49 protein-coding genes (2 of these 49 cut by a window edge) are annotated in these 57,671 nt (G+C 70.5%); 31 read left to right on the plus strand and 18 right to left on the minus strand.

Annotated elements, in window-relative coordinates; genetic code table 11:
• The 3 genes from ACFVW6_RS30555 to ACFVW6_RS30565 form a co-directional block, all read left to right on the plus strand.
• Positions 1 to 120: the 3' portion of an electron transfer flavoprotein subunit alpha/FixB family protein gene (locus ACFVW6_RS30555; protein ID WP_355282146.1), read on the plus strand. 837 nt of this gene lie to the left of the window's left edge; 120 of the gene's 957 nt are visible here — the last part of the coding sequence; its start codon lies beyond the left edge, outside the window; its stop codon occupies positions 118 to 120.
• A gap of 92 nt (positions 121 to 212) precedes the next feature.
• On the plus strand, positions 213 to 863 hold the full coding sequence (locus ACFVW6_RS30560; protein ID WP_378832400.1) for a Uma2 family endonuclease: 651 nt from the start codon (positions 213 to 215) through the stop codon (positions 861 to 863).
• Between the two features lie 31 nt (positions 864 to 894).
• Positions 895 to 1,545, plus strand: a complete 651-nt coding sequence (locus tag ACFVW6_RS30565) for a hypothetical protein (RefSeq protein WP_378832398.1) — start codon at positions 895 to 897, stop codon at positions 1,543 to 1,545.
• Positions 1,546 to 1,595: 50 nt separating this feature from the next.
• Here ACFVW6_RS30565 and ACFVW6_RS30570 read toward each other — a convergent pair whose 3' ends face one another.
• On the minus strand, positions 1,596 to 2,060 hold the full coding sequence (locus tag ACFVW6_RS30570) for a GNAT family N-acetyltransferase (protein ID WP_378832396.1): 465 nt from the start codon (positions 2,058 to 2,060) through the stop codon (positions 1,596 to 1,598).
• A gap of 100 nt (positions 2,061 to 2,160) precedes the next feature.
• Here ACFVW6_RS30570 and ACFVW6_RS30575 point away from each other — a divergent pair, with 100 nt between their 5' ends.
• Positions 2,161 to 3,126, plus strand: a complete 966-nt coding sequence (locus tag ACFVW6_RS30575) for an aminoglycoside phosphotransferase family protein (protein ID WP_378832392.1) — start codon at positions 2,161 to 2,163, stop codon at positions 3,124 to 3,126.
• Between the two features lie 11 nt (positions 3,127 to 3,137).
• Here the strand turns inward: ACFVW6_RS30575 and ACFVW6_RS30580 are convergent, their stop codons facing one another.
• A complete protein-coding gene (locus tag ACFVW6_RS30580) occupies positions 3,138 to 3,992 on the minus strand; it encodes a LysR family transcriptional regulator (protein ID WP_189027249.1) in 855 nt (284 codons plus the stop codon).
• 133 nt (positions 3,993 to 4,125) lie between these two features.
• On the opposite strand from ACFVW6_RS30580, the gene ACFVW6_RS30585 reads away from it, so the two are divergent.
• The 4 genes from ACFVW6_RS30585 to ACFVW6_RS30600 all read left to right on the plus strand — a co-directional run bounded on the left by ACFVW6_RS30585 (position 4,126) and on the right by ACFVW6_RS30600 (position 13,978).
• A complete protein-coding gene (locus ACFVW6_RS30585; RefSeq protein ID WP_378832389.1) occupies positions 4,126 to 5,394 on the plus strand; it encodes an NAD(P)/FAD-dependent oxidoreductase in 1,269 nt (422 codons plus the stop codon).
• Positions 5,395 to 5,652: 258 nt separating this feature from the next.
• Positions 5,653 to 6,471 carry a GNAT family N-acyltransferase gene (locus tag ACFVW6_RS30590; RefSeq protein WP_355284390.1) on the plus strand — a complete coding sequence of 273 codons (819 nt, stop codon included), beginning with the start codon at positions 5,653 to 5,655 and terminating at the stop codon, positions 6,469 to 6,471.
• A 5-nt stretch (positions 6,472 to 6,476) separates the two neighbouring features.
• Entirely contained in the window at positions 6,477 to 7,427 is a 951-nt protein-coding gene (locus ACFVW6_RS30595) for a lysophospholipid acyltransferase family protein (protein ID WP_378832387.1), read from the plus strand.
• 440 nt (positions 7,428 to 7,867) lie between these two features.
• Positions 7,868 to 13,978, plus strand: coding sequence for an amino acid adenylation domain-containing protein (locus ACFVW6_RS30600; RefSeq protein WP_378832384.1), 6,111 nt, complete (start codon positions 7,868 to 7,870; stop codon positions 13,976 to 13,978).
• Here the strand turns inward: ACFVW6_RS30600 and ACFVW6_RS30605 are convergent.
• Both ACFVW6_RS30605 and ACFVW6_RS30610 read right to left on the minus strand, forming a co-directional pair.
• The gene (locus ACFVW6_RS30605; RefSeq protein WP_378832381.1) at positions 13,975 to 14,619 is read right to left on the minus strand and encodes a Rid family hydrolase; all 645 of its coding nucleotides are present in this window, start codon (positions 14,617 to 14,619) and stop codon (positions 13,975 to 13,977) included. The genes ACFVW6_RS30600 and ACFVW6_RS30605 overlap by 4 nt on opposite strands.
• Before the next feature lie 29 nt (positions 14,620 to 14,648).
• Positions 14,649 to 16,214, minus strand: coding sequence for a flavin monoamine oxidase family protein (locus ACFVW6_RS30610; RefSeq protein ID WP_378832492.1), 1,566 nt, complete (start codon positions 16,212 to 16,214; stop codon positions 14,649 to 14,651).
• Between the two features lie 255 nt (positions 16,215 to 16,469).
• Between ACFVW6_RS30610 and ACFVW6_RS30615 the strand changes: the two genes are divergently transcribed.
• Positions 16,470 to 17,972, plus strand: a complete 1,503-nt coding sequence (locus tag ACFVW6_RS30615) for an APC family permease (protein ID WP_378832379.1) — start codon at positions 16,470 to 16,472, stop codon at positions 17,970 to 17,972.
• Positions 17,969 to 18,763, plus strand: coding sequence for an IclR family transcriptional regulator (locus ACFVW6_RS30620; RefSeq protein WP_378832376.1), 795 nt, complete (start codon positions 17,969 to 17,971; stop codon positions 18,761 to 18,763). Before ACFVW6_RS30615 ends, ACFVW6_RS30620 begins: the two co-directional genes overlap by 4 nt.
• Here the strand turns inward: ACFVW6_RS30620 and ACFVW6_RS30625 are convergent.
• The 5 genes from ACFVW6_RS30625 to ACFVW6_RS30645 all read right to left on the minus strand — a co-directional run bounded on the left by ACFVW6_RS30625 (position 18,751) and on the right by ACFVW6_RS30645 (position 26,692).
• Complete coding sequence (locus ACFVW6_RS30625) at positions 18,751 to 19,602, minus strand: 3-hydroxybutyryl-CoA dehydrogenase (protein ID WP_357343983.1); 852 nt, start codon at positions 19,600 to 19,602, stop codon at positions 18,751 to 18,753. The two genes, ACFVW6_RS30620 and ACFVW6_RS30625, sit on opposite strands and share 13 nt — an antisense overlap.
• A 167-nt stretch (positions 19,603 to 19,769) precedes the next feature.
• Positions 19,770 to 21,263, minus strand: a complete 1,494-nt coding sequence (locus ACFVW6_RS30630; RefSeq protein ID WP_357343985.1) for an amino acid permease — start codon at positions 21,261 to 21,263, stop codon at positions 19,770 to 19,772.
• On the minus strand, positions 21,263 to 22,342 hold the full coding sequence (locus ACFVW6_RS30635; RefSeq protein WP_378832372.1) for a Glu/Leu/Phe/Val dehydrogenase dimerization domain-containing protein: 1,080 nt from the start codon (positions 22,340 to 22,342) through the stop codon (positions 21,263 to 21,265). Before ACFVW6_RS30635 ends, ACFVW6_RS30630 begins: the two co-directional genes overlap by 1 nt.
• A gap of 190 nt (positions 22,343 to 22,532) precedes the next feature.
• The gene (locus ACFVW6_RS30640) at positions 22,533 to 26,009 is read right to left on the minus strand and encodes an indolepyruvate ferredoxin oxidoreductase family protein (RefSeq protein WP_378832370.1); all 3,477 of its coding nucleotides are present in this window, start codon (positions 26,007 to 26,009) and stop codon (positions 22,533 to 22,535) included.
• Positions 26,010 to 26,206: 197 nt separating this feature from the next.
• The gene (locus ACFVW6_RS30645) at positions 26,207 to 26,692 is read right to left on the minus strand and encodes an Lrp/AsnC family transcriptional regulator (RefSeq protein ID WP_218719333.1); all 486 of its coding nucleotides are present in this window, start codon (positions 26,690 to 26,692) and stop codon (positions 26,207 to 26,209) included.
• Between the two features lie 64 nt (positions 26,693 to 26,756).
• Between ACFVW6_RS30645 and ACFVW6_RS30650 the strand changes: the two genes are divergently transcribed.
• The 4 genes from ACFVW6_RS30650 (at position 26,757) to ACFVW6_RS30665 (ending at position 31,564) form a co-directional block, all read left to right on the plus strand.
• Entirely contained in the window at positions 26,757 to 28,412 is a 1,656-nt protein-coding gene (locus ACFVW6_RS30650) for an FAD-binding dehydrogenase (protein WP_378832366.1), read from the plus strand.
• Between the two features lie 416 nt (positions 28,413 to 28,828).
• Positions 28,829 to 30,670, plus strand: coding sequence for an asparagine synthase (glutamine-hydrolyzing) (gene asnB, locus ACFVW6_RS30655; protein ID WP_378832363.1), 1,842 nt, complete (start codon positions 28,829 to 28,831; stop codon positions 30,668 to 30,670).
• A 70-nt stretch (positions 30,671 to 30,740) separates the two neighbouring features.
• Positions 30,741 to 30,893 (plus strand): hypothetical protein, encoded by a 153-nt coding sequence (locus ACFVW6_RS30660; protein ID WP_378832361.1) that lies wholly within the window; start codon positions 30,741 to 30,743, stop codon positions 30,891 to 30,893.
• Between the two features lie 236 nt (positions 30,894 to 31,129).
• On the plus strand, positions 31,130 to 31,564 hold the full coding sequence (locus ACFVW6_RS30665) for an ester cyclase (protein WP_355284433.1): 435 nt from the start codon (positions 31,130 to 31,132) through the stop codon (positions 31,562 to 31,564).
• A 46-nt stretch (positions 31,565 to 31,610) separates the two neighbouring features.
• Here the strand turns inward: ACFVW6_RS30665 and ACFVW6_RS30670 are convergent, their stop codons facing one another.
• Positions 31,611 to 31,865: a hypothetical protein gene (locus ACFVW6_RS30670; RefSeq protein WP_378832359.1), complete on the minus strand. Its 255-nt coding sequence runs from the start codon at positions 31,863 to 31,865 to the stop codon at positions 31,611 to 31,613.
• Positions 31,866 to 31,910: 45 nt separating this feature from the next.
• Between ACFVW6_RS30670 and ACFVW6_RS30675 the strand changes: the two genes are divergently transcribed.
• A complete protein-coding gene (locus ACFVW6_RS30675) occupies positions 31,911 to 32,438 on the plus strand; it encodes an AAA family ATPase (protein ID WP_378832357.1) in 528 nt (175 codons plus the stop codon).
• A gap of 104 nt (positions 32,439 to 32,542) precedes the next feature.
• Here the strand turns inward: ACFVW6_RS30675 and ACFVW6_RS30680 are convergent, their stop codons facing one another.
• Positions 32,543 to 32,983: a hypothetical protein gene (locus tag ACFVW6_RS30680; RefSeq protein ID WP_378832355.1), complete on the minus strand. Its 441-nt coding sequence runs from the start codon at positions 32,981 to 32,983 to the stop codon at positions 32,543 to 32,545.
• Positions 32,984 to 33,094: 111 nt separating this feature from the next.
• Here ACFVW6_RS30680 and ACFVW6_RS30685 point away from each other — a divergent pair, with 111 nt between their 5' ends.
• From ACFVW6_RS30685 to ligA, 6 genes are all read left to right on the plus strand, one after another.
• Positions 33,095 to 33,328, plus strand: a complete 234-nt coding sequence (locus ACFVW6_RS30685) for a hypothetical protein (protein WP_378832352.1) — start codon at positions 33,095 to 33,097, stop codon at positions 33,326 to 33,328.
• 22 nt (positions 33,329 to 33,350) lie between these two features.
• Positions 33,351 to 33,728: an SUKH-3 domain-containing protein gene (locus ACFVW6_RS30690; protein ID WP_387793453.1), complete on the plus strand. Its 378-nt coding sequence runs from the start codon at positions 33,351 to 33,353 to the stop codon at positions 33,726 to 33,728.
• 280 nt (positions 33,729 to 34,008) lie between these two features.
• The gene (locus tag ACFVW6_RS30695; RefSeq protein ID WP_355284449.1) at positions 34,009 to 35,235 is read left to right on the plus strand and encodes a cysteine desulfurase family protein; all 1,227 of its coding nucleotides are present in this window, start codon (positions 34,009 to 34,011) and stop codon (positions 35,233 to 35,235) included.
• Positions 35,235 to 36,350, plus strand: a complete 1,116-nt coding sequence (gene mnmA, locus ACFVW6_RS30700) for a tRNA 2-thiouridine(34) synthase MnmA (protein ID WP_378832350.1) — start codon at positions 35,235 to 35,237, stop codon at positions 36,348 to 36,350. Before ACFVW6_RS30695 ends, mnmA begins: the two co-directional genes overlap by 1 nt.
• Positions 36,351 to 36,554: 204 nt before the next feature.
• Positions 36,555 to 37,547, plus strand: a complete 993-nt coding sequence (locus ACFVW6_RS30705) for a methionine synthase (RefSeq protein WP_378832487.1) — start codon at positions 36,555 to 36,557, stop codon at positions 37,545 to 37,547.
• A 107-nt stretch (positions 37,548 to 37,654) separates the two neighbouring features.
• Positions 37,655 to 39,751, plus strand: a complete 2,097-nt coding sequence (gene ligA / locus ACFVW6_RS30710) for an NAD-dependent DNA ligase LigA (protein ID WP_378832485.1) — start codon at positions 37,655 to 37,657, stop codon at positions 39,749 to 39,751.
• A 45-nt stretch (positions 39,752 to 39,796) separates the two neighbouring features.
• On the opposite strand, the gene ACFVW6_RS30715 is transcribed toward ligA, so the two are convergent.
• Positions 39,797 to 40,147, minus strand: a complete 351-nt coding sequence (locus ACFVW6_RS30715) for a hypothetical protein (RefSeq protein ID WP_378832347.1) — start codon at positions 40,145 to 40,147, stop codon at positions 39,797 to 39,799.
• 125 nt (positions 40,148 to 40,272) lie between these two features.
• Positions 40,273 to 40,911: a PadR family transcriptional regulator gene (locus tag ACFVW6_RS30720; protein WP_378832345.1), complete on the minus strand. Its 639-nt coding sequence runs from the start codon at positions 40,909 to 40,911 to the stop codon at positions 40,273 to 40,275.
• A 120-nt stretch (positions 40,912 to 41,031) separates the two neighbouring features.
• On the opposite strand from ACFVW6_RS30720, the gene ACFVW6_RS30725 reads away from it, so the two are divergent.
• The 5 genes from ACFVW6_RS30725 (at position 41,032) to ACFVW6_RS30745 (ending at position 45,084) form a co-directional block, all read left to right on the plus strand.
• Positions 41,032 to 41,970, plus strand: a complete 939-nt coding sequence (locus ACFVW6_RS30725; protein WP_378832342.1) for an ATP-binding cassette domain-containing protein — start codon at positions 41,032 to 41,034, stop codon at positions 41,968 to 41,970.
• A complete protein-coding gene (locus tag ACFVW6_RS30730; RefSeq protein ID WP_378832340.1) occupies positions 41,967 to 42,773 on the plus strand; it encodes an ABC transporter permease in 807 nt (268 codons plus the stop codon). Before ACFVW6_RS30725 ends, ACFVW6_RS30730 begins: the two co-directional genes overlap by 4 nt.
• Before the next feature lie 138 nt (positions 42,774 to 42,911).
• Positions 42,912 to 44,096, plus strand: coding sequence for an ATP/GTP-binding protein (locus ACFVW6_RS30735; RefSeq protein ID WP_378832337.1), 1,185 nt, complete (start codon positions 42,912 to 42,914; stop codon positions 44,094 to 44,096).
• A 52-nt stretch (positions 44,097 to 44,148) separates the two neighbouring features.
• Positions 44,149 to 44,496, plus strand: coding sequence for a hypothetical protein (locus ACFVW6_RS30740; protein ID WP_378832334.1), 348 nt, complete (start codon positions 44,149 to 44,151; stop codon positions 44,494 to 44,496).
• Positions 44,497 to 44,562: 66 nt separating this feature from the next.
• A complete protein-coding gene (locus ACFVW6_RS30745; RefSeq protein WP_378832332.1) occupies positions 44,563 to 45,084 on the plus strand; it encodes a GNAT family N-acetyltransferase in 522 nt (173 codons plus the stop codon).
• Here the strand turns inward: ACFVW6_RS30745 and ACFVW6_RS30750 are convergent.
• Entirely contained in the window at positions 45,077 to 45,727 is a 651-nt protein-coding gene (locus ACFVW6_RS30750; protein WP_355284472.1) for an amino acid-binding protein, read from the minus strand. The two genes, ACFVW6_RS30745 and ACFVW6_RS30750, sit on opposite strands and share 8 nt — an antisense overlap.
• Positions 45,728 to 45,942: 215 nt before the next feature.
• On the opposite strand from ACFVW6_RS30750, the gene gatC reads away from it, so the two are divergent.
• Entirely contained in the window at positions 45,943 to 46,239 is a 297-nt protein-coding gene (gene gatC, locus ACFVW6_RS30755) for an Asp-tRNA(Asn)/Glu-tRNA(Gln) amidotransferase subunit GatC (RefSeq protein WP_067493225.1), read from the plus strand.
• On the plus strand, positions 46,236 to 47,723 hold the full coding sequence (gene gatA / locus ACFVW6_RS30760) for an Asp-tRNA(Asn)/Glu-tRNA(Gln) amidotransferase subunit GatA (RefSeq protein ID WP_365007101.1): 1,488 nt from the start codon (positions 46,236 to 46,238) through the stop codon (positions 47,721 to 47,723). Before gatC ends, gatA begins: the two co-directional genes overlap by 4 nt.
• 54 nt (positions 47,724 to 47,777) lie before the next feature.
• On the opposite strand, the gene ACFVW6_RS30765 is transcribed toward gatA, so the two are convergent.
• Together ACFVW6_RS30765 and ACFVW6_RS30770 are read right to left on the minus strand one after the other, a co-directional pair.
• Positions 47,778 to 48,212 (minus strand): SRPBCC domain-containing protein, encoded by a 435-nt coding sequence (locus ACFVW6_RS30765; RefSeq protein ID WP_357344029.1) that lies wholly within the window; start codon positions 48,210 to 48,212, stop codon positions 47,778 to 47,780.
• 40 nt (positions 48,213 to 48,252) lie between these two features.
• Entirely contained in the window at positions 48,253 to 49,026 is a 774-nt protein-coding gene (locus ACFVW6_RS30770; protein ID WP_378832329.1) for a hypothetical protein, read from the minus strand.
• A 165-nt stretch (positions 49,027 to 49,191) separates the two neighbouring features.
• On the opposite strand from ACFVW6_RS30770, the gene ACFVW6_RS30775 reads away from it, so the two are divergent.
• Positions 49,192 to 50,355, plus strand: a complete 1,164-nt coding sequence (locus ACFVW6_RS30775; RefSeq protein WP_378832326.1) for a sensor histidine kinase — start codon at positions 49,192 to 49,194, stop codon at positions 50,353 to 50,355.
• A gap of 39 nt (positions 50,356 to 50,394) precedes the next feature.
• Complete coding sequence (locus ACFVW6_RS30780) at positions 50,395 to 51,060, plus strand: response regulator transcription factor (protein WP_355284485.1); 666 nt, start codon at positions 50,395 to 50,397, stop codon at positions 51,058 to 51,060.
• 10 nt (positions 51,061 to 51,070) lie between these two features.
• Here the strand turns inward: ACFVW6_RS30780 and ACFVW6_RS30785 are convergent, their stop codons facing one another.
• Complete coding sequence (locus ACFVW6_RS30785) at positions 51,071 to 51,967, minus strand: hypothetical protein (protein WP_378832323.1); 897 nt, start codon at positions 51,965 to 51,967, stop codon at positions 51,071 to 51,073.
• 196 nt (positions 51,968 to 52,163) lie between these two features.
• Between ACFVW6_RS30785 and ACFVW6_RS30790 the strand changes: the two genes are divergently transcribed.
• The gene (locus tag ACFVW6_RS30790; protein ID WP_378832321.1) at positions 52,164 to 55,442 is read left to right on the plus strand and encodes a protein kinase; all 3,279 of its coding nucleotides are present in this window, start codon (positions 52,164 to 52,166) and stop codon (positions 55,440 to 55,442) included.
• Between the two features lie 110 nt (positions 55,443 to 55,552).
• On the opposite strand, the gene ACFVW6_RS30795 is transcribed toward ACFVW6_RS30790, so the two are convergent.
• Positions 55,553 to 57,671, minus strand: the 3' portion of a protein-coding gene (locus ACFVW6_RS30795; protein WP_378832318.1) for an FtsX-like permease family protein. The gene runs 374 nt beyond the window's last position; only the last 2,119 of its 2,493 coding nucleotides appear in the window; its start codon lies off the right edge, out of view; the stop codon is at positions 55,553 to 55,555.

Below are 57,671 nucleotides of genomic sequence, written 5' to 3' on the forward strand. Positions count from 1 at the left end.
GTCGCGGTCAACAAGGACGAAGAGGCCCCGATCTTCGAGATCGCGGACTACGGCATCGTGGGCGACCTGTTCAACGTCGCCCCGCAGCTGACCGAGGCCGTGAAGTCCCACAAGGGCTGACGCTTCGAGCGCTGAGCGCGGCCCCGTCCGGTTCTCCGGGCGGGGCCGCTTGCGTCGCACGAGACGGCGTCGTCGCTGCGTAGCATGTGTGAATGGTCATGACGAGGATCGACCGCCCCGATCTGCCCGAGTCGATGACATGGGAAGAGCTGGAGAAGCTACCCGAGGAGATCGCCGCCCAGATCGAGCTGTGGGACGGGCGCGTCGTATGGCTGCGGCGTGGGCCCGGTGAACATCAGACGGCGATGCGTCGTTTCACCAACGAAATCGAGCGTTGTGCACGGCAGGTCGCGTCCACGGATCCGCAGCGCTGTTGGCGCGTGAACCTCGAGACGAACGTCTTCTTCGGTCAGACCGGCAAGTCCGACTTCGTCACCCCGGACTTCCTCGTACACCGCTGTCTGACCCCGGGCGCAGACGTCCGTGCTGCCGACACGGTGCTGGTGGGCGAGGTCCTGTCGCCGTCGAATACCCCTTCCGAGATCGAAGCGAAGAAGGCCCGCTACGCCGGTGCAGGTATTCCGTCGTACTGGGAGGTCGAGCTGCAACAGGATCTCACCGGTATCGCAGCGCTCCGGGTGTACATCCTCGAAATCGGCCACGCCGAACTCCCACCGGGTGTACGCCCACTACGCCACGCCAACTACCTCCTGGCAGGCCAATGGTCACCCGACTCCGCGACCGGCATCTCGTTCCCCTACCCCTTCGCCATCGAGATCGACTGGGCCGCACTGGCATTCTGATCAGCCGCCGAATCGGCGATACGCTGTGGCCGTGGGGATCCAATGGTATGGCTGGTATCGGCGAGAGTTCTTCGACGAGCGCTCGATCGCCGCGCGGGATCGGCTGGCCGACGCGGCACGTGATGGGCGGTGGGATGTCGTGCTCGAGGTCGCCGACCGCGACCGCAGCATCAATACGACTCGGGTCGGTGGCAGTTCGGGATTCGCGCCGTTGCATCAAGCGGCATGGCACTGCGCGCCGGAGCCGGTGGTCGAACGAATGCTGGAACTGGGAGCTTGGCGCACCTTGCGGACCGCCGATGGCGACACCGCCGCGGACGTCGCGGCCGCGCGCGGCCACGATCGGTTGGCCGAGCGGCTCACGCCCTCGTTGGTCCGCGAGGTCGATCCGACCGTGCTGGCCCAGCTCGAATGTCAGTTGCACGCCGTGATTTTGGGCCGGGTGCTCGACCTCTGCCGGAAATGCGGGTTCCGGCCGCCGCCGCTGACGCCGCTGCTCGAGTACCCCGGCGCGACGATGTGGGCGGCGATCCCCGGCATGTACGGCGGCTTCGCGATCGAATTCGACACCGAGGCCGACGAACTGGATGTGTCGAGTTGGTGTCGGGTGGCGGGCGGCTCGGGTGAGCGGCACCGCATTCGTCCGGACGGATTCGAACTCGTCGAGAAGGGGTTCGTCTAGGCCCGGCGGGGCAGTGGTCTCGGGTGACGTCTGTGCCGCCGCCGGATCGGTCAGCGGGGGTTGGGGGTGTGCACCGGCTGGCCGAGGACCATCCATTTCTCGGGGTCGGTGAGGGGCTCGAAGCCGAACTTCTCGTAGAGGGTGTGGGCGTCGGCGGTGGCGAGCATGATGCGGCGGAGGCCGTAGGGGGCGAGGTGGTCGCGGACGGCGGCGATCAGGGCGACGCCGATGCCTTTGCCGCGGACGGCGCGGTCCACGTAGACGTCGCACAGCCACGCGAAGGTGGTCCGGTCGGTGACCACCCGGGCGTAGGCGACCTGGTCGCCCGAGACACTGTCGTAGATCCCGACATTGAGTGATTCCGCGATCGCGCGGTCCTGGAGCTCGCGGGTCCGGCCCATGGCCCAGTACGAGTCGGTGGACAGCCAGGTGTGTACGCGGGCGGCGTCGATGCGGGCGGTCTCGGTGGAGACCTCGTAACCGGCGGGGATGTCGGGTAGTGGCGTGTCGGTCATCCGGGCAGAATCGCAGGCCGGGCACCGCGCTGTCGAGCGGGTTTCGAGTCGCCCGTAGGCGCGGCCGGGCTCGACCGACCGGCGTGGCAGGGTGGGGTGGGTGACGACGTTGCCGATCGAAGTGCCGCCGGAAGTCGAGGAGACGGTGCGGGAGGTGTTCGGGGCCGCGGGACAGCGCTGGCTCGACAACCTTCCCGCGCTGGTGGAAAAGCTGTGTGGGGCTTGGGAGCTCACGGTGATCGGCCCCGCGTTCGAGGGCGGCACGCACGCCTTCGTCGCCCCGGTGCGCCGCGGCGACGGATCGGTGGCGGTGCTCAAGGTCCCGATGGTCGACGAGGAGAACGTCGCGGAGCCGACCGGGCTGTTCTGCTACGACGGCGACGGCGCCGTGACGCTGTACCGGTTCGACGCCGACAGCGGCGCGATGCTGATGGAGTGGGCACGGCCCGGAGCGCCCCTGCTCGAACAGCCGGGCTTCCCGAGCCTGGAGGGTCGGCCGGAGAACGCGGAGCGGGTTCGCCTGGCGTGCACGCTCCTTCGCAGGCTGCGCCGGGAGCCGACCGGCGTCCCGGCGGACTATCCGGCCCTGCCGACCGCGACCGACATGGTGGCCCAGTGGACCGCACGTCTCCAGCGACCGGAACCCGAACTCGCCGAGGTACTTCCGGAGGAACTGCGCGAACGGGCACTGGCGTCGTGCGCGCGCCTCGCCGTCCCCGTCGGCCCCCTGCTCGTCGTGAACCGCGACACCCACCTCGGCAATATCGTCGCCGCCGAACGCGAACCGTGGCTCCTCATCGATCCGAAGCCCTACCTCGGCGAAGCCGCCTTCGACGCGGGCTTCCTGATCATGATCCAGGTCCAGTCCGCACCGACTCCCGAGCACGCCCGCACGGTCGTCGAGACCACGGCCCGCCACCTCGACATCCCCACCGATCGCGCGCACGCCTGGGCCTTCCTGCGCGCGATCGAGGAGATCATCTGGTCGGTCGAGGACGACGACGAGGACACGCTGCCCCTGCACCTGGCCGTCGCCCACGCACTGGCGGTCCCGCTCGGCGCCTAGGCGACCATCCGCTACCGCCGGTGCAGGGCGTCGAGCAGGGTGTTGACAATCGGATTCTGGCGGGCGTCCTCGCGCAGGACCGCCGAGACCGGGATGCGCAGGCGGTGGTCGGTGAGGTCGAGGGTGAGCAGGCCCTTGGTGGGGCCCTCGTAGAGGACGGTCCAGGATTCCGGTCGGTTGAGCAGTTCCATGGTGGCGGTGTGGTCGGGCGGGATCGGGGGACCGAAGGTGGGGCCGACGGGCAGGTCGGCGAAGGCCGAGCGGATGAGGGTGTGCAGCAGGACCTGTTCCTGTTCGGGCGGCAGCAGCAGGGGATAGGGGCTGAGGTCGGCGAGGGTGACGACGCCCTTGCCCGCCAGCGGGTGACTGCTGGAGATCGCGATCACCAGGTCCTCCACCCAGAGCTGTTCCACCGCCAGCCCTGGCTGGTCCACACTGCCGCGGATCAGCGCCAGATCGCAGTCACCGTCGGCCACGGCGGTGATCCGCTGGCGGAACGGTTTGATGACGTATTCGATCTCGGCGTCGGGGTGGGCGGCGCGGGCGGCGGCGATCGCGGACAGCGAGCGCGCCGCGAACGACATGTTGGCGGCGAGGCGGATGCGCGGGCCGGTGGTGCGCACGGCGGCGCGGATCGCTGACTCCAGACTCAGCATCTGCTTGGCCAGCGGCAGCAGCCGCAGGGTGGCGTCGGTGGGGACGACGGCGCGGGTCGTGCGCTCGAACAGCTGCGCGCCGAGGTCACGTTCGAGTCTCGCGATCTGGTGGCTGATCGCGGATTGGGAGATGAAGCAGCGGCTCGCGGCGCGGCTGAAACTGAGCTCCTCACACACCGCGACGAAGTACGCCAGCTGGCGAAGTTCCACCAGGTCCCTCCTATTGATTAGTTATACAGATAAGAGTCATCTTCAGTATGCGCCCAAACACTGGAAACATCTGCGTTCCGCATCGCGTTTACTCATATGAAAGGACTCATTACCGATCTTGGAGCGCGCGATCATGGAACACACGGATGTCGTCATCGTCGGTTCGGGCTTCGGCGGACTCGCCGCGGCCAAGCAACTGAGCAAGTCACGAATCAACTACGTCCTGATCTCGAGCACGCCCGAGCACCTGTTCCAGCCGCTGCTCTACCAGGTGGCCACCGGCGTGCTCGCGCCCGAGGAGATCGCGCCGCCGATCAAGAACGTACTGCGCCGCCACCCCGAGGCCGACGTCCGGCTCGGCAAGGTCACCGCGATCGACGCCGAGGCCGCCGTGCTCACCTACGAGACCGCCGAGGGTACCCGCCAGATCGGCTACGGCTCGCTGATCGCGGCCACCGGCGCCAGCCAGAGCTACTTCGGCCGCGACGACTTCGCCGACAAGACCTTCTCGCTCAAGACCATCGACGACGCCCAGCGGCTGCGCGACCAGATCGCCTCGGTGTTCGCCGCGGCGCAGGGCGCCGACGAGGCGACCCGGCGCAGGCTGCTCAGCTTCGTCGTGGTCGGCGCCGGCGCGACCGGTGTCGAGGTGGCGGGCCAGATCAAGGAGCTCGCCAAGCGGCACTTCCACCAGGAGGTCTCGGTGACCCTGGTCGAGGGCGCGGGCGCGGTGCTGCCCCCGTTCGGTGGCGGGCTCTCGGAGTACGCGAAGCGCTCGCTGACCGACAGCGGCGTCGAGGTGCTGCTGGGCACCTTCGTCACCGATATCGACGAGGGCAAGGTGACGGTCAAGGACGCCGAGGGCATCGAGCGCGGTATCGCCGCCGAGACCGTGGTGTGGTCGGCCGGTGTGCAGGCGGGCGGGTTCGCGGCGCTGCTGGCCGAGGCCACCGGCGCCGAGACCGACCGCGCGGGCAGGCTGCTGATCAACCCGGACCTGACCGTCGGCGGCCACGCCGACATCTACGCGATCGGTGACATGACCTCGCTCAACGGCTACCCCGGCCAGTCGCCGGTCGCCATGCAGGAGGGCCGCCACGCCGCCGACATCATCCGGCGCAAGAAGGACGCGGGCACGCCGTTCGTCTACTGGGACAAGGGCAGCATGGCGGTGATCAGCCGCTTCAGCGCCGTCGTGAAGCTCAACGACCGGGTCAGCTTCCGCGGCACCGTCGCCTGGGCGATGTGGCTGGCCGTGCACCTGATGTATCTGGTCGGCTTCCGCAACCGCTTCGCCGCGGTCGCCTCGTGGCTGGTGGCCTTCATCGGCACCGCCCGCCCCGGCTTCGACGAGGCCGAGCGGACCGCGAAGAGCGCCGAACCGGCGCGCTCGGCCGCCTGAGCACTCCGCGATCGGCCCGCTGTCACACGGCGGGCCGATCGTCGTTCCGGGGCATCGGAATGCGGGTCGCCAGGCCGGGCCGTGCGGTCCGATCCGGCCCCGAAACCGGCCTCTTCGGCTAGAAACCCGCAGGTGGGCGAACGCTGAGCAGCGCATCGGTGAACGCGCGGTGTGACGGGTGTCTCGTTCACCGAACGGGCATCGACACGACACCGATGTGTCGCTCCGATGCCAGCTCGGACTGGCTTCATCAGCGGTATGACAATTTCGTCCGTGTTGACCGCGCCGGCGCCGGACTCCGGGGTGGGGAAGTCTCGGTACAGTCTGGTCGTCGCGTCCGATGCCGAGCACAGGGAGGCCGCGCAGCGGCTCCGATTCCAGGTCTTCGCCTCCGAGCCCGGGTTCCGGATGCCCGACAACGGGACCGGCCTCGACGCCGACCGGTTCGACGAGCACTGCGACCACCTGCTGGTCCGGGACGAGTTCACCGAGCAGTTCGTCGGTTGCTACCGGATGCTGCCGCCGGACAAGGTGACCGCCGCGGGCGGGTACTACACGGCGACCGAGTTCGATCTCACCCAGCTCGACCCGACCGGGCACCGGATCGTCGAGATGGGCCGGGCCTGCGTGGTTCCCGACCACCGCAACGGCTCGGTGCTCACCCTGATGTGGGCGGGCATCCTGCACTACATCCAGCTCACCGGTTACGACTGGGTGATGGGCTGTGTCTCGGTGCCGATGCAGGACGGCCCCGAGGACCCCGCCGGGGTGAATGTGCGCGGCGTGCGCGACATGCTCCTGGGCAGGCACGCGTGCGACCCCGAGCGGCGCGTGCACCCGTACCGGCCGGTCGTCGTCGACGGCGTCGCGCTCGACGAGATGACCCCGCCGAGCCGCCCCAAGCTCCCGCCGCTGCTGCGCGGCTACCTGCGCCTGGGCGCCGAGATCTGCGGCGAACCGGCCCACGACCCCGACTTCGCCGTCGCCGACTTCGTCGCGCTGCTCGGCCTGGAAACCATCAACACCCGGTATCTGGAGCGGCTGCAGAGCGCGGCCGCCAATTTCGACGGGAAGTAACCATCATGGTGTTCGACGCGCCGCCCGCCACCCACTCGCACTCGTGGATGCCGTCGAGCCCCTGTGGTTCACGCTGCATCGAACCGATCGACGAGGTCGGTTCCGCCAGGATGATCGCCCGGCTGGCCGGGATCATCGGCCTGGTGTTCAGTTTCCCCGTGCTGACCGCGGCCACGCCGAAGTCCCGCCGGGAGAACCTGCAGCGCCGGTACGCCCGCGCCGCGCTCGGCTGCCTGGGGATGCGGCTGCGCATCGTCGACAACCGCTCGGCCGAGCAGGGCGCGTCGACGGCGGGCTTCGCTGATCCGGGCACCCCGGTGATGGTGGTGACCGGGCACATCGGCTGGGCCGACGTGGTCGCGCTGGCCGCGGTGCAGCCGGTCAGCTTCGTCGCCAGGGCCGACATGGTCGACTGGCCGGTGCTGGGCAAGCTCGCCCAGCTCACCCGGGTGATCCCGATCGAGCGGGCTCGCTTGCGCGAGCTGCCCGGGGTGGTCGGCCAGGTCGGGCAGCGGCTGGCCGAGGGCAATCGGATCGCGGTCTTCCCGGAGGGCACCACCTGGTGCGGCCGGGCCTACGGCTCGATGCGCCCGGCCATGTTCCAGGCCGCGATCGACACCACCACCCCCGTGCAGCCGGTCCGGCTGCGCTATCTCGACCGGCACGGAGTGCCGTGCACGGTGCCGGGCTTCGTCGGCGAGGACACCTTCGCCGATTCGGCGAAGCGGGTGCTGCGCAGCCGCGGCATGGTTGTCGAGATCTCGCTCGAGCCGCTCGAGCACCCCGGCCTGGATCGCCGTGATCTCGCCCGACGGTGCGAGGCCGCCGTGCGCGGCACCGACCGCTCCCGGCACGGCGTGCTCGACACCGAGTGGATCGAAGCGGGCAACACCCGCGTGCAGGATCCGTCGGTCGATCAGCAGACGCCGGAGAAAGTTTCCGCTACCGCCTGGTAACCGAAACTCGGTGCCATTCACCTCTACCGGAGATCGCGCGCGCGATCTCCGGTAGAGGTGTTCGCGCGTTTCGGATTGCCGGGAATTCGCAGGTCCGTGCCCGGCGGGCGGTCGGCCCGAAATGTGAAACATTCGTGTCCGCAGCGAAAGTCGTTCGCACAGCATATGACCTGCGTATGACGTGGATTACATACTGGGCAGTTGGCTATACCCAACTTCCGTGTGCTGAAACCTCTACATTGCCGCTGCGCCGAAATTGATGAGATATTTGCGGTACCGTCACGCAGGATTTTCCCGATACCCCGGTGTAGCCGAGAGTCCAGGCGATGTTCGAACAGTGCGATCGCAGGGGTGATCGATGGTGAAGGGAAGCATTACCGGTGACCGAGCAAGCTTCTGGCGTACGTCGTCCCGCCGCGCGCCGCGGCCGTCGATCGCCGGTGTCCACCCTGCCCCGTTTGCTGATGGCCGCCGTCGAGCGCGCGCCGGAGGCACCCGCGCTGAGCCTGGCCGGGCGCGTGCTCACCTACACCGAACTCGACCAGCAGTCCTCACAGCTGGCCCGGGTGCTGATCGGTCGCGGCGTCGGCCCCGGTGACCGGGTGGTCCTGGCGCTGACCCGCTCGATCGAGTCGATGGTGGCGCTGTGGGCGGTGGCCAAGACCGGTGCTGCGTTCGTGCCCGTCGACCCGCGCTACCCGGCCGACCGGGTCGCGCACATGCTCGCCGACTCCGGCGCCGGATTCGGCGTCGCCCTGGCCGCCGACGCCGACCGGCTCGACGCGGGATTGCGCTGGCTGGCGCTGGATTCCGCCGAGTGCCGTGCCGAGCTCGAACACGCCTCGGACGCCCCGGTGGTCGCCACCGACCGCACCCGCAGGCTGTTCGGCGAGGACATCGCCTACATCATCTACACCTCCGGCTCGACCGGCGTGCCGAAGGGCGTCGCCGTCACCCACACCGGCCTGGCCGGCCTGTGCGCCGAGCAGATCCGCCGCTTCCGGATCACCGGCGCGTCCCGCACGCTGCACTTCGCCTCGCCCAGCTTCGACGCCAGCATCCTGGAACTGCTGCTCGCCATCGGCGCGGGCTCGACGATGGTCATCGCGCCGCCCGACATCTACGGCGGCGACGAACTGACCGACCTGCTGCGCGCCGAACGGGTGAGCCACGCCTTCATCACCCCCGCCGCGCTGGCCGGCGTCGACGGGTCGGGCCTGCCGGACCTGGCCGCGATCGTCGTCGGCGGCGAGGCCTGCCCGCCGGAACTCATCGCGCGCTGGTCGCCGGGCCGCAACTTCTACAACCTCTACGGCCCGACCGAGACCACCGTGGCGGCCTCGATCAGCGATCCGCTGGCCCCCGGTGATCTGATCACCATCGGCGGTCCCATCCCCGGCATGACCGCCGTCGTGCTCGACGCGCGGCTGCGGCCGGTGCCGGACCGCACCCCGGGCGAGCTGTACCTGGCCGGTCCCGGCCTGGCGCGTGGCTACCACGAGCGGGCCGGGCTGACCGCGGCCCGCTTCGTCGCCGACCCGATCACCGGCGGCAGGCTCTACCGCACCGGCGACCTGGTGAAATGGGAGCTCACCGCCGACGGCGATCCCCAGCTGACCTTCCTCGGCCGCACCGACGCCCAGGTCAAACTGCGTGGCTTCCGCATCGAGCTGGGCGAGATCGACGCGGTGCTCACCACCGACGCGTCGGTCCGCTTCGCCACCACCCTGGTGCGGACCCTGCCCAGCGGCGTGGACGCGCTCGTCGCGTACGTCGTGCCCGCGGCGGGCGCCACGGTCGACCCGGCCGCGCTGACCCGCCTGGCCGAGCAGCGGCTCCCCGCGCACGCCGTCCCGGCCGCCATCGTGCCGCTCGAGCGGCTGCCGCTGACCCCGGTCGGCAAGCTCGACTATCGGGCCCTGCCCGAACCCGAGCTGACCGCCCGCGCGTTCGAGGCCCCGCGCACCGGCACCGAGGAGTCGGTCGCCGAGGTCTTCGCCGACCTGCTCGGCGCCGACGCGATCGGCCGCGACGACGACTTCTTCGCCCTCGGCGGCAATTCCCTGCTCGCCACCCGGCTGGCGGGCCGCCTCGGCGCGAGCACCGGCGTGCGGGTGCCCGCCCGCACCGTCTTCGAGCACGGCACCGTCGCCGCGCTGGCCGCCGCCCTCGACGCGCTCGTCGGCGACGCTGCCGTGCGGGTGCCGCTGACCCGGCGCGAGCGCGGCGAGCGGGTCCCGCTCTCGCTCGCCCAGCAGCGCATGTGGTTCATGGCCCGGCTCGACCCCGGTTCCAGCGCGTACAACATCCCGGTCGCGCTGCGCCTGTCCGGCCCGCTCGACACCGCGGCGCTGACCGCCGCGCTCGACGACGTCCTCGACCGCCACGAGGTCCTGCGCACCGTGTACCCCGAGTACGACGGCCAGGGCTACCAGCGGGTGCTGCCGGTGGCCGAGGCCGGACTCGACGTGGTCGCCACCGCGATCGCCGAGACCGACCTGCGGATGGAGCTGGCCCGGCTGACCTTCGGCGGCTTCGACGTCTGCGCGCGAGTTCCCGTGCGCGCCGCCCTGTTCCAGCTCTCGGCGACCGAGCACGTGCTCGCCGTGGTGGTGCACCACATCGCCACCGACGGTTTCTCCCTGGCCCCGCTCACCCGCGACCTGGTGACCGCCTACGCCGCCCGGACCAACGGCGCGGCGCCGGACTGGGCGCCGCTGCCGGTGCAGTATGCCGACTACACCCTCTGGCAGCAGGAGATGCTCGGCGCTGCCGAGGATGCCGGTTCGCTGCTGGCCCAGCAGCTCGGCTACTGGCGCACCGCACTCGCGGGCACGCCGACCCTGCTGGAGCTGCCCACCGACCGGCCGCGGCCGCCCGTCGCGGGCAGTCGCGGTGCCGCGCACCACTTCACGCTCGACGCGTCGCTGCATCAGGCGCTGGAAACCCTGGCGCGCGACCACAACGCGTCGCTGTTCATGGTGGTGCGGGCCGCGCTGTCGGTGCTGCTGGCGCGCGTCGCGGGCACCGATGACGTCACCGTCGGCGCACCGGTCGCGGGCCGTGGCGAGCCCGAACTCGACGACCTGGTCGGCATGTTCGTCAACACCGTCGTGCTGCGCACCCGGATCGACGACGCCGAGCCCTTCACCGCCCTGCTGGATCGGGTCCGCGAGACCGACCTGGCCGCCTTCGCCAACGCCGACGTGCCGTTCGAACGCCTTGTCGCCGAACTGGATCCGCCGCGCACCCAGGCGCACCACCCGCTCTACCAGGTGGCGCTGTCGTTCCAGAACTTCGGCGGCGCCCGGCTGGAACTGCCCGACCTGGTGGTCTCGGCCGTCGACCTGGGCGACGAGGTCGCACCGGTCGACCTGCAGCTGACCGTCGTCCCGCGGGAGGACGCGGCGGGCCCCGCCGGACTGCGCTGCTCCTGGCGCTACGCCACCGACCTGTTCGACGAGTCGACCATGGCGCGGCTCGGCCAGCGCCTGGCCGGGCTGCTGGCCGCCGCCGTCGCCGCGCCGGAACGGCCGGTCGGCGATCTGCCGCTGCTGACGGCGGCCGAGCGCGCCGAACCCGCGGGGGACGTGCGGCTGGTGCCGGAAGCGACCCTGGCCGAGGCCGTCCAGACGCAGGCGTTGCTGCGCCCGGACGCGCCCGCGGTCACCTTCGCCGAGACGACGCTGACCTACGGCGAACTCGCGAGCCGGGTCAACCGGCTGGCCCGGCTGCTCGTCGCCACCGGCGTCGGGCCCGGCGCGACCGTGGCGGTCGCGATCCGGCCGTCGATCGACCTGGTCGTGGCCATGTACGCGGTCTTCGCCGCCGGTGGCGCCTACGTGCCGATCGACCCGGACGCCCCGGCCGACCGCCGCGCCGACATCCTGTCCGTCGCCCGCCCGGCCTGCGTGCTGACCACGGTGCCCGACACCGTCGACGTCGCCGGACTGCCGGTCGTCTCGGTCGACCTGGTCGCGACGTCCGGTGCGCTGTCGGCTTTCCCGGACCGCCCGCTGACCGACGCCGACCGGCTCCGCCCGCTGCGCGCGCTGGACCTGGCGTACGTCATCTTCACCTCCGGGTCCACCGGCAAGCCCAAGGGCGTCGGGGTGCCGCACTCGGCCATCGTCAACCAGGCGGCGTTCATGGTCGGCGAATACGCGGTGGGCACGAACGACACCGTCCTGCAATCGATTCCGTGGACCTTCGACGCCTCGATGATCGGCTTCGCGACCCCGCTGCGCGCGGGCGCGCACATGATCGTGGCCGCCGCGCACGGTCTCACCGACCCGGCCTGCCTCGCCGATCTCATCGCCCGGCACCGGGTCACCGGCACCACGATCGTGCCGTCCGTGCTGCAGATGCTGCTCGCGGCGGCCCCGTCGGGGGCGCTGCGTTCGGTGCGCGCGGTGTGGGTCGGCGGCGAGGCGCTGCCCAACGCCACCATCACCCGCTTCACCACCGCCACCGCGGGCAGGCTGCACAACCTCTACGGCCCCACCGAGGCGACGGTGTCCATCACCGCCGCCGATGTGACCGAGATCGGCGACGGGATCGTCCCGATCGGCAAGCCGCACTGGAACTCCCGCGCCTACGTCCTCGACGCCCGGTTGCAGCCGGTGCCGGTCGGCACGCCCGGTGAGCTGTATCTGGCCGGCGCGCAGCTGGCGCGCGGGTACCTCGGCAGCCCGGACAAGACGACCGAGCGTTTCGTCGCCGATCCGTACGGTCCCGTCGGCGAGCGCATGTACCGCACCGGCGACCTGGTCCGCAGGCTCCCCTCGGGCGACCTGACCTACCTGGGCCGCACCGACGTCCAGCTCAAACTGCACGGCCTGCGCATCGAGCCCGGCGAGATCGAGGCCGCGCTGCGCGCGCATCCGGCCGTCGCCGGCGCCGCGGTGACCGTGCACCACGAACAGCTCGTCGGCTACGTCACCCCGGCGGCCGGCCGGACCGTCGACCTCGCCGACGTGCAGGCGACGATCCGGACCCTGTTGCCGCCGTACATGATTCCGCACCGGCTGCTCGAGCTCGACGAGTTCCCGCTCGGCGCCACCGGCAAGCTCGACCGCAAGGCGCTGCCGGCGCCGCCGGTGGAACTGCGCGAGTACCAGGCGCCCGCGACCGCCGACGAGGAGATCGTGGCGACGGTGTTCGCGCAGGTCCTCGAGCTGGAGCGGGTCGGCCGCGACGACGACTTCTTCGTCCTCGGCGGCACCTCGCTCTCAGCGATCCGGGTGCGCGCCGCGCTGGCCGAACGCCTCGATATCGAGGTGCCGCTGCGGCTGCTGTTCAGCTATCCGCTGGTCAGCGACCTGGCACTGGCCGTGCGCGACGAGTCATCGGCCTCGGCGGCCGGCCCCGATCCGGCCGCCGACGCCGTCCTCGACCCCGCGATCGACCTCACCGGCTGCGCGCCGCGGCGCGCGGGCGACCCGGCGACCCTGCTGCTCACCGGCGCCACCGGCTTCCTCGGCAGCTTCCTGCTGCGCGAACTGCTCGAGCAGACCGGGGCCACCATCCACTGCCTGGTCCGTGCCACCGACGACGCGAGCGCGGTGGACCGGATCGTGGCCACCGCCGCGAAGTACAGCATCGACCTGCGTCCGCACCTGGACCGGATCGTCGGCGTACCAGGTGATCTCGCGCAGCCCAGGCTGGGCATCGAGCCGCAGCGCTTCGCCGAACTGGCCGACCGGATCGACGCGATCTATCACAACGGCGCGCTGGTCAACCACCTCGAGCCGTACGGCCGGATGCGCGAGGCCAATGTCGGCGGCACCACCGAGGTGCTGCGCCTGGCGACCACCACCCGGGTCAAGCCGATCCACTACGTCTCGACGCTGTCGGTGCTGGCCGGTATCCCGCAGGACAGCGGGGTGCCCGGCGGGCTGCCCGGCTACGCGATGACCAAGTGGGTCGCCGAACAGCTGGTGCACACCGCGATCGAGCGCGGTATCCCCGTCGCCGTCTACCGGCCCGGCCTGATCACCGGCGACTCCCGCACCGGCGTCGCCCCGGCCGAGGACGCCTGGTGGACCATGCTGCGCGCCATGCTGGTGCTCGGCGTCGCCGTCGACGTGCGCGCGATCGGGGTCGAGATGGCCCCGGTCGACCATGTCGCGGCGGGCATCGTCCGCCAGTCCCGCGACGCCGCCGCGATCGGCAACATCTATCGCGCGGCGGGCGCCCAGGTGCCGCTGCAGGTGGTCTACGAGGAGATCCTGCGCCGCCACTACCGGTTCGACTTCATCGACCCGATGGAGTTCGGCCTGACCCTGACCACCGCCGGCGAACGCGCGGACGCCGACCCGATCCTGGCCCGCGCCTCGGCTCTGAGCGGCAACTACGCCGCCGCCATCGCCGCGGCGACCCCGGCGACGGTGCTGAGCGCGGTCGAATCGGCGGCCCCGGCCGAGCCGTACCGGGGCCTGCCGATCGAGTTCCCCGCGGTCGACGCGACGGTGATCAGCCGCTACTTCGACCACTACATCGCGGTCGGCTTCTTCCCGTCCCCCGGCGCGGACAGCCTGACCCCGGCCTAGCCGGCCGGGAACACCGCGTCGACCTCCACCTCGACCAGCCAGCCCGCGACCGGCAGGCTCGCCACCTCGAGCGCGAACCTGCTCGGCCGCGCGGCATTACGGACCAGGGGAGCGGCCGGGGTCGCGGTGCCGAGCGGGACCAACTCGGTGTCGCCGGTATCGAGGTTCGTGTTGGCGAAGAACTGGCGGTAGGCCCGGTTCCAGCCCGCGTAGTCGGCGCGATCGGTGCCGGGGGCGTTGTCGAGGAACACCCGCATGGTGACCACGTTGTCCAGGCTCAGTCCGCGGGCCTCCAGGTTCTCCCTGATCCTGGCCAGCACCGACATCCCCTGTGCCTCGGTGACGCTCACGCCGGGTGTCAGCTTGCCACCGGCGAATTGCTGGGTGTCGATGAAGGATTCGGGGCTGCCCGCCGGCGCGGCCGTGTTGAGCGCGGTCGGTCCGATCCCGCTGGTCTTGTAGACGGCGGCGTCGGCGGCGATCACCACGCCCTGCGCGATCATCGGAGTGGCCTGTCCGGCTTCCAGAATCGAGGAGCTCGGCGGCTGCTTCGGGGCCTCGGCGGCGTCGGAGTCGGCGGTGCAGCCGGTGAGGGTGAGCGCTACGACGGTCGCCGCGGTCGCGCTGATCAGGGTCTTCATGGTCGGTTCTCCTTGTCCGGAAGGGTGGGTCAGGCCGCGACGCGGGCGTGCAGGGCGGTCACGACATCGCGGGCCGAGGTGAAGGCCCCGTGCTGCCAGGCGATCGCGTTGGACAGGTGGTCCCCGGCGAAATACACCCGCTCGACCGGCGCGAGCAGCGTGGTGTACTCCGGTGTGGCCACGCCGCCGTGCGCGTCGCTGCCCGACCAGCCGACCCACGCGCCCTCGGAATACCGGGTGCGCCGCCAGCTGCCGGAGAACGCGGAGGCGATGTCGCGCCCGTACTTCTCGCCGTGGATCGCCGAGCCCTCCGCCACCGCCTTCGCCAATCGCTGCCGGTGCGTGAGGGATTCGAAGGCCTGGTGCCGTTTGCCGGTGTTGTAGTAGCCGACCACCACGCCGCGTTCGCCGTGGTAGTGGTCGTACGGGAACATGATCTGCGCGATGTCCTTGTCGGTATTGGTCGCGCCGCCGTAGATCCGGTCCTCCAGCTCCCACCAGCGCCGCGAGTACTCGATGCCGAGCTTGCCGGAGGACACCGGCACCGCCGCCTTCAACGCGGTCAGCACGTCGGCGGGCAGGTTGGTGGCCAGGCGCCCGACCAGATTCGGGGGCAGCGTGCAGATGCAGTAGTCGGCGTCGACGGCCTGCTTCGCGCCGTCGCGGGTGTACTCGACCCGGACCCCGCCCGGGGTGTTGCGCAGGGCCGAAACCTCGGCGCCGAAACGGATCCGGTCGTTGCCGATCGCGCGCTGGAAGGCGGTGTAGATGCGGTCCATGCCGCCGACCGGGGTCATCATCATCATGGCCTGGTCGTAGCCGAACTCGAAGCTGAAGTTGCGGCCCAGGCCACTGCGGAGGGTGTCGGACATGGCGAAGGGCTTGCGCTGGTCGCCGAAGTTCAGACCGGCGCCGGGCTCGGACGCGTAGCCGCGCCGGGTCGAGCCGAGATAGCGGCCGTCACTGGACAGATCGCCGAAATCGCGCAGGAACGACGCCAGCGCCTCCTTGTCGTCGCCGGTCAGCACGTCGTCGAGCGCGCCACGCGACGCGGCCTTCTGCAACAGCTCCGACAGATAGCCGTACATGTCGGCCTTCGCCGCGCGGTACTGCACCGACTGCCCGGAGATCGGCGTCGCGCTCTGGTAGTTGACCAGCGTGTTGGCGTTCTGATTGCCGAAGGGCTGGACGTCGACGCCGAGTTCGCGACAGTAGTCGAGGGTGATGTGGCCCTGCGGAATTCGCGTTGCCCCCAGGTTGAAGTAGTGCCCCTCGGCGAAGGTGCAGGTCTGGGTTTCGCCGTTGAGGTCGGTTTCGGTGGTGCCGTTGCGCACCGACCACACCCGCCCGCCCGGCCGCTTCCTGGCCTCGAGCACGGTGACGTCGTAGCCCGCCTTGCCCAATTCGTAGGCCGCACACAGCCCGGCGGGCCCACCACCGAGAATCACGACCGACGCGCCCGACCCCGACTTGCCGATGAGATCGCCCATGGCGGGGGACCGGAACGGCACCTGCGCGGTGGCGGGCGCGAGCCCCAGTGTCGACAGCGCGCCGTAGGCGAGGCCAGCGCCGCCGGTGACCCCGAGACTCTGCATGAATGATCTTCTGGTGACTGCCATGGGCCGCTCCGTCCGCTGATCCGCGATGTCCGTTCTGCGACAGTCTCGAAGGAGGGTGGGGCGGTGGCGCTACGCCGGGGAAAACGTTCACCGGTCGGCGAGTGAGAGGCGCGGCGGCCCGTTCTCACTCGTCGTGCGCCGACGGACTCACCACCGCAATATCGCCGAAACCCGGCCTGGTTAGGGTCGCCCGCACCGGCGGGCACGCGCCGCCGGCGTGGGAGGTGTGTGGTGACTGCTCTGGCCGACGCGGTCGCGAGGTCGTTCGCGGCGGACGAACCCGAGCGGCCCGCGGTGTCGCCGTTGCGCGCGCTGGGGCGCAGGCAGCTCTCGGGGGTCGCGCTGCTCGGGCAGTCGGTGGCCACGACCGCGCCCGCCGCCTCGATGGTGCTGCTGCCGGTCACCATGCTCACCCACAACGCGCTGCTGCCAGGGCTGGTCACCATCGTCGTCGCGACCGTTGTCGTCACCCTGATCGCGCACTGCCTGGCGCAATTCACGCGGCGGCTGTCCGCGGCGGGCGGGCTCTACACCTTCGTCAGTCACGGCGCCGGGCCACGCGCGGCGCTCACCTGCGGTGTCGGCATGCTCGTCAAATACCTGGGCAGCGCCGCGCTGACGATGTACCACGGCTCGCAGACCGTGCTGGCGCTGGCCGCGCAGCTCGGAATCAACGTGCGCGGCTGGGGGATCGGCGCGGTCTACCTCGGCATCGCGGTCCTGATCGGCGCCGTGCTGGTGCGCGGTGTGCGGTTCGCGGCGATCGCGATCCTGGCGGTCGAGGCGTGCTCGCTGAGCTTCATCATCGGCCTGATGCTGGTGTCGGGGCCCGCGGTGCCGGTCATCCCGGACGCGCCGAATGTGCCTGCGGTGCTGGCGATCGCGCTGTCGGCGTTGTTCGCGCTGGCCGGATTCGAGAGCGCGACGTTCTTCGCGCCGGAGACCCGGCGTCCGCTGGTGACGGTGACCCGCACCGTGCTGTGGACGCCGATCCTGTGCGGCGCGCTGTTCATCTTCGCGTCCTGGGCGGCCTGGTCCGGGCACGCGGGAGCGGTGGTCAACGCGTATCTGCACGGGACAGCCGGGGGATCGAGCCTGCTCGTGGTGATCCTGCTCGACGCGGGGCTCACCTGTTCGTGGCTCGGTTCGTCGATGGCGTCGTCGAATGCCGCGTCGCGGCTGGTCTATTCGATGAGCGTGGAGGGTGTGCTGCCGCGGGTGTTCGGGCGGGTGGGCGCGCGGCTGCGGACCCCGCACGTCGCGTTGCTCGCGATCATCGGCACGGTCACGGTCGTCGGCCTGCTGTTCGTGGCGCTGGACGGGGTGCCGCCGTCGGTGAAGACGGTCGTCCGGACCGCGCTCGCGCTGTCCTACATCCTGGTCGCGGTGGCCGCGGTGCTGTTCCTGGGCCGCATCGACGAACTGAGCCGACTGGACCGCTGCGCGGGGTGGGGCGCGAGCTCGGTACTCGCCGTCGTGCTCGTGTACCTGACGTTCTCCGACGCGCGGCACGGTGTCGTCGCCGCGCCCGCGCTGATCGTCGTCGTCCTGGCGATCGGCGCGTGCTGGTACCGCTATCTCCGGCTGACCCACCCCCGAAGTCTCACCGCCATCGGGGTTTTCGACAGTCCCGAATCGGTCGACGTGCTGCCGGGCGCCGGGGTGTTCGCCGTCAATGCCCGCGGCGCGATGGCCCTGGTCGGGGTGCCGCGGGCCGACCGTGGCGCACCGTGACGGCGGCGACCCGCCGGGACGGCCCGAGCGGACACGAGCCGCGCGCGGTCCAGAAGGCGCTCGCGCTGCTCGAAGCGGTGGCCCGGCTGGGCTCGGGGGCTACCGCGAAGGAGATCGCCACGCAGACCGGGATCGCCCCGGCGACGGCCTACCGATTGCTGAATCTGCTCGTCGCCGACGGCTATCTGGTGCGCATCGAGGACCTCTCGGGCTTCGCGCTCGGCCGCCGCACCCGCGAACTGGCCGGTGCCGCAGCCGAACCCGCGGACGACCACCATCGGGTGCTCGCCGAACTGCGCGCCCAGGTGCGCTTCGGCATCCACCTCGCCGCGTTCACCGGCCGCCGGATCCGGATGATCGACAGGGACCCCGATCACGAGCTGAGCGGGGAGAAGGTCCTGGTCCGGCATCCGCACGCGTCCGCGATCGGCAAGGTGCTGATGGCACAGCATCCCGAGCTCGCCGAGGGACCGCTACGCCGGGTGACGACCTTCACCATCACCTCCCCGGCCGAGCTCGCCGCGGAACTGCGGCGGGTCGGCGCGCGGGCTGTCGCCACCGAGGTGAACGAATGCCGGGTCGGCCGCAGCGCGGTCGCGGTGCCGGTGCGCGCGGCCGACGGCACCGTCGCGGGCGCGCTGGCGGCGATCGGCACGACCGGGCGGCTACCGGTGCACGACCGCGACCTCATCGACCTGCTCGCCGCGTCGGCCCAGCGGGTGCTGGTCCGGCCCGCACACCCCGCGGGAGCCGCCGGGGCGACTCCCGCGGGATGCGATCACTTCGCGTAGTCGTAGAACCCGCGGCCGGACTTGCGGCCGAGGCGGCCCGCGTCGACCATCCGGCGCAGCAGCGCGGGCGGGGCGAGGTGCGGCTCGGCGAACTCGGCGTACAGCGACTCCGAGGCGGCCAGGGCGATGTCGAGGCCGACGGTGTCGAGCAGGGTCAGCGGACCCATCGGGTAGCCGCAGCCGCCCTTCATGGCCGCGTCGATGTCCTCGGCGGTGGCGTAGCCGGTCTCGAGCATCCGGATCGCCGAGCACAGGTAGGGGATGAGCAGCGCGTTGACGATGAAGCCGGAGCGGTCACCGGCCTGCACGGTCATCTTGCCCAGGGTGTTCTTGGCGTAGTCGGTGACGGCCGCGGCCGCCTCCGGCGCGGTCACCAGGGTCGAGATGATCTCGACCAGCGGCATCACCGGCACCGGGTTGAAGAAGTGCACGCCCACGACGCGCTCGGGCCGCTCGGTGGCGCCCGCCACCTTGATCACCGGAATCGAGGAGGTGTTGGTGGCGAGGATGCCCTCGGGCTTGACGATCTTGTCGAGCTTGCTGAAGATGTCGGCCTTCACCGACTCGATCTCCGGCGCCGCCTCGATCACCAGGTCGCGGTCGGCGAACTCGTCGATGTCCAGGGTGACCCGCACGCGCGCGATCGCCGCGTCGGCCTCCTCCTGGGTGATCTTGCCGCGGGACACGCCCCGGCTGATCGAGCTCGCGATCCGCTGCTCGGCCGCCTCGGCGAACTCCGGCTTGGTCTCGAGCACGAGCACCTGGCTGCCCGCCTTGGCACATACCTCCGCGATGCCGGCACCCATGGTGCCGCCACCGATCACTCCGATCAACTCCACTGCAGAACTCCCAACATCGCATTGCCCTGGCTGTCCCGGGGATTATTTCACCCCGAGCTGGCACTGAGTGCCACAGGCTGTCGAAAGCGCTGGCCAACCGGGTCACGGACGCCGACCAGGCCGCCACCGGCTCGATGCTCGAGCGGTGGCGGCCCAGTGGGTTTCGGCTATCGGACCGGCGTCAGCTCCGGCTCGGCCGGTTCCCGCCGCCCGCGACCGAGGACCGAGTGCCGACGGCCGTAGGCGAAGTAGACCACGACACCGAGGGCCATCCAGATCACGAAGCGCAGCCACGTCTCGATCGAGAGGTTCACCATCAGCCACACGCACGCCAGCGCGCCGAGGATGGGAACCACCGGGACGAACGGGACCCGGAAGCCGCGCGGCAGGTCGGGACGGGTCCGGCGCAGCACCACCACGCCGACCGACACCAGCACGAAGGCCACCAGGGTGCCGATGTTGACCATCTCCTCCAGCGTGCCGAAGTCGACGAATCCGGCCAGCAGCGCGCAGACCACGCCGACGATCACGGTCAACCGGACGGGCGTGCCCTTCTTCCCGGTCTGCGCGAGGCCGCGGGGCAGCAGACCGTCGCGTGCCATGGCGAACAGCACCCGGGTCTGGCCGAGGAACATCACCATCACCACCGTCGACAGACCGGCCAGCGCGCCGATCGCGATGATGTTCTTCACCCAGGTCGCGCCGTGGATGGCGAAGGCCGTCGCGAGGGTCGCGTTGCCGTCGGCCAGCGCGGTGTAGGGCACCATGCCGGTCAGGATCAGCGAGACGGCGATGTAGAGCACCGTCACGATCGCGAGCGAGCCCAGGATGCCGCGCGGGATGTCGCGCTGCGGGTTGCGGGTCTCCTCGGCGGTGGTGGCGACCACGTCGAAGCCGATGAAGGCGAAGAACACCAGGCTGGCCGCGGCGAGCAGGCCGTACCAGCCGTAGCTGGTGCCACCGGAACCGGTGAGGAAGGCGAACAGCGACTGCCGCAGTCCCTCGGCCTTCTCCGACGGCGCCGACGGCGGGATGTACGGGGTCAGGTTCGAGGGCTTGAAGTAGGTCGCGCCGACCACCAGCACCAGCGCGATCACGCCCAGCTTGATCGCGACGGCGATGGCCGACACCCGCGAGGACAGCTTGGTCCCGGTGGCCAGCAGCACACCGACCACCGCGATGATCAGCACGGCGCCCCAGTCGAAGTGCAGCGAGCCGATCTGCACCACCGGCGCCGAGGACCCGAGCACATTGCCCAGATACTGCGACCACCCCTTGGCGACCACCGCGACCGCCAGCGCGAACTCCAGGATCAGATCCCAGCCGATGATCCAGGCGATGACCTCACCGAAGGTGGCGTAGGCGAAGGTGTAGGCGCTCCCGGCGACCGGCACGGTCGAGGCGAACTCGGCGTAACACAGCGCCGTCAGCCCGCAGGCGACCGCCGCGAACACGAAGGCGAGCGAGACCGCGGGGCCCGCCACCGTGCCCGCGGTGCGCGCGGTCAGGGTGAAGATGCCCGCGCCGATCACCACCGCGACACCGAAGATGGTCAGGTCCTTCGCCGTCAGATCCTTGCGCAGCTTGGCGTCCGGATCGTCGGTGTCCTTGATCGACTGTTCGACGGACTTGGTGCGGAACAGGCCGCTCGTGATCGTCATCAGAGCGACCGGGGGATGGCGTCGAGGCGGCGTTCGGCGAACCGGTTGGCGGCGGCGCCGGTCCCGATCCCCTCCGCCAGCGCGGCGGCGATGATCTCGCGGCAGCGCGGGTAGATGTCGGCGACCTCGGCCTCGACCTCGGCCGGGGCGGCGGCGCGCAACTCGCCCGCCACCTGGATGAGCCCGCCACCGTTGGCCACGAAATCGGGCACCCAGGTGATGCCGCGGTCGGTCAGCGCCTGTTCTACGTCGGGGGTGGCGAGCTGGTTGTTGGCCGCGCCGCAGATCAGCTTGGCCTCGATCGTCGGCGCGCTCGCCGCGGTGAGCGTGGCGCCCATCGCGCACGGGGCGTACACATCGACCGGCGCGGTGGCCACCGTCGACAGCAGCCGTACCGCGGGCTGTTCGTCGGCGATGCGCCGCAGCGCGGCCTCGTTCACGTCGGTGACGCAGACCTCGGCGCCGTCGGCCAGCAGCAGCGCGGTGAGCTCGCGGCCCACCTTGCCGACGCCCTCGACACCGACCGTGCGACCGGCCAGTGTCGGTGCGCCCCAGACGGACTCGGCACCGGCGCGCATGGCGTGGAAGACGCCGAGCGCGGTCAGCCGGGCGCTGTCCCCGCTGCCGCCCGCGGCGACGCTGCGGCCGGTGACGTAGCGGGTGTGCCTGCCGATGACATCGAGGTCGTCGGTGTTCGTGCCCACGTCGCCCGCGGTGATGTAGCGGCCGCCCAGGGTTTCCACGAAGCGGGCGTAGGCGGTGAGCAGCTCCGTGCTCTTCATGGTCGCCGGATCGCCGATGATCACCGCCTTGCCGCCGCCGAGGTCGACGCCGGCCGCCGCGGCCTTGTAGGTCATGCCCCACGACAGCCGCAGCACGTCCTGCAACGCCGCGGATTCGTCGGCGTAGGGGTAGAAGCGGGTGCCGCCCAGGGCCGGGCCGAGCGCGGTCGAGTGGATGGCGATGATCGCCTTCAGCCCCGACCTGTCGTCCTCGCAGAACACCACCTGCTCGTGGGCGCGGGCGCTCAACTCGTGCGATCGGCCGAAGACTCCCGCTTCGGTGTGCGCAACGGTCACTGTCGATTCCTTTCGATGGCCGCGCACCACGGGTTGTGCCGGGTGCGACGGTGTTGTGGTGCCGCGGGTGTGCGGCGGTGGGGTGCACCACGGTGTCGTGATGCGCTGGGCGCGTGGCGGTGTGATCGGCACCGTCACGCGCGACGGGTGTCGCGGTGCCACCGAAGTGGCGGCGCCGCAGGGTGTTTCGTCAGTACTCGATGCCGAGCTCGCGCAGTCCGGTCCGGTACAGCTCGACATTGGCGAGCTTGATGTCCTCGTAGCCGCGCACCACGTCGGGCAGGGCGGCGGCCGCGATGGCGGTGTCGTAGTTCTCCGGGCGCAGCTCCTCGGCCAGCCGCCCCACCATGGCGGTGTAGTGGGCCAGCAGTTCCCGCTCGACCTTGCGGACGTGCGCGTAGCCGAAGGGGTCGAGCTTGGTGCCGCGCAGGAACTTGCCCTTGGCCAGCACCTTCAGCGCCACATGGGATTTCGGCGCGAGACCGATCTTCTTGCGCCTGCCCATGGCCCGCAGGACCGGCGGATGCAGCTTGTAGGTGAGCTTCTCGCCACCGGGGACCTGGGCCCGCACCTCGTCCAGGAATGCCGGGTCGACCAGCAGCCGGGCCACCTCGTACTCGTCCTTGTAGGCGGTGAACTTGTAGAGCCCGCGCGCCACCGCCTCGCTGAAGTCGGTGCGGTCGGTGATCTTGCGCTCCGCCGCCCAGGCGAGTTCGACGGTCTCGATGTAGCGCCGGGCCACCTCGGCGTTCTGGTAGCCGATCAGGTTCGCCGCGCGCAGCTCCATTAGCCGCCGCACCTCGCCGTCGAAGTCGGTGTGCGCCAGCAGTTCCAGCGGCACCCGTGGGGGAGTGCGCTGCGGCTGCCCCTCATCGACCGCCGCGGCGAACGCGGCCGGATCGGCGACGGCGACCCGCCCCCACCGGAAGGCCGCGATATTGGCGTCCACCGCAACCCCGTTGATCCCGATGGACTCCTCGATCGCCGCCACCGGCAGCCGCAGCCCACCGGACTGCACGGCCGCGCCGACGATCAGGAAGTTGGCCGCCGCGGTGGTGCCGAACAGGGTCTGCGCCGCGGCGAGGGCGTCGAAGTGGTGCGTCGAGTGCGACACCGCGGCGATCCGATCCAGCAGCGTCTCGGTGGCGGGGTAGGCCACCGACTTGTCGTAGACCATGTCGCCGGTCGGGGTCTGGCTGGTCGAGGCCACGGCCACCGTGCGGGCCACGTCGCCGTACTGCAGGTACCGCGCTTCGGTGGCGGTGAGCAGGTCGACGGCGAGCAGGCAGTCCGCGCTGCCCGGGGTGAGCCGGTTGGCCGGTTCCAGCTCCGTGCCGGAGAACCGCAGGTGCGAGACCACCGGACCGGCCTTCTGGCTCATCCCGATCTGGTCCAGGCTCTCCACCTCGTACCCGGCCCGCAGGGCGGCGGTGGCCAGCACCTGGTTCACCGTCACGATGCCGGTGCCGCCGATGCCGGCGATCAGCACGTTCTGGGTGCGCTGCGGTGCGCCCAGTCCGGGGTCGGCGACCGCGGGCGGTTCGGTCGCCTTGCGGCGCTTGGTCTTTCGCTTCGTGTCCGGCACCGTCTCCACGGTGACGAACGACGGGCAGTCGCCGTCGAGGCAGCTGTAATCGGTATTGCACGAGGTCTGATCGATGCGGGTCTTGCGTCCGAACTCGGTGTCGACCGGCTGCACCGACAGGCAGTTCGACTTGGTGCCGCAGTCGCCGCAGCCCTCGCAGACCGCCTCGTTGATGACCACCCGGGTGTTGCGGACCGGCAGCGTGCCGCGCTTGCGCTGCCTGCGCGCGTCGGCGGCGCAGTGCTGGTCGTAGATGAGCACGGTGACGCCCTCGATCTCGCGCAGCGTTCGCTGGGCCTCGTCGAGCCGGTCGCGGTGCCACAGCAGCGTGCCCTTGGCGAGCGAGCGCTTGCGATGGCGGCGCGGCTCGTCGGCGCAGATGATGATCTGCCGCACGCCCTCGGTGGTGAGCTTGTGGGTCAGCTGCGCGACGGTGAGCATGCCCTCCGCGTCCTGGGCGCCGGTCATCGCGACGACTTCGTTGTAGAGCAGCTTGTAGGTGATGTTCACCCCGGCCGCGACACACGCCTGCACGGCCAGCTGCCCGGAGTGGAAGAAGGTGCCGTCGCCGATGTTCTGGAACAGGTGCGGCACGTCGGTGAACGGCGCCTGCCCGATCCACTGGCTGCCTTCGCCGCCCATCTGGGTCAGCCCGGTGACCGCGCTGTCGGCGCGCCCGGACAGGGTCACCAGCGTGTGGCAGCCGATGCCACCGCCGCCGATCGAGCCGTCGGGCAGCGCGGTGGAGCGGTTGTGCGGGCAGCCGCTGCAGAAGTAGGGCGTCCGCTTGGCAGACAGGACCTCGAGCGGAAGTGCCGGTGGCGCCGCCCGTTTCAGCTCCACCCGGCCGCGCAGCACCCGGCGCAGCGGGGCGAGCAGCCGGCCCGCGGTGAGTTCGCCGTCCACCGGCATCAGCCGCGCGCCGCGCTCGTCGTGCTTGCCGAGGACGCGGGGCGCGTCCGGGGTGCCGTAGAGGATCTCGCGGATCTGGGTCTCGATGAACGCGGTCTTGTCCTCGACCACCACGACCTCGTCGAGACCCCGCGCGAACTCGGTGACCGCGGCCGCGCCGACGGGGTACGGCATGCCGATGCGCAGCAATCGGATACCGGCCCGGTGCATGGCCGCCTCGTCGACGCCCAGATCGAGCAGGGCCTGGCGGACCGCGTCGAACGTGGTTCCGGTGGCCGCGATACCGACCTTCGCCCCGGCCGGATCCACCTCGACGACGTCGAGCGCGTTGGCCGCCGAGTACGCCTGCACCATCGCCCAGCGCGGACCGTAGAGATCCGCCTCGGCCAGCACGCTGTCCGAGGGCGCCGCCATCGGCCGCTGCCGGTAGACGAACGGCCTGCCCTCCCACTGCAGTTCAGGCACCGTGACGGCGAGATCGGCCACGCTCGCGTCGACGGTCCAGGCACCGTCGGCGACATCGGCCACGATCTTCAGCGCCACCACACAGCCCGAGGCCCGCGACAGGGCGATGCCCCGCATGCCCAGGGTGATGATCTCCTCGGCATTGCGCGGGAACAGCACCGGTACACCCATGGCGGCCAGCGAGCGCTCGCTCACCGCGGGCACGGTCGACGACTTCGACGCCGGATCGTCGCCCACCAGCAGCAGCACGCCGCCGCGCGCGTTCACGCCGTACATGTTGGCGTGCCGGATCGCGTCGGTGGCGCGGTCGACGCCGGGCCCCTTGCCGTACCAGACGCCGACCACGCCGTCGTGGGTCGGCCGCCCGGCGGGCAGGTCGGCCTGGCTGCCCCAGACCGCGGTGGCGGCCAGTTCCTCGTTGAACCCGGGGACGAAGGTGATGTCGTGCTCGGCGCGCACCTCCGGCATGCCGAGCAGCATCTTGTCCACCCCGCCCAGCGGGCTGCCCTGATACCCCGAGACGAACGTCGCGACCCGGTGCCCCGCGCGCAGGTCGCGCACATGCTGTTCCACGAGCAGCCGCGCGATGGCCTGGACGCCCGTGAGCAGCACCGGCCCGGCTCCGGAGCGATAGCGATCGGCGAGGTCGTAGGGCGCGGCAGGCTCGGCCTGCGGCGCGGCGGTCGGACAGACGACGGTGGTCATGGACGCCTCACCACACTTTCCACAACCCAGATCGTGAGCTGCGCAACGAAGGAACTTGCAATCGGTGCAGCGAAATGTGCCGTGGAGGGGTGAGGGGTGTCAACAGTCAGTCGAAAAGTTGATCAGTCTGCTCAAAAGTGATCTGGGCCACTGGGGTGGATGTGCCAATCTGCTCGAGTGGAGAGACCTGCGTCACATCACGGCTGATTCGGCCGGTGGGTCAGATGATCGACCAGCGGCAGGCTCCGGTAACCGATCGGCGTGGCCAGCGCGAGCATGGTCTCGGTGTGGTTCACGCCGTCGATGGCGTGCACCCGCTGGATGATCTCCAGCAGATCCTGCTGTGACCGCGCCGCGATCCGGACCAGCAGATCGGCGCGCCCGGTGGTGGCGTGCACCTCGAGCACGTGCGGGAAGCCGCGCAGCGTCTCGATGATCGGGTCCATCTTGTTCTGATCGAGTTCGACCCCGAGGAAGGCGTGCACGGCGAAGCCGATCGCCTGCACATCGATATCGGGCGGATAGCCCCGCACCGCGCCCGAGGACTCGAGCCGCTTCATGCGTGCCTGCACCGTATTGCGGGCGATCCCGAGCCGCTGGGCCAATTCGAGGATCGGCGCCCGCGGGTCCGCGGCCAGTTCGGCCAGCAAGGCGGCATCGAGTGCGTCGAACTTGATGGTCATGCCGCATTGTGGCACGGCGGTCCGCGTGCTTCCCCGGGGTCGGGGCGCGGGGTTACCGTTGATGATGGCCGAATCTGCTGACGTCATCGTCGTCGGAGCCGGACTCGCCGGATTGGTCGCCACGGCGGAGCTGGTCGATGCGGGTAAGCGGGTGCTCATCGTCGAGCAGGAGAACGCCGGAAATGTCGGCGGACAGGCATTCTGGTCCTTCGGCGGACTGTTCCTGGTGAACAGTCCGGAGCAGCGCAGGGTCGGGATCAAGGACTCCTACGACCTGGCCTGGCAGGACTGGCTGGGCAATGCCGGATTCGACCGCGAGCGCGAGGATCGATGGCCGCGGGAGTGGGCGCGGGCCTATGTCGAATTCGCCGCCGGCGAAATGCGCGGCTGGCTGGCCGACCGCGGCTGGAAGTCGTTCCCGATCGTCGCCTGGGCCGAACGGGGCGGCTACGGCGCCGACGGGCCCGGCAATTCGGTGCCGCGTTTCCACGTCACCTGGGGCACCGGGCCCCGGATCGTCGAGATCATCGAGTCCCGGGTGCGCGACGGCGTGGACCGGGGTCTGGTGACCTTCGCGTTCCGCCATCAGGTCGACGAACTCGTCGTCACCGGCGGCGCGGTCACCGGGGTGCGTGGCACCGTCCTCGAACCCTCCGACGCGGCGCGCGGTGTCGCGTCGTCCCGGAAGGCGGTGGGGGAGTTCGAGTTCGGCGCGCAGGCCGTGATCGTCACCTCCGGCGGCATCGGGCACAACCCGGAGCTGATCCGCCGGAACTGGCCGACGGGCGCGGGGCGCGTGCCCGAGCACATGCTGGCCGGGGTGCCCGCGCACGTGGACGGGCGGATGCTGGAGATCTCCGAGCGCGTCGGCGCGAGCGTGATCAACCGCGACCGCATGTGGCACTACACCGAGGGCATCGTCAACTACGACCCGGTCTGGCCGAATCACGGCATCCGCGTCGCGCCCGGACCGTCCTCGCTCTGGCTGGACGCGACCGGCACCCGGCTGCCGCCCCCGCTGTTCCCCGGCTTCGACACGCTCGGCTCGATGCAATACATCAATCGCACCGGTTTCGACTACACCTGGCTGGTCCTGGATCAGCGGATCATCGAGAAGGAGTTCGCGCTCTCCGGTCAGGAGCAGAACCCCGACCTGACCGGCCGCAACATCCGGCTGCTGCTGGAACGGGTGAAGAAGGGTGCCCCCGGACCGGTCGAGGCGTTCAAGCGTAAGGGCGTCGATTTCGTCGTCGAGGACGGACTCGACGACCTGGTCCGCCGGATGAACGAACTCGCCGGTGACGATGTGCTCGATGTCGCGAGCGTGCGGCGCGAGGTGACCTCGCGAGACCGTGAACTCGACAACCCCTTCGGCAAGGATCTCCAGCTCGCGGCGATCCGCGCGGCCCGTGCCTACCGTCCCGACAAGATCATCCGGGTGGCCGCGCCGCACCGGCTGCTCGATCCCGCGGCGGGCCCGCTGATCGCCGTCCGCCTGCACCTGCTCACCCGGAAGACGCTGGGCGGCTTGGAAACCGACCTGTCGTCGCGGGTGCGGGGCCGGGACGGCGCGGCGGTCGACGGCTTGTACGCCGCCGGTGAGGTCGCGGGCTTCGGCGGCGGCGGGGTGCACGGCTACCGCGCGCTGGAAGGCACCTTCCTGGGTGGGTGCATCTTCTCCGGACGGGCCGCGGGCCGGGCGGTCGCCGCCCGGGTGTGAGGACCGCCCGCCGCGCAATAGTCTTGTGCGCCAGTGTCCGTGGTCATCGGGTGATTCCTCGATGGGGGTCGAGACGTGGATCTTGACGCACGGAGATCGAGCGCATATTTTGGGCTGCGGACTTTTGAGGCGAGGGGGAAAGAACACTGGAGTCCGCGCTCGTCGTCCCGCTGAATCGGGAAATTCTTTTGGTTGCGCAAGCGTACGTTCGGCGCGATTTCGACGTAGCTCACGACGAACTCGATAGGTGGCACAGCTAACTATTCCGGCACGGCATCGAGGGCTCGATCAGTCTGGTGGCCAACCGGTTTCGTTCCTCGCTGCCCGGCGTCGCGCGTCCGGCCGGTGACCTGCCGTGTATCGCCACGCGCCTATTCGCCGCATCGCTCGGTTTTATTCTCGGAGGTTGAAGAACAATGTGTGGAATTGTCGGATGGGTCGATTTCGCGAGTGATCTCGAAACGCAACGCCCGGTAGTGGAGCGCATGACCGAGACGATGCGCTGGCGCGGACCGGACGCCGGTGGCGTATGGATTTCCCGGCACGCCGCCCTCGGCCACCGTCGCTTGTCGGTCATCGATATCGAAGGCGGCGTTCAGCCGATGGTCCGCGATGATGTCGCGTTGACCTACAGCGGCGAGATCTACAATTTCCGCGAATTGCGGCGGGAATTGGAAGGCGCCGGTCACCGGTTCACCACCAAGAGCGACACCGAGGTGGTGCTGCGCGCCTACCTCGAGTGGGGCGTCGCGTGCGTCGAGCGGTTCAACGGCATGTTCGGGTTCGCCCTCTGGGACGGACGCAGCGAGGAACTGCTGCTCGTGCGGGACCGGGTGGGCGTCAAACCCGTCTACTACTACCCGACCGCCGACGGCATCCTGTTCGGCTCCGAGCCGAAGGCGATTCTCGCGAACCCGGCGGCGAAGCGGAAGGTCGACCTCGACGGCTTCGCCAATTTCCTTGTCCTGCAGGCGAATGTGGCCGGGCACACCCCGTTCGACGGTCTGCTGGAATTGCAGCCGGGTGAATTCCTGCGGGTCGGCAGGTCGGGGATCGAGCGCACTCGCTACTACCAGCTGACCGCGCGCCCGCACGAGGACGACCTCGACACCACGGTGGAGACGGTGCGCGCGCTGCTGGCCGACATCGTCGAGCGTCAGCTGGTGTCCGACGTGCCGATCGGCACGCTGCTCTCCGGCGGCATCGACTCGAGCCTGCTGACCGCGCTGGCGACCCGCTCGAACACCGCGGCCGATGTGGTGCGGTCGTTCTCCATCGATTTCGTCGGGCACGCCGACTTCTTCGAGACCTCGGCCGACATCCTGCGCGCGACCGAAGACGCGCCCTTCATCCGCGAGGTGGTCGACTACGTCGGCTGCCGGCACGAAGGCATCGATGTGGCGACCGCCGCGCTGTGCGACCCCGAGGTGCGCCGCCGGGTGCTGACGGCCTGGGACCTGCCGAACCACCTGGGCGACATGGACGTCTCGCTGTATCTGCTGTTCCAGGCGGTGCGGGAGCGCTGCACGGTGGCGATCTCCGGGGAGGGTGCCGACGAGGTGTTCGGCGGCTATCCCTGGCTGCACGACGAGAAGGTCCTCGACGTGCCGATCTACCCGTGGATGTCGTTCCAGCTGCTGCAGGGCACACCGTCGACGTTCAGCCTGTTCGACGGTGGTGTCGTGGCGCGCACCGGCCTGTTCGAGCGCATCGGCGCCATGTACGCGCAGGGCATCGCCGAAGCGCCCCGCCTGGACGGTGAATCGCCGCTGGACGCGCGGATGCGCGCGGCCAACTACCTCGACCTCACCCGCTTCATGCGCCCGCTGCTCGACCGCAAGGACCGCATGAGCATGGCGGTCGGCCTCGAGGTCCGCGTCCCGTTCTGCGACCACCGCCTGATCGACTACGTCTTCAACGTGCCGTGGTCGATGAAGCAGCGCCCCGGCGAGAGCAAGTGGCTGCTGCGCGCCGCCGCGGGCGACCTGCTGCCCGACGCGGTGCGCAACCGCCCGAAGTCCGTCTTCCCGGCCACCCTGGACACCGGCTACGACGACATGCTGCGCAAGGGCCTCAACGAGGTGCTGACCGGCGCCGACGAGCCGATCCGCGAGTTCCTGAACATCGACGCGGCCACCGCGATCGTCGACGGCACCGACCCCGCCAGCGGCTCATGGGCCCGGCTCCGCACCGAGAGCATCCTGCGCGCCAACGCCTGGATCAAGGAGTACGACGTCGACATGAGTCCGCTGAGCTGACCCGCGATCACGCTCGCCGGAGGTCGGGAGCCCCACCGCTTCATCGAAACTGATAGTTTCGTAACTAGTCATGGACACCACCAGTACCTGGGACGACCAGCTCAAAGCGGTCGGTTCGGGGCAAGCGGTGATCGCAGCCGTGGCCGAATCCGCCCCCGCCGTGCGGGCCTTCGTCCAGTCCATGGTCGCCCCTTACCCTGCGGAGGAAATGGGCGCACAATGATTGCGTAGTGCGGCTTCACGATTTCCGGCCGGCGGGTGGCCAAATGCTCGCCGGGAAGATTCGGGCGGGCATCCTCCGTGATGGCACGTCCTCGTATCGGGTTGTGACGACTGGATTCCCCGGCGGCTTCGCTGTCGGCTCGTCACATCATGCTGAACGCCGGGCGCGGCGAATGCCTCCCGTAGCGACTACGAGCCCCATCGCTGGTTCGGCGCATCTACTGGATAGGAAACGCCATGTCAGAGCAGAACAAGGCGGCGGCCAAGCGCCTCTTCGACGCGTGGAACGCGAGAGACCTCGATGTCTTCGACGAGGTGATCGCCGACGACGCCCTCAACCACGATCCCCAGAACCCGTTCGCCGAGGTCCACGGGCCCGACGGCCTCAAACGACTCGCGCAGATGTACCTCGCCGCGTTCTCGGATCAACGTTTCCTGGTCAACGAGCAGATCGCCGAGGGCGACTTCGTCACCACCCGATGGACGGGAACCGGGCACAATGACGGCGAGATGATGGGCATGCAGGCCACCGGGAAATCGGCAGTCGTTCAGGGAATTACGATCAATCGCTTCCGGGACGGCAAGATCGTCGAGAGCTGGGCGTGCTGGGACACGCTCGGCATGATGCAGCAACTCGGCGTCGTCCAGGCGGCGCACTCCGCGACAACCTGACAGTCTTCGACCGGGCGGGCGCGTTGTTTCCGCGCCCGCCGGTTCGTCAGTGCCGAGCGTGCCGGGTGTCGTACCACTGATCACCGGCGGGCTCACCGGCCAGATTCCAGCTCCAGGACTCTGTCGGGGTGATGCGCAGGTAGTACCCCGGACCCACGATGCCCGTCCGCTCGACGGGCGGTTCGGCATGACCGTAGACGCGCACGCACCGCGCGATGAACGGGTCGAGCGAGACCAGGTCGTCGACGACCAGCGCCACCTCGGCATTGCCCGAAGCGACATTGCGCTCCGTGAAGCCCATACGATCGCATTATTCCGCATCAGGGAATCGAATCGAAGGAGTGGAATGCGTATCGGGGTGTCCGGCCCACACGGAACCGGCAAGACGACACTGGTTCACGAACTGTGTTCCCGCTTCACCGAACTCACCCCGATCGAAGAACCGTACGTCCTCCTCGAGGAAGACGGCCACGACTTCGAATACCCACCATCACACGCCGACTACCGAGCCCAACTGACCCGCTCGATCCACCTCCTGACCACCGAGCCCGACGGTTCCGTCTTCGACCGCACCCCCTTGGACTTCCTGGCCTACCTGTCAGCGACGGGCCTCGACATCGAATTCACCACCGACACCGCCGCACTCGAAATCGCCTTGGCCACACTGGATCTCCTGATCATCGTGCCCATAACCCCCGACGCCGACCGACTCCTGCCCCCGGCGGAAATGCCCGGCCTCCGCCGCACGGTCAACGACACCCTCCTCGAGCTCGCCTACACCGACCCACTGCACCTCCTAGCGGATATCCCGATAATCGAGCTGACCGTCCCGCTGCCTGATCGAGTTGAATCAATCGCCGCCACGATCCGATAGCGCCGCGCAGCCCGATACGGCCGTTCTGTCGACTCCGACCGCCGCCCCCACATCGACCGCGACTCGACATCGAACAACTGGTACCGGGAACCGGCGCCCGGAGTTCAGTTCCGCGGTCGATGGACGGGAAGCCCGCCGAGAAGGAACAGCAGCGCCACGCTGATCACCGCTGTTTGGTTGAGTAGTCCAGCGATCGGGTCGCCGAGATCGCGGGTGAGGATCATCCGAAAAGCTCCGCCGACTACAAGGGCGGCGACAACGCTCGCGGCCACGATCCTGCTTGTCGTCCATCGCTTCTGCGTGGTGCCCGGCGCGCCTGGCGCTGACTCGGTAGCCGCCACGGCGACGAGCCAGAGCAGCGCGGCGATCACGCCGGTCAGACCGAACAGTTTCTCCGCCGCGAGGTCGTTCCAATTCCCGCTCACGATCAATCGGACCGTCGCGGCCAGGTAGAGACCGACCACGACGACTGCGGCGCCCTTGCGCCACTGCGCCCAGAGGCTGTGCGGACCTTCGGATTCCGCCGACATGTACTGCTCTGTCATGGCGTCACGATCCCATGGAAGAGACATTCGCGCTGACCAGATTTCGGTGACCCGTGACAGTTCGATCCCGACGGGTGCACCGTGACCGATTATCTGGCAGGAATGGAACCCATGAGCGATGAGTACTCGATCGACTTCGACTCGTCCGGCACCGGAGACGACTATCAGGTATTGCCGGACGGCCGGGTTCCGTTGTGGGTGTTGCTCACGGTGGGCGACGACGCGCACTGTGTCACGCCGTGGCACACGTCTGCGGCCCCGCTGGTCCTGTCGGCGACCGTGATCGGCCACGACTGCGATATTCCGGCGGGGGAAGTCATCGGCCGCGAGTTCACCGCGGGCTGACGCGGAGGCCGTCATCGGGGACCTGGAGCGGGTCGGCTTCGCCTGTCACGAGGCGGGGAGGAGCTTCTTGCGGGGGTATATCGGGCTCCGGATCGACCACGGTCCGGCCCTGGTCATCGCCGGGGAGCTGGTCCGGAGCTGGACGTCCTTCGATCCCTCCGTCGTCGGCACCGCCCGCGACGCGGACGTGGCCCGGCGATGTGCGGAGGTGGCCGGTGCCGATCTGGTCCCGATCGGGGTGGACAGCTTTCATCTGACGCTGTACTCGGGGAGCGATGGAAGGTTCTACGCGGGGTTCGATTCGTCGGTCTATCGCTACGCGGACGATGTCAGCGCGATGTTCTCGATGATGAAGGAGGGAATTCGGCCGATAGTGCTGGGGGAGTGGGTGATTCGATGATCGGGCGCTTGTGGCGCTCGGGACATACGGACCGGCCGCGAGGTGTCGGCGTGATCCGCGCGACCCGATGTGGACGGGAGGTTCACAACGTCTCGATCGGTCTCTCGGCGGGCGGTGAAATCGGCCGGCTGGACCCGCTCACCGGCCCCTTCGTCGCCGGTCCGGGAATACGGCGAGGTGATGCGCGCGTTGAGGAACCCGGGTGAATCGTAGAAATCGTAGAGAGCAGGGGTGGACCCCGAAGATGCCCAGGTCAGCGGTGGTATAGGCTTTGTCGGTCATGAAGTCGGCTTATACGGGTCCGGTCAACGGTGCGCCCAACACGGTCTACCTCGACCACGCGGCCACCACTCCGATGCTGCCCGCCGCCGTCGAGGCGATGACGGCTGCGCTGACGACGGTGGGTAATGCCTCGTCACTGCATGGATCGGGGCGGGCGGCGCGGCGGGCGCTGGAGGAGGCGCGCGAGGCGATCGCGGCCGAGCTGGGTGCCCGGCCGTCGGAGGTGATCTTCACCTCCGGGGGGACCGAGAGCGACAATCTGGCCCTCAAGGGCATCTTCTGGGGGCGCAGGGCGGGCGATCCGCGGCGCACCAGGATCGTCACCAGCGCGGTCGAGCATCACGCGGTGCTCGACGCGGTCGAGTGGCTGGAGAAGCACGAGGGCGCCCAGGTCAGCTGGCTGCCGGTGGACGCCGAGGGTGTGGTGTCGCCGCAGGCGCTGCGCGAGGTGCTCGCCGCGCACGCCGACGAGGTCGCGCTGGTCAGCGTCATGTGGGCGAACAACGAGGTCGGCACGATCCAGCCGATCACCGAACTGGCGGCGGTCGCCGGGGAATTCGGCATCCCGATGCACAGCGACGCGATCCAGGCGGTGACCCAGGTCCCCGTCGATTTCGGCGCGAGCGGGCTGGCCGCGCTCAGCGTCGCCGGGCACAAGGCGGGCGGCCCGCACGGCATCGGCGTGCTGCTGCTCGGCAGGCAGGTGCCCTGTGTGCCGCTGGTGCACGGCGGCGGACACGAGCGTGACCTGCGCTCGGGCACCTCCGACGTGGCCGCGGCGGTCGGCCTGGCCGCGGCGCTGCGCGACGCGACCGGCGAGCTGCCCGCGCGGGCCGAGCACCTGCGCGGACTGCGCGAACAGCTGATCGCGGGCGTGCGGGAGGTGGCACCCGAGGCGGTCCTCAACGGGCCGCGCGGCGAACGCCGTCTGCCCGGCAATGCCCACTTCACCTTCCCCGGCTGCGAGGGTGACTCGCTGCTCATGCTGCTCGACGCCGCGGGCGTCGAATGCTCGACCGGGTCGGCCTGCAACGCGGGCGTGGCCTCGCCGAGTCATGTGCTGATCGCGATGGGTGTCGAGCCCTGGCAGGCCCGCAGTTCGCTGCGGTTCTCGCTGGGTCACACGTCGACCGGGGCCGATATCGAGACATTGTTGACCGTTCTGCCGCAGGTCATCGAACGGGCCAGGGCCGCGGGCCTGGCCGGCGCTAGAGGAGGTGCCTGATGCGAGTACTCGCCGCGATGAGTGGTGGTGTCGATTCGGCGGTGGCCGCGGCGCGGGCCGTGGACGCCGGTCACGAGGTGGTCGGGGTGCACCTGGCGCTGTCCGCGACGCCGGGCACGCTGCGCACCGGATCGCGCGGTTGCTGCTCCAAGGAGGACGCCGGTGACGCGCGCCGCGCGGCCGACGTGCTCGGCATCCCGTTCTACGTGTGGGACTTCGCCGACCGCTTCAAAGAGGACGTGATCGACGACTTCGTCGCCGCCTACGCCGCCGGCGAGACCCCCAACCCGTGCTTGCGCTGCAACGAGAAGATCAAGTTCTCGGCCCTGGCCGACCGCGCGCGGGCCCTGGGCTTCGACGCCGTCGTCACCGGCCACTACGCCCGGCTCGACGACGGCGTGCTGCGCCGCGCGGTCGACGCCGACAAGGACCAGTCCTACGTGCTCGCGGTCCTCACCGCCGAGCAGCTGTCGCGCGCGATGTTCCCGGTCGGTGACACCCCGAAGCCGCGGATCCGCGAGGAAGCCGCCGAGCGCGGCCTGGCCGTGGCGAACAAGCCCGACAGCCACGACATCTGCTTCATCCCCTCCGGCGACACCAGGGCCTTCCTCGGCGCCAAGATCGGCATCCGGCCCGGCGCGCTCGTCGACTCCGACGGCACCGTGCTCGGTGAGCACGAGGGCGTGCATGGCTTCACCGTCGGCCAGCGCAAGGGCCTGGGCCTGACGCACACCGCCGCCGACGGCAAGCCCCGCTACGTCACCGGCATCGACCCCGATTCCGGGACGGTCAGCGTCGGTTCGATCGAGGACCTCCAGGTCGACGTCGTCACCGCCGATCGCGCCATCTGGACCTCCGGCGAGCGCCCGGACGGGCCGGTCGAGTGCGTCGTGCAGGTGCGCGCGCACGGCGGCACCGCGTCCGCCGTCGTCACCCCCGAGGGCGACGGGTTCGTCGCGAGCCTGCGCGAACCGCTCACCGGTGTCGCCAAGGGCCAGGCGATCGTGCTCTACCTTCCCGATGCCGAGGGCGGGGACACCGTGGTCGGCAGCGGCACCATCAACGGCACCGACCGCGCCGGGGTTCCGGCGGACGCGGCCGACGCTTCGGCCTGATCGGCTCGTGCCCGCGCCGGGACGGGAGCCACACGGGGCCGACCGAGGCAGCCGCCGTGGTACGGGGCAGGATGGTGACCGGCGCGACTGGCGTTCGATGAATCGAAAGGTGTTGGGCGCGTGACATTGTGGCGCAGCGAGAACTCGCAGGAGACGGCCGCACCGGAGCCGGTCGTCCCGCTCGCCGGTGGCACCGCGACGGGTATCGGCTCGTGGCCGGGCACCGATCCGCGCGAGGCGGCCGCGACGATCATCGGCGAACTCCCCGATCTCCCGCACCTGGTCGAGCTGCCCGATCGCGGCGTCGGCGCGGACATGATCGGCCGGGTCTCGGCGCTGCTCGTCGACCTGCGCTTCGATTCCACCACCCGCGGCTACCGGTTGGGCGCCCGGCCCGGCGCGGTGTCGCGCCGGGCCAGGGACCTGCTGAACGAAGACCTCGACGCCATCGAAGAGGCCTGGGAGACAGCGGGTCTGGCGGGCACGGGCCGCGTGGTGAAGATCCAGTCCGCGGGCCCGCTGACCCTCGCCGCCGAGGTCGAGCTGCCCGGCGGGCACCGGATCCTCACCGATTCCGGTGCGGTGCGCGATCTTTCGGAGTCCCTTGCCGAAGGGCTGGCCCGGCATGCCGCCGAGGTCGCCCGGCGGCTCGGGGCCCAGGTGGTCGTCCAGCTGGACGAGCCCCGGCTCACCACAGTGCTCGACGGCTCGCTCCAGGGTCCGAGCATTCTCAACACCATCCGCGCGCTGCCCGAACCCGAGGCCCTGCACGTCCTCGACACGGTGATCACCGCCCAGCCCGCGCCGGTCCTGCTGCACACCTGCGCCACCCGCCCCGCCCTCACCACCCTGGGCCGCAGCGCTGCCACCGCGATCTCCTTCGACGCGGCCACGCTCACCACCGCCGACCTGGACGCCCTCGGCGAGATCCTCGACTCCGGCAAGAAGATCGCGCTCGGCCTGACCCCCACCGCGCCGCCCGCCACGCCGCCCACCTGGCGCACCGTCGCCGAACCCGGCGTCCGCCTGATCGATCGCCTCGGCTTCCCCCGCAGTGTCCTCGCCGAGCAGATTCTGGTCACCCCCGCCTGCGGCCTGGCCGGCGCACCGCTGCCCTGGGCGCGCAAGGCCATCACCCTCACCGGCGAGGTCGCCCGCGCGTTCGCCGAGGAGCCGGAGTCGATCTCGCTCGACTGACGGAGATCATCCCGGAATGCCCCCGCGACGTGCGGTAACGGTGGCCGGAAGTGTCGGTGGGCTCGACTAGTGTTCGACAGGTGAGTGACAGCGACAGCGTGGTTTCCGTGGGTGCCGAGCCGGTGGGCGCGAGCCCCGAGCAGCGGGTGCAGTGGCAGCAGCTGGCGGACGAGGTGCGCGAGCACCAGTTCCGCTACTACGTGCGCGACGCGCCGATCATCACCGACGGTGAGTTCGACACCCTGCTGCGGCGATTGCAGGCGCTCGAGGACGCCCATCCCGACTTGCGGACGCCGGATTCGCCGACCCAGCTCGTCGGCGGCGGCTTCGCCACCGACTTCACCGCCGTCGACCATCTCGAACGAATGCTGTCGCTGGACAACGTGTTCGACTACGACGAACTGCGTGCCTGGGCGAGCCGGGTGGAGGCCGAGACCGGGCCGGACCTGCACTATCTGTGCGAGGTCAAGATCGACGGCGTCGCGCTGAACCTGGTGTACGAGAACGGCAGACTGGTGCGCGGCGCGACCCGCGGCGACGGCCGCACCGGCGAGGACGTCACCCTCAACGCGCGCACCATCGAAGACATCCCCGCCGAACTCACCCCGAGCGCGGACTTCCCGATCCCCGACCTGCTGGAAGTGCGCGGCGAGGTCTACTTCCGGCTCGCGGACTTCGAGACCCTCAACGCCCAGATCGTCGCCGAAGGCAAACCGCCGTACGCGAATCCGCGCAATACCGCGGCCGGTTCGCTGCGCCAGAAGAACCCGGCGATCACCGCCCAGCGCAGGCTGCGGATGATCTGTCACGGTTTCGGCCGGATCGAGGGCTACCGCCCGGAGTCCCAGCACGAGGCCTACCAGGCGCTGACCGCCTGGGGCCTGCCGGTCTCCGAGCACACCCGGCTGGTCAAGGGCATCGATGCCGTCATCGAGCGGGTCGCCTACTGGGGCGAACACCGCCACGACATCGAGCACGAGATCGACGGCCAGGTGATCAAGATCGACGAGCTGGCGTTGCAGCGCCGCCTCGGTTCCACCTCGCGGGCCCCGCGCTGGGCCATCGCCTACAAGTACCCGCCGGAAGAGGCGACGACGACGCTGCTCAATATCGAGGTGAACGTCGGGCGCACCGGCCGGGTCACCCCGTTCGCGGTGATGGCGCCGGTCTCCATCGCCGGCTCGACCGTCGCCATGGCCACCCTGCACAACGCCTCCGAGGTGAAGCGCAAGGGCGTGCTGATCGGCGACACCGTCACCATCCGCAAGGCGGGCGACGTGATCCCCGAGGTCCTCGGCCCGGTCGTCGACGCCCGCACCGGCGACGAACGCGAGTTCGTGATGCCGACGCACTGTCCCGAATGCGGCACCGAACTGGCGCCTGCCAAGGAGGGCGACGCCGACATCCGCTGCCCCAACCAGCGGCACTGCCCGGCCCAGCTGCGCGAACGTGTGTTCCACCTGGCAGGCCGCGGCGCCTTCGACATCGAAGCCCTCGGCTACGAGGCCGCCAACGCGCTGCTCACCTCGGGCGCCATCACCGACGAGGGCGACCTGTTCGCGCTCGACGAGCAGGCGCTGCTCGGCGTCCCGCTGTTCACGAAGCAGGACGGTGCGCTGTCGGCCAACGGCGCGCGCCTGCTGGAGAACCTGAACGCCGCCAAGGACACTCCGCTGTGGCGGGTGCTCGTCGGCCTGTCGATCCGGCACGTCGGTCCGACCGCCGCTCGCGCGCTGGCGTCCGAATTCGCGAGTCTGGATCGCATCGAAGCGGCGACCGGTGACGAGCTCGCGGCCACCGACGGCGTCGGTCCCACCATCGCGGCGGCCGTCGTCGAGTGGTTCACCGTCGACTGGCATCGCGCCATCGTCGACAAGTGGCGCCTGGCGGGCGTGCGCATGGAAGACGAACGCGACGACTCCATCGAGCGCACGCTCGAGGGCCTGTCCATCGTCGTCACCGGCTCGTTGCAGACCTTCACCCGCGACGGCGCGAAGGAAGCGATCCTGGTGCGCGGCGGCAAGGCGGCGGGCTCGGTGTCGAAGAAGACGGCGTTCGTGGTGATCGGTGATGCGCCCGGCTCGAAGGCGGCCAAGGCCGAGGAACTCGGCGTCCCGATCCTCGACGAGGACGGCTTCCGGTCACTGCTGGCGGGCGGACCCGCCGCGGTCACCCCGGCGCCGGACGCCACCGAGGACGAGTAGTCGCCCGGTCGGGGTCCGCCGCGGGCGGGCGGATCCCGGCCTCGCTCAGTGCGGGGTGACGGTGACGGTGTTGCCGATCTGCGTCTTCATGTCGAAGCTCGAGCACTGCCCGTTGCTGATCTCCACGTGGCGCGTCGGCCGCTTCTTGATATTGGTTTGGATGTCGACAGCCACATGCGTCCCCGACATCGAGCACACCTTCGACACCGGCCCGTCGGTGTAGGACACCGACCCGGCGCCCTGACAGGAGTTCGTCTCGTTCCCGAGGAACACCCGCGCGGTCCCGTTCGGGCACGGATCGGCCACCGCGCTCGGCGCGCTCAGCACCACCGGCACCACGGCGCCCACGGTCACCGCCGCGACGACAACTCCGCGAACCATCATCCGAACAGCCATCCCGCGCACCCATCCTCGTCGTCGACTCAGCTCCGCCGACCGGGCGGCCGCGGTGCCCAGCATGCTAGTGCGTCCGCGCCGAACACGCCCGGCCACGACGGATACCGTCTGGGGTGAGCGCTGTCCTAGACGGGATCCTCGGGGTGGGGGCCTGTCGCGAAGGGGTTCGGCTCGTCGTCGGCGAGGACACCGACGAAGGGGTCGCCCTCGTCGGCGAAGGTGTAGGCGCCGTCGCGGATGCGCGCGATCAGGCCGTGGGTCCAGGCGGCTTCGCTGTCGGCCGAGTGGATCCACATGTTCATGATCTCGCCGATGTGGCCGAGTTGCGCGGGTCCCTGCTCGGGGGCGTAGTACTCGGTGACCGAGGAGCGCCACTGCGTGAGGCCGGTGATCCGCTGTTCGAGCAGGGCGACGGCCTCGGCGCGGGGGAGGTCGACGATGAAGCCGATTCCCGCCGAGAGCATGTCCATCTTCTGGTCGTAGGAGGTCAGGGCCTGGCGGAGCAACGCGAAGTACTCCGCGGTGCCCTTGTCGTTGATCTCGTACTCGACCCGCGGTGGGCCGCCGACCGTGCTCGGCGCGACCTCGTGCTCGACGAGCAGTCCCTGCTTGGCCATCTGCTTGAGCGCGTGATAGATCGAGCCCGGCTTGGCGTTGGACCACTCGTGGGCGCCCCAGAACTCCAGGTCGTTGCGCACCTGATAGCCGTGTGCCCGACCGTGCTGCCGGACCGCGCCCAGGACCAGCAGGCGGATCGCTGACATGGCTGTCTCCCTTCCGATGACCGGTGACCAAGGTAGCAGTATTCAAGTTTGACTAATTGAGACCGGAGTCGTACCGTGGCCGTCTAGTCAAGTTTGACCACTGAGTGGCGGAGGGGTGTAGTGACCAACCACGACCAGGCGATAGTCGTCGAAGGACTACGGAAGAACTACGGAGCCGAACGGGCGCTCGACGGGCTCGACCTCACGGTCCGGGCCGGGACCGTCCACGCGGTCCTCGGCCCGAACGGCGCGGGCAAGACCACGGCGGTGCGCATCATGTCGACGCTGCTGCGTCCCGACGCTGGGCGCGTCGAAGTGGCCGGTCTCGATGTGCGCGCGGACGCCGATCGGGTGCGCGCGCGGATCGGGCTGCTCGGTCAGAGCGCGGCGGTCGACGAGGAGCTCAGCGGTCGGCAGAACCTGGAGATGTTCGGGCGCCTCTATCACCTGGGCGCGCGGCGCGCCGGTGTCCGGGCCGACGAACTGCTGGCGCGGTTCGGGCTCGGGGATACCGGGACGAAGGCCGTCAAACAGTACAGCGGGGGCATGCGGCGACGGCTCGACCTCGCGGCCTCGCTCATCGCCGAACCCGAGGTGCTCTTCCTGGACGAGCCGACGACCGGGCTCGATCCCCGGGGGCGCACGGAGGTGTGGAATTCGGTGCGGTCCCTGGTGGACGGCGGCACCACCGTGCTGCTGACCACGCAGTACCTGGAGGAGGCCGATCAGCTGGCCGACCGGATCTCGGTGATCGACCACGGCAGGGTCATCGCGGCGGGCACGGCCGACGAGCTGAAGTCCGAGACGGGCGGCGACCGCATCGACGTGGTCCTGCACGACACCGCCGACCTGGCGCGCACGGCGTCGCTGCTGCCCGGCGAGACCGTGGTGGACGAGGACCGGCGGATGGTCAGCGCCGCCGTCGGCGACCGGATGGCGGCCCTGACCGAGACCGTCCGGGCACTGGCGGCGAACGGGATCGAGCCCGAGGACATCGCGGTCCGGCGCCCGACGCTCGACGAGGTCTTCCTGCACCTGACGAAGGAGAACGCGGCATGAGCACGACGCAACCGGCACCGTCGGCGCTGAGCTGGGCGGTGGCCGACTCGTGGACGATGACCCGGCGCGAGCTGGCGCACTGGGCGCGCCAGCCCGTGCAGGTCGTCGTCGGGCTGGTCTTCCCGGTGATGCTGCTGGTGATGTTCAGCTACCTGATCGGTGGCGGCCGGGGCGTCGACGGCGACTTCGAGGACTACCTGGTCCCCGGCATGCTGACGATGACCATGGCCTTCGGCCTCGAATCGACAATGCTCGCGGTCACCCAGGACCTCGACAAGGGGGTCATCGACCGGTTCCGCTCGATGCCGATGAACTCGGCCACGGTCCTCGTCGGCCGCAGCATCGCCGACATGCTGCAATCGGCGGTCGGGCTGACGGTGCTGATCGCGGTCGGGTACGCGATCGGCTGGCGCTGGCACGGCGGCGTCGCCGCGTTCCTCGGGGCGGTCGGTCTGCTGTTGCTGCTCCGGTTCGCGATGCTGTGGATCGGCATCTACCTGGCGATGGTCGCGGGCACACCGGAACTGGTGCAGGCGGTGCAGATCCTGGTCTGGCCGATCGCCTTCCTCTCCAATGCCATCGCCGCGCCCGAATCGATGCCGTCGTGGCTGGGCGCGGTCGTCGAGTGGAATCCCATGTCGGCGACGGCGACGGCGGTGCGCGGCCTGTTCGGCAACCCGGTCGCGGCCGGTGACAGCTGGGCCGCGACCAACGCGGAACTGCTCGCCGTGGTCTGGCCGGTCGCCCTGCTCGCGGTGTTCTTCCCGCTGGCGGTGCGGCGGTTCCGGGACCTGAGCCGCTAGCCCTCCGACGTGCTCCGGCCGAGCTCGGCGCGCCGGCTCGGCCGGGCGCCGGGCGCCTACCGCGTGCACGGGTGCGCCGTCGCCTAGTCTTGCGAAGGATCTCGGAGAGGCGGACGACCCTTGCTGCGTAGTTTTCAGGTGACCAATCACCGATCGCTGGCCGAGGCGCAGCAATTGCGGTTGAGCAAAGGGAGCGGCAGTCCGGTCGCCGTGCCGGTGACCGCCGTGCACGGCGTGGCGTCGTCGGGGAAGACGAGCCTGGTCGACGCGCTCGCGCAGATGCGGGACGCGGTGCTGCACTCGGTGAGCGGATGGGACCCGTACGCGGGGCCGGTGCGCAGGCCGCATCTCGGATTCGCGGATCGGCCGACCGAGTTCGTCGCCGGGTTCGTGGCCGAGGGCGTGCCCTACACCTACGGATTCCGGCTCGACAACGTCGATGTGATCGCGGAATGGCTGTACACCCATCCGCGCTCGCGCAAGCGGATCGTGTTCGAGCGCAACGGCGATCAGGTCAAGATCGGGCCGATGTTCGAGGCGGCCCGCTACGGCGTGGCGGCGCTGGTGCCGCTGGTGCGGCCGAACGCGCTGCTGCTGAGCCTGGCGGGGCAGATGTACGCCGAAGCGCTGGTGCCCGCGTATCGCTGGTTCGCCGCGAACCTGCGGGTGCAGCAGGGCGAGGCGGGCGTCGAGGAGCTCGCGCGAGATCTGGGCGGTCACATCTCGCGCTCGCCCGACAACGCGGCCCGGCTGCTGATGCTGTTGCGGACGGCGGATCTGGGCATCGAGGATCTGCTCGTCGCCGAACACGATCCGATGTACGCGGACTACCTGCGCGACCTCGACGCCGAGATCGGCACGCTGGCAGCGCAACTCGACCACGGCGGCACCGATCCGATTCTGCTGGAACGGGAACTGAGCACGCTGCGCGCCGCCCGCGACGCGCTGTACCGGCGGATGGTGGACCGGCGCGGCGCCGCGCTGAGCCTGGTGCACGAGGGCATCGACGTGCTGTTCGAACTCGCCGACGAATCCACCGCGACCCGTGCGCTGCTGCGGGTGCTGCCCGCCATGCTCGAGGCGCTCGACACCGGCCAGGTGCTCGCGGTCGACGATCTCGGCGCGGGCCTGCCGGTGGAGGAGACCGACCGGCTGGTGCAGCTGTTCCAGAACCCGGAGACCAACGCCCGTGGCGCGCAACTGATCTACACCACCGCCCAGCGCGCGCTGATCGACCGGGGCAACGGCCGCTCGCAGCGCACCCGCGCCGCGGTCTGGCAGCTGCGCCGGGAACAGGGCGTCAGCGAGCTCACGCCACTGTGACGTGGCCGCGGGGCCGACGCCGGTCGCGCGGGGTGGGCCTACCATGGGCGGCATGCTCGAAGTGGTGATGGCCGCGGCCATGGTGACGATGCTGGTCGTGACGATCGGCGCCGTCGCCGCCCACCGGATCGGCCGCGGCGGCGGCGCGAACCTGGAACAGGGCTCGCTCTACATCACCGGCGTCAGCCCGCTGCCCGCGATGACCGGCGAGCACTACGTGACCATCACCGGCACCCTGATCGGCCCGTCCGTGCCCGGGACGGTGGTGTACCGGCGCTTCGCCTGGGACGCCGCGCAGTGGCCGTCGATCGGCGATCAGCTGGTGGTCGTCTATCCGCCGCGCAACCCGGACCGGTGGGTCGCCCAGCACCCCGGCCTGCGGTCCTACCTCGGGTCGTGAGCTCACCGCCCCGGTGAGACATGGGTGAGTTTCAGATCACAACGGCCGGGGTGGGATCATGCCCGGATGCAGGGTAACCACCATCAGACCCCGGGGAACGGCGTCCGGATCCGGACCGCCCGCCCCGAGGAATTCGCCGCCATCTCCGCGCTGACCGTGCAGGTGTATGTGGGCGACGGCTATGTCGACGAAGACGACAGCTACGTCCAGGAGCTGGGCGACGTCACCCACCGGGCCGACGAGGCCCAGGTGCTGGTCGCCGTGCACGACGGCAAGGTCGCCGGCTCGCTCACCGTCGCGCAGCCGGGCACCCGCTACGCCGAGATCGCGTTACCGGGCGAGCTGGAGTTCCGGATGCTCGCGGTGGCCAAGGACGCGCGCGGCCTCGGGGTGGGCACGGCGTTGGTGCGCGCCGTGATCGACGAGGCGCGCGCCGGTGGTTACGCGGCGGTGGCGCTGACCACCATGGGCACGATGGTCGACGCGCACCGCATCTACGAGCGACTGGGTTTCGTCGGTGTGCCGGAACGCAATTGGTCCACCAACGACGGCCTGCAGCTGTATGTGATGCGCCTGGCGCTCAGCTGAGCACGGTCGCGACGATACCGGCCAGATAGCCCAGCCGCGCCACTTCCGACGGGCGGAAGTCGGGGCCGCCGGGGCGGCCGAGCAGCAGCGACTTGCCGGTGCTGCCCAGCGGGGCGGCGGCCAGTTTGGTGTCCATGTCGCGCCAGATCTGCGGCACCCAGTCGGCCTCGCCGTCGAGCCAGGACGGCTTCTCCAGCGGCATCCACGGCGCCGAACCCGCTTGCGTCTCAGGCGCACTCGGGCTGCCGACGACCCGGTAGGCGCCGGCCGGGCCCATCCCGATGATCGTCGACCAGCCCACCCGCAGCACCCGCGGCACACCGTCGACGAGGACCTGCAGACGATCGTCGCGCGCGCTGGCGACCTGATCGATCAGCTCGAGCTCGCGGTGGGTGTCGAGGACGCCGGAGTAGGGGCGGATCGAGTCGACGCTCACGTCGTGGACGGACTCCGCGGCGGTGATCAGAGTGTCGGGCAGCGCGCCGGTGGGCACCTCGACCACCAGATCGTCGATCGCGAATCCGGCGCCGCGCTCGACCACGTCGAGCGAGAGGATGTCCGCGCCGACCCCGCCGAGGGCGAGTGCCAGGGAGCCGAGGCTTCCCGGTCGATCCGGAAGTTGCACGCGGAGCAGGTATGACACGTGCGTTCCTTTCCTAGGCGGCCGGGGCTGTTCGACACGAATACCCGGTGACGCAATACTTACACCCCCGAGCGCGGGCTATCGAGTCGAAGTATGCGCCCCGGGGCGCGACATGCGCGAACTTTCGCGCGAGGCGGGTGCGTCCGGCACCGTCCGCCGCCCTCGATAGGCTGTCAGCAACTAGTTCCCATACCTATGCCGAAAGGGGTCCCGCGGTGCCCGCAATCTCCCGTGACGAGGTCGCTCACCTCGCCCGGCTGTCCCGGCTGGCGTTGACCGACGCCGAACTCGACCAGTTCGCCGGTCAGCTGGATTCGATCCTCAGCCACGTGCGGACCATCTCCGAGGTCGCCGCCGACGTCCCCGCCACCGCGTCGCCGAACCCGACGACCAATGTGACCAGGCCCGATGTGGTCGTGCCGGGTCTGACTCCCGAGCAGGCGCTGGACCAGGCGCCGGCCGTGGAAGAGCAGCGTTTCCTGGTCCCGCAGATTCTGGGAGAGGGCGAATGAGCGAGTTGACCACGCTGTCGGCGGCCGAGCTGGCGGCCAAGATCCACGGCGGCGAGGTGTCCTCCACCGAGGTCACCCGCGCGCACCTGGATCGGATCGCCGCGGTCGACGGTGAGCTCAACGCGTTCCTGCACGTCGCCGGGGACGAGGCGCTGGCCGCGGCCGCCGTGGTCGACGCCGCGCTGGCCGCGGGCGAGACGCCCGCCTCGCCGCTGGCGGGAGTCCCGTTGGCGCTCAAGGACGTTTTCACCACCACCGACATGCCGACCACCTGCGCCTCGAAGGTGCTGGAGGGCTGGATGTCGCCCTACGACGCGACGGTCACCGCGCGGCTGCGCGCCGCGGGCATCCCGATCCTGGGCAAGACCAACATGGACGAGTTCGCGATGGGCTCCTCCACCGAGAACTCGGCCTACGGCCCGACCCGCAACCCCTGGGACACCACCCGCATCCCCGGTGGTTCCGGCGGCGGTTCGGCGGCGGCGCTGGCCTCGTTCCAGGCGCCGCTGGCGATCGGCACCGACACCGGCGGCTCGATCCGGCAGCCCGCCGCGGTCACCGCGACGGTCGGCGTGAAGCCCACCTACGGCACCGTCTCGCGCTACGGCCTGGTCGCCTGCGCGTCCTCGCTGGACCAGGGCGGTCCGTGCGGTCGCACGGTGCTCGACACCGCGCTGCTGCACGAGGTGATCGCCGGGTACGACCCGCGTGACTCCACCTCCCGCGACGTGCCGGTGGCCCCGGTGGTCGAGGCGGCCAAGCTGGGCGCCAACGGTGATCTGAGCGGTGTGCGGGTCGGCGTGGTGCGCGAATTGCATTCCGACAGTTACCAGCCCGGCGTGCTGGCCTCCTTCGACGCCGCGGTCGCGGTGCTGAAGGAACTCGGCGCCGAGGTGGTGGAGGTGTCGTGCCCGAACTTCGAGTACGCGCTGTCCTCCTACTACCTGGTGATGCCGTCGGAGGTGTCGTCGAACCTGGCGCGCTTCGACGCCATGCGCTACGGCCTGCGTGTCGGTGACGACGGCAGCCACAGCGCCGACCAGGTGATGTCGCTGACCCGCGAGGCCGGTTTCGGTCCCGAGGTGAAGCGCCGCATCATCATCGGCACCTACGCGCTCTCGGCCGGCTACTACGACGCCTACTACGGTCAGGCGCTCAAGGTCCGCACGATGATCGCGCGCGACTTCGACGCCGCCTACGAGCAGGTCGACGTGCTGGTCTCGCCGACCAGCCCGTTCACCCCGTGGAAGCTGGGCGAGAAGGTCGACGACCCGCTGGCCATGTACCTGTCCGACCTGTGCACGCTGCCGACCAACCTGGCCGGGCACTGCGGCATGTCGGTGCCGTCGGGGCTCTCGGCCGAGGACAACCTGCCGGTGGGCCTGCAGATCATGGCGCCCGCGCTGGCCGACGACCGCCTGTACCGGGTGGGCGCGGCGTACGAGGTGGCGCGCGGCGCGCTGCCCGCGCCCGCGGGCGTTTAGCAGCACCACGGAGCGGGGTGCGCTGGGCCGGATCGGCCTGGCGCACCCCGTTTTTCAGATCTCGGTCGCGCGCTTGCCGACGCCTGCGGTCATCGCGGCGAAACCGGCGCGCAGATGCTTGCCCAGGGCGAGTTCGACGACCGGGCTGAGCCAGCCGGCCAGGGTGAACCGCGACTCGTAGCGGGTGCGGTTCGGGCCGAGCGCGACCACGGTGTGCGAGCGCAGGCTGTGCAGGGCGCCCAGCGGCACCGGCTTCATCGCGTAGCTGAACTCCGCGCCGGGGGTGTGGGTGCGGATCCACTCGCGCTGCGGGCGGCGGTTGGGGCCGAGCTGCACCTGCATGTCGATGGGCGAGCCGGGCTCCAGGGTGGTCGCCGCCTCGTAGCAGAAGGTGTTCCATTCGCCGTAGCGGTCGAAATCGGTGAGCACCTGCCACACCGTCTCGGCGGGGGCGTCGATCTCGATCGTTTCGTCGATAGTGAGGGCCATGCGGAAAAACTAGGACATGTTCTAGTTTTCGGCAACCAGGTCAGCCCAGCCGCCTGCGGCGCTTGCGCAGCGCGTCGATGATGACCGCCGAGGCCGCCGTCACCGCGAACAGTCCGAGCACCGTCCTGGCCAGCGGCCAGAGGTTCGGGCGGTCGGCCGGGTCGGTGGTCGCGAAGACGTTCTCGACCACCGGGGCGCCGTACTCCTGCCTGCGCGAGTTCACATCGACCGCGGTGAACGCGATATCGGCCATCACCCCGCAGCGGGCCCGGGAGAACTCGTCGTCGCGCAGCTCACAGGCCGCGTGGATGCGCCGGTTCAGCGCCGCGTCCACCGAGCGCCGCGCCCACGGGCCCAGCGGTTCGTCGACCCGTTCGGCGTAGCGGAGCATGTCGTAGCCCAGGTCGTGGGCCTTGCACGCGGGGCCGAACTCGGCGGGCAGCGTCACCGGGGAGGAGCAGCTGCCGTTCGGGTTGACCAGCAGCCCGTCCTGCTGGGCCGGGTCGTAGCCGAACTTGTAGCCGAAGTCGCGGGGGATCAGCGCGGTGGCGTCGGGATCGTCGTCGGTGAGCGCGCGCACCACCGCGGCGGCGGCCGCGTTCTCGGTGTCGGCACCGGGCGTGGTGCCCATCGCGCCGGGCGCCGACATGACGACGGCGGCGGCCATCGCCAGCCCCGCGGTGCACAGGGCGACCCCGCTGCGGCGACGGTGCGGGGCTTCGGCCGGGATGTCGGTGGTCGACGAGGCGGAGGCGGCGGAGACGGCGGTACGGGCACGGCGAGCGGCGGGTACCGGGCGAAGCGGGGTGTTCATGGCCTCCGACGGTAAGGAGCGGGTCCGGGGGCGGGCATCCCGCTGTGGACCGGTTCTCGGGGCGCGCGGGCGGGTGACCCGGCGCCGGGGTCACACCAGGGTAGGGGGTCCGAAATCGTTCGTGGGTATGAGGTCCGCTCACCGGACGGTTCGTAGGCTCGAGCCATGCCCGGACAACTGCGCCCCGCCGCGCGCCGCATCACCGCGCGAACCTGGTTCGACCTCGCGACGGTGGCGGTCGCGCTGACCCTGTACAGCATCGCCTGGCCGACCCTGTTCGTCACCCACGACGTGCCGGCGGCCCTGGCCCCGCTGCTGTCGGCCATGGCGGTGTTCCCGATCCTGTTCGTGCGGGTCAACCCGGCCCTGGGCTGGGCGATCTCGGCGGGTGCCGCGCTGTTGTTCTCGATCGGGATGTCGCCGCTGCCGGACAACGACCTGCCGTTCCAGGTCGTGCACATCATCGTGCTGTTCGTGTTGCTGTTCGCGGTGGCGCTGCGGGCCGCGGTGCCGATCATCGTGGTGGCCTGGGCCGCGCAGTCGATGCTGTTCGCCACCACCATGCCCGGCTCGGCCGACGGCCCGCTCTGGGGCTGGGTGGTCGGCTTCGGCGCGCTCGCGCTGTTCGGGTACCTGCTGCGCACCGTGGTCGCCTCGCGACGCAAGCTGGAGCGGCAGGAGGAGGTCACCGAACTCGAACGCGCGCGCAGGGCGATCCTCGAGGAGAAGGCGCGCATCGCCCGTGACCTGCACGATGTGGTCGCCCACCACATGTCCATGGTGGTGGTGCAGGCCCAGACCGCGCCCTACCGGATCGACGATCTCGACCCGGCCGCGCGCGCGGAGTTCGAGTCCATCGGCGCCACCGCGCGGACCGCGCTCAACGAGATCCGCGGCCTGCTCGGGGTGCTGCGCAGCGACGGTCAGCTGCCCGAGCACGCGCCGCAACCCCGCGCGGCCGACGTGCCCGAGCTGTGCGCCTCGGCCCAGCGGGCGGGTCTGCCGGTCGAGTGGACCGTGCGGGGTGACCTGGTGACGGTGCCCGAGACGACCGGGCTGACCGTGTATCGCGTGGTGCAGGAGTCGATGGCGAACTCGGCCAGGCACGCGCCGGGCGCGCCGGTGCACGTCGCCGTCGCGGTCGATCCCGGGGTGGTCCTGGTGACCGTGCGCAACGCGGCGGCGGTGGCCGTCGGCGGGCCGGGCGCGGGCGGCGGGCACGGGATCGACGGCATGCGGACCAGGGTGGAGGCGGTCGGTGGTGAACTCGCCGCCGGGCCCACTCCGGACGGTGGCTTCGAGGTGTCGGCGAAACTGCCCACGCCGTAGGCCTCTTCGCATCGTCGGTGCGCCCATTAGGGTGGTCGAGTGGCTATTACCGTTTTGATCGCCGACGACCAGGCGATGGTGCGGCAGGGTTTCGGCGCGCTGCTGGCCGCCCAGCCCGACATCAGCGTCATCGGTGACGCGCCCGACGGCCGGGTCGCGGTGGCCGAGGCCAAGCGGTTGCGCCCCGACGTGGTGCTGATGGACGTGCGGATGCCGGAGATGAACGGTCTCGACGCCGCCCGCGCCATCCTGGCCGCCGGGTTCGACCCGCCGGTCCGGGTGCTGATGCTGACCACCTTCGACATCGACGACTACGTCTACGAGGCGCTGAGCCTGGGCGCGAGCGGGTTCCTGCTCAAGGACGCGCCCGCCGAGGAACTGGTGCGCGCGGTCCGGGTCGTCGCCGACGGTGAGGCGCTGCTGGCGCCGACGATCACCCGGCGCCTGATCGCCGACGTCACCCGCAGGCGCAACACCGTGCGCCCGCCCGCCGCGCCCGCGCTCGGCTCGCTGACCCCGCGCGAACGGGAAGTACTCGAACTGGTCGCCAAGGGACTGTCGAACACCGAGATCGCCGAGGCGCTGTTCGTCGCCGAGCAGACCGTGAAAACCCATGTCTCCAAGGTCTTCTCGAAGCTCGGGCTGCGCGATCGGGCGCAGGCGGTGGTGCTGGCCTATGAATCCGGCCTGGTCGTCCCCGGCTGAGCCGGTGCGCTCAGCGCGGGCAGACGCCGCCGCGCAACTCCGGCAGGTGCCGCGCCAGCAGCAGCGCCATCCGGTCCAGCAGGGCGGTGGTGTCGTCGAAGGTGCCCGAATCCGCTTGCGCGGCAAGGGCGACCGCCAGCTGGCCGCTGCCGACCGGCACCAGCCCGAACTGGCGCACGGTGTAGACGCCGGTGTCGTCGTCGGGGCCCCAGCCGCCCTTGAACTCGGTGCCGTCGAGCTGGCCCAGACCCCAGCCCTGTTCGGGCGTGATCTCGCCCATCAGCTGCCGGACCAGCTCGGTGTGCGGCAGGCAGGGCAGCCGCGAGGCGAACCGGACCTGGTTGGCCAGCGACCATTCGGTGCCGCCGAAGGAGGTGTAGTCGAGTTCGGTGCGCAGGTTCGCCTTGTCGGTGGAGATGTCGCCCGCCTCGTCGAGGACCTCCTGCACGGCCTCGGCGGCCTCCTCGCCGTCGCCGAGGGACTCCCACAGGCCCTCGGCGGCGTCGTTGTCCGACACCGTGATCGCGGCCTCGACCATCTCGAAGATGGACTGGTCCTGATCGTGGCGCAGCGCGGCGACGGCCAGCGGGACCTTGATCGTCGACCAGGCGATGCCGGTGGTCCAGTCGCCGTAGATCGTCATCCGGCCGCCGCCGACCGGCATCAGCGCCATGCCGACCTGGCCCGGCAGCTGGGCCTGCAGCTGGGTGAACTCCGCGGCCAGCGAATCGGGCAGCATGATGGACAGCCCGGGGTGCCAGGCGTCTTCGCTGTTCACCGTGACCGTGGGGGCGCTCACGGCGGTCGGGGTGCCCGGCAGGGCACACGAGGCGGACAGCGCGGCCGAGGCCAGCACCACACACTGCAGCAGCCTGCGACAGGCAGCCGCCTTTCCGGACGACTTCACCACCGAATCCTCCCCACCACCCACTGCGCGTCGGCGCCCTGCTTCGGCGGTGCAAACTACTCGTCGAGCGCGCCCGGACAATACCGGACGACCGTTAGCAAGTTTCACCGATTTTCGGCGAGAATTCGAATGAACGTGGTCACGCCGCTGCGCGGGTGCCATGCTGGTCCGCCACAGGCGCCGGAAGGGGGTCGCAGTGCTCGACATCGGTGAGGTGTTCGCCGGGTTCACCATCGAGCGGATGCTCGGCCAGGGCGGCATGGGCACGGTGTACCTGGCGCGGCATCCGCGCCTGGACCGGCTGACCGCGCTCAAGCTGCTCAATCGCGACCTGTTCGCCGACGAACGGGTGCGCGCCCGGTTCGAGCGGGAAGCCGATCTGGCGGCCGGGCTCGACCACCCCGGCATCGTCACCGTCTTCGACCGGGGGACCGAGGGCGAGCAGCTCTGGATCAGCATGCAGTACGTCGACGGGATCGACGCGGCGACCGTCGATCCGATGGCGCTGCCGCCCGAACGGGCCGTGCAGATCATCGAAGGGGTCGCCGACGCACTGGATTACGCGCACGGCAGGGGCGTGCTGCACCGGGACGTGAAGCCGGCCAACATCCTGCTGGCCCGCTCCAGCGGCGGCCAGGGCGAGCGGGTGTTCCTCACCGACTTCGGCATCGCCCGCCTGCGCGCCGATTCCACCCACCTCACCCAGCAGGGCATGTTCACCGCGACCCTGGCCTACGCCTCGCCCGAACAGATGACCGGCGCCGAACTCGACCACCGCTCCGACCAGTACTCCCTGGCATGCGCCCTGTACTGGCTGCTCACCGGCGTCGCGCCGTTCGACTCGCCCGACCCGAACGAGATCATCCGCGGCACCCTCTACCTCAACCCGCCACCCCTGGCCCTGCGTCGCCAGGGCCTCCCGCCCGCCCTGGACGCCGTTCTCGCCGCCGCCATGGCCAAATACCCCGCGGCCCGCTTCGACTCGTGCGCCGCGTTCGCCAAGGCCGCCCGCCAGGCCCTCACGTCCAACACCCCACCCTCCCTACCCCGCCCCCCGGCCAACACCCCCACCTTCTACCCACCCGCCCCGGCGGGCCCCTACCCACCCCAGACCCCCGGCTACGGCCCCACCCCCGCCCAGCCGATACCGCCCGCCCCCCACCCCGCGTGGCGCCCACCCCACCAACCTCCCGCCCCGCCCCGGGCCCCCGCCCCACCCCCTGCCGGATACGCTGCACCGCACCCTGGTCCGGCCGCCCAGCCGCCCGCTGCGCAGCCTGGTGTTCAGCCGCCTGTGGCGCAGCAAGCGCCGGTTGCGCAACAGGGTGTGCACCCGCCGGTGGTGCAGCAGCCGCCTGCGGCACAACCCGCTGTTCAGCCGCCTGTGGCGCACCAGTCGCCTGGTGCCGGGCAGGTCCCGGCTGCGCAATCGCCTGTGGTGCAGCAATCGCCGGGCGCGCAGCCGTCGGTGGTGCAGCAACCTCCTGTCGCGCAGCAGAGCTCGCAGTCGTCGGCGGTGCAGCAGCCGCCAGTGGCGCAGCACGGCGTCCAGCCGCCCGGTGCGCACCAAGCGTCTGTCCGTCCACATCCACCGGTCGCTGCTTTACCCGGGGCACCACAGATGCCGAGTGCGCAGCCGGGATCGCAGGCACCGGTCGCGGCTCCGGTCCCGAATCATGTTGCTGCTCAGCCACTCTCGACCCAGCCGCCGAGTGGCCCGGTTCCCACCGTGCCACCGGCGCCCGGCGCCCAGTCGGCGGAGCCGCCCGCGGGACAACCACATGGTGCGGATCTGCCTGGCGCGCAGTCACCTTTAGCAGTCGGATCGCCGGGTGGTACGCAGTTCGAGGGCGATCGGGCGAGAGTCGGTGACGAAGGCGGGATTCGGCAGGTGGGGGAGAGCGCCGATGGTGTGTCGGCCGCGGTGCCCGGGGTTGTCGCTGGAGCGGCCGTGCAGTCGTCCGGGAATTCGGCGACGGGCCGTGGCACCGTCGAAGCCGGGGAGCGTTCATCCAGCGAAAGGAACAGCAGCGCTGAGGGTTCCGCTTTTGCTGGGGGACCGCCGGATACCGATTCGGTCGTGACCGATGTGGTGCCGATGCCGGACACCGGGCAGTTGGATACCGCGAACGCGACTGCGCTGACCGAGGTGACGCCGGTTGCGCGCTCGGCGAGCGGCGCGGGCCCGATTCACGAATCAGGCAGCACGCGAGTCGATTCCGGGGCCGCCGCTGGTGCCGGATCGGGCGCTGCGGACGGCCGGTCGATAGGTGGAGCGACAGGGTCGACGCCAGCGGCTGATCGCCCCATGGAGCCGGAGAAGGACCGCGGCGCGGCGATCGACCCGAACCTCGGGCACGGAGGTTCGCCGCAGGGTGTCGAGCAGCGCGGCGCGGCAGGTCATTCCGCGCCGGCCGCCGACGAGCGGAGTACGGCCGAATCCGATCTGGGGCCGGTGGATTCGCGGCAGCAGAGCGTCGCGCAGGACGGTAGAGCGCCGAAAGCGGTGTCGGAACCGCCGATCTCGACAGGCGCTGAGCCGGATGTGACGTCCGGGTCCGGAGAATCGCCACACCTCGGCGTCGCCCCCGGTGGCGGGCCCAATGCGTCGCCGCAGCCGGGTGGCGTGCCGGGTGCATCACCGCGGGCGGGTGCTGTGCCGAGTGGTTCGCCGCAGGCTGGTGGTGTGCCGAGTGGGCCGGCACAGGCTGGCGGTGTGCCCGGTGGGCCGCCGATGGGGCCGCCGCCGGTGGGGCACGGGCCGTGGGTGGGGCCGCGGCGGCCGGTGCGGCGGCGGATGTCGCGGGTGCATCGGTTGGGGTGGTTGTTGCTGGCGGCGTTGGTGTTCGCGCTGGTGGGGTTGCTGGTGGCGTTGGTGGTCGTGGTGCTGCCCGATGGGGACGAGGACGTGGACGCGGCGGGTGGGACGGCCAAGGGGCCGTCGAGTTCGGCGGCGGCGGTGGTGGGGGATGCGTTCGTGGCGAGCAGGCGGGTGTTTCCGGCGCTGGTTCCGCAGGGGGCGGTGGCCGAAGGTGAGGGGTATCGGGGCGCGCGGTGTGTCGCCGTGCGCGGGGTGAGCGAATTGCAGTGGAAAGAGCCCGCGCTGCAGTGGAATCCGATCAGCGCGGGCTGGCAGTGCGAGCGGACCGACAACAGTGCCGGGTCGGTGAGTTACCTGGTGCTGGAGTATCCGACGGCGGCGCAGGCGCGGTCGGTGGTGGAGGCGATGCCCGCGGCGGTGCGGTACCAGGGGAGCAAGGACGGCGTGCCGTTCTCGTTGCGCCGCTGGGTGGTTCCCGACCAGGCCAGCGTGCGTACCCAGACCGCCCACCAGGTCGTGAGCTTCCCCGACGACTCGACCCGCGCGAAATACGTGATCGCGGTGAGCCGCCGGGGCAGCAGCGGCATGGCGGGGGCACCCCGGCCGACCGCCCAGGACGAGGTGATCGCCTGGTGGGAGGAAGTGCCACTGTGACGCTGCGAATTCAGCGGATGGTGCACCGCCACAGCGTCACTCGACTCGCCTGATCGCAGAGCTCTCCGTCGCGGCGTCCTAACTCGGATGACGCCGCGACGGAAAGGAACTCAGTCGACCGCCAGCGCCGCCACGATCGGCATCCGGGCCGCGCGGAAGGCGGGCGGAATGGACCCGAGCAGCGCCAGCCCGAGGGCGACGGCGCCGTAGACCATCAGCAGCGGGCTCGGCCGGTAGGCGATGTCGATCGTCATCGCGTGCCCGATCGCCACGGTCGCCAGGTACTGCACGGCCGCGCCGACGACGAGTCCGATGGCGGCGCCGATGAATCCGATGCCCGCGGCCTCGGCCAGCACCGAGCGCAGCAGGAACTTGCGGTTGGTGCCCATGGCCCGCAGGACGCCGAGTTCGCGGCGCCGCTCCAGGACCGACAGCATCAGCGTGTTGAGCAGCGCCACCGTCGCCACCAGGACGACGATCCACAGGATCATGTTGCTCATCGCCGCGCCCTGCTGCACGCTCGACGAGATGGCGTTCACCGCGTCGGCGCCGCTGTCGATGTGGATCTCCTGCGGCACCGCCGCGCGGACAGCGGCCCGCACCGCGGCCGGGTCGGCGCCGGGCTCGAACTTCAGCGCCAGGATCGTCTCACCGGGCCGCTGGTACCACTCCCGCATCTGATCCAGGCTCATCATCACCACGCCGGACACGGCGGTGAAGTACGGAATCACCTGCAGCACCCGCACGGTCCGCTCACCCGACGGCGTCGGCATGGTGGTCTCGTCGCCGACGGCCAGGTGCATCGACCGGGCCACGTCCCTGGTGATGACGACGCCCTCACCACGGCCGAGCTGATCGATCACGGCCTTGTCGACCGCGCCGAGCCGGGCATCGTCGTAGCTGGGCGGGTAGCCCTGGAGCATGACCCGCCCACTGCCGACCGTCGCGAACGCCATCTGCGCGGGCCGCACGTGCTCGACGCCCGGTATCGCGGCCACCCGCTCGGCGATCTCGGGCGGCAGCACCGGACCGGTCGGGAACTGTTCCACCGGACTGGCACTCACGTAGAGGTCGGCGTCGCCGAGGCTCTGGAACGAGTCGGTGGCGGAGTCGACCATATTGCCCGACGCGCCGCCGAGCGCGACGACGGCCGCGACGCCGATCATCACCGTCATCGCGGTCGCCCAGACGCGGCGCGGCGCCCGCTCCAGGGTGGTGGCGCCGAGCGCGCCGGGGGCACCGAACCAGCGCGCGATGCCCGCGGCGGCGCGCACGATCGGTCCGGTCGCGGCGAAACACAGCAGGACGGCCGCGGCGAAGGAGGTCGAGATCGAGGCGAGCGAGAGCCGGCCGAGATCGAGCGCGGCCAGGGTCACCGCCGCGGCCGCGAAGCCGAGGCCTCCGATCAGGGCGGCCCAGCGCAGCGGCTTGTTCGACGACGCGCCGACCGTGGCCTCCACCGGCGCGAGCGCCTCGACGGGCGCGACCTTGTACACCTGCCTGGCCGCGATCGCCGCCGCCAGCACCGTGGCGATGACACAGGCCGCGATGGCCACGGGCACCGCGTAATTCGGCACCATGAACTCGGTGCGCGCCTCCACCGACTGGACGATCGCGGCGGGCAGGCGCCCGATCGCGAACCGGCCCATGGCCGCGCCGACCGCCGCGCCGATGGCACCGCCGATGAGCCCGAGCAGCGCCGCCTCCACGAGCAGGTCGCGCACCATCGGCCCGCGCTGACTGCCGATCGCGCGCAGCAGCGACAGCGTCGGCCTGCGCTGGGCCACCGCCATGCTCATCGCGTTGTAGATCAGGAACGCCGAGACCATCAGCGCCGCCGCCGAGGACATCAGCGTGGAGTACCGCATGATCTGGATCGCGCCACCCGCCTGCGCGGTCCGCAGGCTGGGCTCGGCGACCACGGCGCGGCCGTCTACCACCGCGGTGAGGTCGGCGCGCAGTTTCGCGATATCGGTGCCGGGCGCGGCGATGATCTGCACCGAGTCCAGCTTGTCGACCCGATCGAGCAGCAGCTGCGCCAGCGGCAGCGGGGCGGCGACCAGGTGACCGCCGTTGAGCCGGTTGCTCGCCTCGTCGTCGAGGACGCCCGCGACGGTGGCGGTGCCCCAGCCGATCGGGACGCTGTCGCCTTCCTTCAGGCCCATCGCGGCACCGACCAGCACGCCCTTCGGCGTGGTGAGCAGCTTGTTGGTGTACTTCGACATCGGC

The sequence above is a fragment of the Nocardia sp. NPDC058244 genome, assembly GCF_042882065.1.
In the GTDB taxonomy this organism is placed as follows: Bacteria; Actinomycetota; Actinomycetes; order Mycobacteriales; family Mycobacteriaceae; genus Nocardia.

Excerpts from the sequence above, each read along its gene's own strand:
- ACFVW6_RS30765 (WP_357344029.1), bottom strand. The coding sequence starts at position 48,212 with ATGGCCCTCACTATCGACGAAACGATCGAGATCGACGCCCCCGCCGAG.
- ACFVW6_RS30715 (WP_378832347.1), bottom strand. The coding sequence starts at position 40,147 with ATGGCTGTTCGGATGATGGTTCGCGGAGTTGTCGTCGCGGCGGTGACC.
- ACFVW6_RS30675 (WP_378832357.1), top strand. The coding sequence starts at position 31,911 with ATGCGTATCGGGGTGTCCGGCCCACACGGAACCGGCAAGACGACACTG.
- ACFVW6_RS30720 (WP_378832345.1), bottom strand. The coding sequence starts at position 40,911 with ATGTCAGCGATCCGCCTGCTGGTCCTGGGCGCGGTCCGGCAGCACGGT.
- ACFVW6_RS30610 (WP_378832492.1), bottom strand. The coding sequence starts at position 16,214 with ATGCAGAGTCTCGGGGTCACCGGCGGCGCTGGCCTCGCCTACGGCGCG.
- ACFVW6_RS30695 (WP_355284449.1), top strand. The coding sequence starts at position 34,009 with ATGAAGTCGGCTTATACGGGTCCGGTCAACGGTGCGCCCAACACGGTC.
- ACFVW6_RS30650 (WP_378832366.1), top strand. The coding sequence starts at position 26,757 with ATGGCCGAATCTGCTGACGTCATCGTCGTCGGAGCCGGACTCGCCGGA.
- asnB (WP_378832363.1), top strand. The coding sequence starts at position 28,829 with ATGTGTGGAATTGTCGGATGGGTCGATTTCGCGAGTGATCTCGAAACG.
- ACFVW6_RS30640 (WP_378832370.1), bottom strand. The coding sequence starts at position 26,009 with ATGACCACCGTCGTCTGTCCGACCGCCGCGCCGCAGGCCGAGCCTGCC.
- ACFVW6_RS30570 (WP_378832396.1), bottom strand. The coding sequence starts at position 2,060 with ATGACCGACACGCCACTACCCGACATCCCCGCCGGTTACGAGGTCTCC.
- ACFVW6_RS30740 (WP_378832334.1), top strand. The coding sequence starts at position 44,149 with ATGCTCGAAGTGGTGATGGCCGCGGCCATGGTGACGATGCTGGTCGTG.
- ACFVW6_RS30605 (WP_378832381.1), bottom strand. The coding sequence starts at position 14,619 with ATGAAGACCCTGATCAGCGCGACCGCGGCGACCGTCGTAGCGCTCACC.
- ACFVW6_RS30680 (WP_378832355.1), bottom strand. The coding sequence starts at position 32,983 with ATGACAGAGCAGTACATGTCGGCGGAATCCGAAGGTCCGCACAGCCTC.
- ACFVW6_RS30745 (WP_378832332.1), top strand. The coding sequence starts at position 44,563 with ATGCAGGGTAACCACCATCAGACCCCGGGGAACGGCGTCCGGATCCGG.
- ACFVW6_RS30560 (WP_378832400.1), top strand. The coding sequence starts at position 213 with ATGGTCATGACGAGGATCGACCGCCCCGATCTGCCCGAGTCGATGACA.
- ACFVW6_RS30645 (WP_218719333.1), bottom strand. The coding sequence starts at position 26,692 with ATGACCATCAAGTTCGACGCACTCGATGCCGCCTTGCTGGCCGAACTG.
- ACFVW6_RS30670 (WP_378832359.1), bottom strand. The coding sequence starts at position 31,865 with ATGGGCTTCACGGAGCGCAATGTCGCTTCGGGCAATGCCGAGGTGGCG.
- ACFVW6_RS30685 (WP_378832352.1), top strand. The coding sequence starts at position 33,095 with ATGAGCGATGAGTACTCGATCGACTTCGACTCGTCCGGCACCGGAGAC.
- mnmA (WP_378832350.1), top strand. The coding sequence starts at position 35,235 with ATGCGAGTACTCGCCGCGATGAGTGGTGGTGTCGATTCGGCGGTGGCC.
- gatA (WP_365007101.1), top strand. The coding sequence starts at position 46,236 with ATGAGCGAGTTGACCACGCTGTCGGCGGCCGAGCTGGCGGCCAAGATC.
- ACFVW6_RS30730 (WP_378832340.1), top strand. The coding sequence starts at position 41,967 with ATGAGCACGACGCAACCGGCACCGTCGGCGCTGAGCTGGGCGGTGGCC.
- ACFVW6_RS30630 (WP_357343985.1), bottom strand. The coding sequence starts at position 21,263 with ATGACGATCACGAGCGGCCTGTTCCGCACCAAGTCCGTCGAACAGTCG.
- ACFVW6_RS30775 (WP_378832326.1), top strand. The coding sequence starts at position 49,192 with ATGCCCGGACAACTGCGCCCCGCCGCGCGCCGCATCACCGCGCGAACC.
- ACFVW6_RS30595 (WP_378832387.1), top strand. The coding sequence starts at position 6,477 with ATGGTGTTCGACGCGCCGCCCGCCACCCACTCGCACTCGTGGATGCCG.
- ACFVW6_RS30665 (WP_355284433.1), top strand. The coding sequence starts at position 31,130 with ATGTCAGAGCAGAACAAGGCGGCGGCCAAGCGCCTCTTCGACGCGTGG.
- ACFVW6_RS30660 (WP_378832361.1), top strand. The coding sequence starts at position 30,741 with ATGGACACCACCAGTACCTGGGACGACCAGCTCAAAGCGGTCGGTTCG.
- ACFVW6_RS30585 (WP_378832389.1), top strand. The coding sequence starts at position 4,126 with ATGGAACACACGGATGTCGTCATCGTCGGTTCGGGCTTCGGCGGACTC.
- ACFVW6_RS30590 (WP_355284390.1), top strand. The coding sequence starts at position 5,653 with ATGACAATTTCGTCCGTGTTGACCGCGCCGGCGCCGGACTCCGGGGTG.
- ACFVW6_RS30770 (WP_378832329.1), bottom strand. The coding sequence starts at position 49,026 with ATGAACACCCCGCTTCGCCCGGTACCCGCCGCTCGCCGTGCCCGTACC.